The sequence below is a fragment of the Streptomyces platensis genome (assembly GCF_008704855.1).
GTDB lineage: Bacteria > Actinomycetota > Actinomycetes > Streptomycetales > Streptomycetaceae > Streptomyces > Streptomyces platensis.
The window spans coordinates 1319027-1374526 of sequence record NZ_CP023691.1 but is presented as its reverse complement, the minus strand read 5'-3'; the positions used below and the strand labels follow the sequence as shown (position 1 = coordinate 1374526).

General features: G+C 71.0%; 56 protein-coding genes and 1 pseudogene (1 of these 57 running past the window's edge). 29 read left to right on the top strand and 28 right to left on the bottom strand.

Going from position 1 to position 55500, the window contains the following annotated elements:
* The first annotated feature begins 445 nt into the window (after positions 1 to 445).
* The 4 genes from CP981_RS05695 to CP981_RS05680 all read left to right on the top strand — a co-directional run bounded on the left by CP981_RS05695 (position 446) and on the right by CP981_RS05680 (position 5076).
* The gene (locus tag CP981_RS05695; protein ID WP_085924037.1) at positions 446 to 1474 is read left to right on the top strand and encodes an XRE family transcriptional regulator; all 1029 of its coding nucleotides are present in this window, start codon (positions 446 to 448) and stop codon (positions 1472 to 1474) included.
* Positions 1475 to 1634: 160 nt separating this feature from the next.
* On the top strand, positions 1635 to 1883 hold the full coding sequence (locus tag CP981_RS05690; protein ID WP_085924036.1) for a hypothetical protein: 249 nt from the start codon (positions 1635 to 1637) through the stop codon (positions 1881 to 1883).
* Between the two features lie 637 nt (positions 1884 to 2520).
* The gene (locus CP981_RS05685; RefSeq protein WP_167536059.1) at positions 2521 to 4173 is read left to right on the top strand and encodes a trypsin-like serine peptidase; all 1653 of its coding nucleotides are present in this window, start codon (positions 2521 to 2523) and stop codon (positions 4171 to 4173) included.
* Positions 4174 to 4548: 375 nt separating this feature from the next.
* On the top strand, positions 4549 to 5076 hold the full coding sequence (locus CP981_RS05680) for a hypothetical protein (RefSeq protein WP_085924034.1): 528 nt from the start codon (positions 4549 to 4551) through the stop codon (positions 5074 to 5076).
* Between the two features lie 167 nt (positions 5077 to 5243).
* Here CP981_RS05680 and CP981_RS05675 read toward each other — a convergent pair whose 3' ends face one another.
* Positions 5244 to 6554 (bottom strand): phosphoribosyltransferase family protein, encoded by a 1311-nt coding sequence (locus CP981_RS05675; protein ID WP_085924074.1) that lies wholly within the window; start codon positions 6552 to 6554, stop codon positions 5244 to 5246.
* Positions 6555 to 6699: 145 nt separating this feature from the next.
* Between CP981_RS05675 and CP981_RS05670 the strand changes: the two genes are divergently transcribed.
* Complete coding sequence (locus tag CP981_RS05670; RefSeq protein WP_085924033.1) at positions 6700 to 7560, top strand: TIGR01458 family HAD-type hydrolase; 861 nt, start codon at positions 6700 to 6702, stop codon at positions 7558 to 7560.
* Positions 7561 to 7714: 154 nt separating this feature from the next.
* Here the strand turns inward: CP981_RS05670 and CP981_RS05665 are convergent.
* Both CP981_RS05665 and CP981_RS05660 read right to left on the bottom strand, forming a co-directional pair.
* Positions 7715 to 8140: pseudogene (locus tag CP981_RS05665) on the bottom strand (dihydrofolate reductase family protein); the annotation flags it as partial.
* A 121-nt stretch (positions 8141 to 8261) separates the two neighbouring features.
* Entirely contained in the window at positions 8262 to 8969 is a 708-nt protein-coding gene (locus CP981_RS05660) for a histone deacetylase (RefSeq protein ID WP_208852899.1), read from the bottom strand.
* Between the two features lie 502 nt (positions 8970 to 9471).
* On the opposite strand from CP981_RS05660, the gene CP981_RS05655 reads away from it, so the two are divergent.
* Positions 9472 to 10239, top strand: a complete 768-nt coding sequence (locus CP981_RS05655) for a hypothetical protein (protein WP_085924032.1) — start codon at positions 9472 to 9474, stop codon at positions 10237 to 10239.
* Between the two features lie 100 nt (positions 10240 to 10339).
* Here CP981_RS05655 and CP981_RS05650 read toward each other — a convergent pair whose 3' ends face one another.
* On the bottom strand, positions 10340 to 10927 hold the full coding sequence (locus CP981_RS05650; RefSeq protein WP_244329567.1) for a nucleoside deaminase: 588 nt from the start codon (positions 10925 to 10927) through the stop codon (positions 10340 to 10342).
* A gap of 83 nt (positions 10928 to 11010) precedes the next feature.
* Here CP981_RS05650 and CP981_RS05645 point away from each other — a divergent pair, with 83 nt between their 5' ends.
* The 5 genes from CP981_RS05645 to CP981_RS05625 all read left to right on the top strand — a co-directional run bounded on the left by CP981_RS05645 (position 11011) and on the right by CP981_RS05625 (position 16682).
* Positions 11011 to 11997, top strand: a complete 987-nt coding sequence (locus CP981_RS05645; protein WP_244329566.1) for an antibiotic biosynthesis monooxygenase — start codon at positions 11011 to 11013, stop codon at positions 11995 to 11997.
* A gap of 10 nt (positions 11998 to 12007) precedes the next feature.
* Positions 12008 to 13405, top strand: a complete 1398-nt coding sequence (locus CP981_RS05640) for an FAD-binding oxidoreductase (RefSeq protein ID WP_085924030.1) — start codon at positions 12008 to 12010, stop codon at positions 13403 to 13405.
* 72 nt (positions 13406 to 13477) lie between these two features.
* Positions 13478 to 15025 carry an ATP-dependent DNA ligase gene (locus tag CP981_RS05635; RefSeq protein ID WP_085924029.1) on the top strand — a complete coding sequence of 516 codons (1548 nt, stop codon included), beginning with the start codon at positions 13478 to 13480 and terminating at the stop codon, positions 15023 to 15025.
* Between the two features lie 4 nt (positions 15026 to 15029).
* Positions 15030 to 15503 (top strand): NUDIX hydrolase, encoded by a 474-nt coding sequence (locus tag CP981_RS05630; protein WP_085924028.1) that lies wholly within the window; start codon positions 15030 to 15032, stop codon positions 15501 to 15503.
* A gap of 165 nt (positions 15504 to 15668) precedes the next feature.
* The gene (locus CP981_RS05625) at positions 15669 to 16682 is read left to right on the top strand and encodes a winged helix-turn-helix domain-containing protein (protein ID WP_085924027.1); all 1014 of its coding nucleotides are present in this window, start codon (positions 15669 to 15671) and stop codon (positions 16680 to 16682) included.
* Positions 16683 to 16705: 23 nt separating this feature from the next.
* Here CP981_RS05625 and CP981_RS05620 read toward each other — a convergent pair whose 3' ends face one another.
* A complete protein-coding gene (locus tag CP981_RS05620) occupies positions 16706 to 17182 on the bottom strand; it encodes a MerR family transcriptional regulator (RefSeq protein WP_208852898.1) in 477 nt (158 codons plus the stop codon).
* Positions 17183 to 17205: 23 nt separating this feature from the next.
* Between CP981_RS05620 and CP981_RS05615 the strand changes: the two genes are divergently transcribed.
* Positions 17206 to 18654, top strand: a complete 1449-nt coding sequence (locus tag CP981_RS05615) for a DHA2 family efflux MFS transporter permease subunit (RefSeq protein WP_085924026.1) — start codon at positions 17206 to 17208, stop codon at positions 18652 to 18654.
* A gap of 52 nt (positions 18655 to 18706) precedes the next feature.
* On the opposite strand, the gene CP981_RS05610 is transcribed toward CP981_RS05615, so the two are convergent.
* The 6 genes from CP981_RS05610 to CP981_RS05585 form a co-directional block, all read right to left on the bottom strand.
* Entirely contained in the window at positions 18707 to 20182 is a 1476-nt protein-coding gene (locus tag CP981_RS05610) for a membrane-associated oxidoreductase (RefSeq protein WP_085924025.1), read from the bottom strand.
* Positions 20183 to 20323: 141 nt separating this feature from the next.
* The gene (locus CP981_RS05605; protein ID WP_085924024.1) at positions 20324 to 21316 is read right to left on the bottom strand and encodes a zinc-dependent alcohol dehydrogenase family protein; all 993 of its coding nucleotides are present in this window, start codon (positions 21314 to 21316) and stop codon (positions 20324 to 20326) included.
* Entirely contained in the window at positions 21313 to 22188 is an 876-nt protein-coding gene (locus CP981_RS05600; RefSeq protein ID WP_244329565.1) for a carbohydrate ABC transporter permease, read from the bottom strand. The genes CP981_RS05605 and CP981_RS05600 overlap by 4 nt, the downstream gene beginning before the upstream one ends.
* Entirely contained in the window at positions 22185 to 23168 is a 984-nt protein-coding gene (locus CP981_RS05595; RefSeq protein WP_107429519.1) for a carbohydrate ABC transporter permease, read from the bottom strand. Before CP981_RS05595 ends, CP981_RS05600 begins: the two co-directional genes overlap by 4 nt.
* Positions 23149 to 24528 carry an ABC transporter substrate-binding protein gene (locus CP981_RS05590; protein ID WP_085924023.1) on the bottom strand — a complete coding sequence of 460 codons (1380 nt, stop codon included), beginning with the start codon at positions 24526 to 24528 and terminating at the stop codon, positions 23149 to 23151. Before CP981_RS05590 ends, CP981_RS05595 begins: the two co-directional genes overlap by 20 nt.
* Positions 24529 to 24731: 203 nt before the next feature.
* Positions 24732 to 25493, bottom strand: a complete 762-nt coding sequence (locus CP981_RS05585) for a DeoR/GlpR family DNA-binding transcription regulator (protein WP_085924022.1) — start codon at positions 25491 to 25493, stop codon at positions 24732 to 24734.
* Between the two features lie 308 nt (positions 25494 to 25801).
* Between CP981_RS05585 and CP981_RS05580 the strand changes: the two genes are divergently transcribed.
* Complete coding sequence (locus tag CP981_RS05580) at positions 25802 to 26224, top strand: STAS domain-containing protein (protein ID WP_244329564.1); 423 nt, start codon at positions 25802 to 25804, stop codon at positions 26222 to 26224.
* Between the two features lie 61 nt (positions 26225 to 26285).
* Here the strand turns inward: CP981_RS05580 and CP981_RS05575 are convergent, their stop codons facing one another.
* Entirely contained in the window at positions 26286 to 27038 is a 753-nt protein-coding gene (locus tag CP981_RS05575; RefSeq protein ID WP_085924020.1) for a hypothetical protein, read from the bottom strand.
* A 2-nt stretch (positions 27039 to 27040) separates the two neighbouring features.
* Entirely contained in the window at positions 27041 to 27685 is a 645-nt protein-coding gene (locus CP981_RS05570; RefSeq protein ID WP_085924019.1) for an RNA polymerase sigma factor, read from the bottom strand.
* A 381-nt stretch (positions 27686 to 28066) separates the two neighbouring features.
* Here CP981_RS05570 and CP981_RS05565 point away from each other — a divergent pair, with 381 nt between their 5' ends.
* Complete coding sequence (locus CP981_RS05565; protein ID WP_085924018.1) at positions 28067 to 28885, top strand: SAM-dependent methyltransferase; 819 nt, start codon at positions 28067 to 28069, stop codon at positions 28883 to 28885.
* A gap of 34 nt (positions 28886 to 28919) precedes the next feature.
* Here CP981_RS05565 and dhaM read toward each other — a convergent pair whose 3' ends face one another.
* The 3 genes from dhaM to dhaK form a co-directional block, all read right to left on the bottom strand.
* On the bottom strand, positions 28920 to 29360 hold the full coding sequence (gene dhaM / locus CP981_RS05560) for a dihydroxyacetone kinase phosphoryl donor subunit DhaM (protein ID WP_085924017.1): 441 nt from the start codon (positions 29358 to 29360) through the stop codon (positions 28920 to 28922).
* Positions 29357 to 29953, bottom strand: coding sequence for a dihydroxyacetone kinase subunit DhaL (dhaL, locus tag CP981_RS05555; protein WP_085924068.1), 597 nt, complete (start codon positions 29951 to 29953; stop codon positions 29357 to 29359). Before dhaL ends, dhaM begins: the two co-directional genes overlap by 4 nt.
* A gap of 78 nt (positions 29954 to 30031) precedes the next feature.
* Positions 30032 to 31024: a dihydroxyacetone kinase subunit DhaK gene (gene dhaK / locus CP981_RS05550; protein WP_085924016.1), complete on the bottom strand. Its 993-nt coding sequence runs from the start codon at positions 31022 to 31024 to the stop codon at positions 30032 to 30034.
* Positions 31025 to 31490: 466 nt separating this feature from the next.
* Here dhaK and CP981_RS05545 point away from each other — a divergent pair, with 466 nt between their 5' ends.
* From CP981_RS05545 to CP981_RS05535, 3 genes are all read left to right on the top strand, one after another.
* Positions 31491 to 33806, top strand: coding sequence for a bifunctional glycosyltransferase/CDP-glycerol:glycerophosphate glycerophosphotransferase (locus CP981_RS05545; protein WP_085924015.1), 2316 nt, complete (start codon positions 31491 to 31493; stop codon positions 33804 to 33806).
* Positions 33807 to 34157: 351 nt separating this feature from the next.
* A complete protein-coding gene (locus CP981_RS05540; RefSeq protein ID WP_085924014.1) occupies positions 34158 to 34523 on the top strand; it encodes a hypothetical protein in 366 nt (121 codons plus the stop codon).
* A 96-nt stretch (positions 34524 to 34619) separates the two neighbouring features.
* Complete coding sequence (locus tag CP981_RS05535; protein WP_085924013.1) at positions 34620 to 35804, top strand: zinc-dependent alcohol dehydrogenase; 1185 nt, start codon at positions 34620 to 34622, stop codon at positions 35802 to 35804.
* 65 nt (positions 35805 to 35869) lie between these two features.
* On the opposite strand, the gene CP981_RS37565 is transcribed toward CP981_RS05535, so the two are convergent.
* On the bottom strand, positions 35870 to 36025 hold the full coding sequence (locus CP981_RS37565) for a DUF6131 family protein (RefSeq protein ID WP_085924012.1): 156 nt from the start codon (positions 36023 to 36025) through the stop codon (positions 35870 to 35872).
* Positions 36026 to 36257: 232 nt separating this feature from the next.
* Between CP981_RS37565 and CP981_RS05530 the strand changes: the two genes are divergently transcribed.
* On the top strand, positions 36258 to 36713 hold the full coding sequence (locus CP981_RS05530; RefSeq protein WP_085924011.1) for an SRPBCC family protein: 456 nt from the start codon (positions 36258 to 36260) through the stop codon (positions 36711 to 36713).
* Between the two features lie 73 nt (positions 36714 to 36786).
* Positions 36787 to 38415 carry a phytoene desaturase family protein gene (locus tag CP981_RS05525; protein WP_085924010.1) on the top strand — a complete coding sequence of 543 codons (1629 nt, stop codon included), beginning with the start codon at positions 36787 to 36789 and terminating at the stop codon, positions 38413 to 38415.
* Positions 38416 to 38484: 69 nt separating this feature from the next.
* Here CP981_RS05525 and CP981_RS05520 read toward each other — a convergent pair whose 3' ends face one another.
* On the bottom strand, positions 38485 to 40620 hold the full coding sequence (locus tag CP981_RS05520; protein ID WP_085924009.1) for a SpoIIE family protein phosphatase: 2136 nt from the start codon (positions 40618 to 40620) through the stop codon (positions 38485 to 38487).
* 269 nt (positions 40621 to 40889) lie between these two features.
* Between CP981_RS05520 and CP981_RS05515 the strand changes: the two genes are divergently transcribed.
* From CP981_RS05515 to CP981_RS05475, 9 genes are all read left to right on the top strand, one after another.
* Positions 40890 to 41306, top strand: a complete 417-nt coding sequence (locus CP981_RS05515; protein WP_085924008.1) for a gas vesicle protein GvpO — start codon at positions 40890 to 40892, stop codon at positions 41304 to 41306.
* A gap of 87 nt (positions 41307 to 41393) precedes the next feature.
* Positions 41394 to 41849 carry a gas vesicle structural protein GvpA gene (locus CP981_RS05510; RefSeq protein WP_190841441.1) on the top strand — a complete coding sequence of 152 codons (456 nt, stop codon included), beginning with the start codon at positions 41394 to 41396 and terminating at the stop codon, positions 41847 to 41849.
* 3 nt (positions 41850 to 41852) lie between these two features.
* A complete protein-coding gene (locus CP981_RS05505; protein WP_085924007.1) occupies positions 41853 to 42566 on the top strand; it encodes a GvpL/GvpF family gas vesicle protein in 714 nt (237 codons plus the stop codon).
* A gap of 9 nt (positions 42567 to 42575) precedes the next feature.
* A complete protein-coding gene (locus CP981_RS05500) occupies positions 42576 to 42827 on the top strand; it encodes a gas vesicle protein GvpG (RefSeq protein ID WP_085924006.1) in 252 nt (83 codons plus the stop codon).
* Positions 42828 to 42926: 99 nt separating this feature from the next.
* A complete protein-coding gene (locus CP981_RS05495; RefSeq protein ID WP_085924005.1) occupies positions 42927 to 43427 on the top strand; it encodes a gas vesicle protein in 501 nt (166 codons plus the stop codon).
* Entirely contained in the window at positions 43424 to 44245 is an 822-nt protein-coding gene (locus tag CP981_RS05490; protein ID WP_085924004.1) for a GvpL/GvpF family gas vesicle protein, read from the top strand. Before CP981_RS05495 ends, CP981_RS05490 begins: the two co-directional genes overlap by 4 nt.
* Positions 44242 to 44490, top strand: a complete 249-nt coding sequence (locus CP981_RS05485) for a gas vesicle protein (RefSeq protein ID WP_085924003.1) — start codon at positions 44242 to 44244, stop codon at positions 44488 to 44490. The genes CP981_RS05490 and CP981_RS05485 overlap by 4 nt, the downstream gene beginning before the upstream one ends.
* Positions 44480 to 44893, top strand: coding sequence for a gas vesicle protein K (locus CP981_RS05480; protein WP_042160321.1), 414 nt, complete (start codon positions 44480 to 44482; stop codon positions 44891 to 44893). The genes CP981_RS05485 and CP981_RS05480 overlap by 11 nt, the downstream gene beginning before the upstream one ends.
* A gap of 12 nt (positions 44894 to 44905) precedes the next feature.
* Positions 44906 to 45079, top strand: coding sequence for a CsbD family protein (locus tag CP981_RS05475; RefSeq protein ID WP_085924002.1), 174 nt, complete (start codon positions 44906 to 44908; stop codon positions 45077 to 45079).
* Positions 45080 to 45154: 75 nt separating this feature from the next.
* Here CP981_RS05475 and CP981_RS05470 read toward each other — a convergent pair whose 3' ends face one another.
* The 5 genes from CP981_RS05470 to CP981_RS38100 form a co-directional block, all read right to left on the bottom strand.
* Positions 45155 to 45691 carry a Dps family protein gene (locus CP981_RS05470; protein ID WP_085924001.1) on the bottom strand — a complete coding sequence of 179 codons (537 nt, stop codon included), beginning with the start codon at positions 45689 to 45691 and terminating at the stop codon, positions 45155 to 45157.
* Positions 45692 to 45889: 198 nt separating this feature from the next.
* Positions 45890 to 46858, bottom strand: coding sequence for an SDR family NAD(P)-dependent oxidoreductase (locus tag CP981_RS05465; protein WP_085924000.1), 969 nt, complete (start codon positions 46856 to 46858; stop codon positions 45890 to 45892).
* 312 nt (positions 46859 to 47170) lie between these two features.
* Positions 47171 to 48034, bottom strand: a complete 864-nt coding sequence (locus CP981_RS05460; protein ID WP_085923999.1) for a Rieske (2Fe-2S) protein — start codon at positions 48032 to 48034, stop codon at positions 47171 to 47173.
* Positions 48031 to 49029, bottom strand: coding sequence for an SRPBCC family protein (locus CP981_RS05455; RefSeq protein ID WP_085923998.1), 999 nt, complete (start codon positions 49027 to 49029; stop codon positions 48031 to 48033). The genes CP981_RS05460 and CP981_RS05455 overlap by 4 nt, the downstream gene beginning before the upstream one ends.
* Before the next feature lie 6 nt (positions 49030 to 49035).
* Positions 49036 to 49962 carry a histone H1-like repetitive region-containing protein gene (locus tag CP981_RS38100; RefSeq protein WP_208852897.1) on the bottom strand — a complete coding sequence of 309 codons (927 nt, stop codon included), beginning with the start codon at positions 49960 to 49962 and terminating at the stop codon, positions 49036 to 49038.
* A gap of 361 nt (positions 49963 to 50323) precedes the next feature.
* Between CP981_RS38100 and CP981_RS05445 the strand changes: the two genes are divergently transcribed.
* Positions 50324 to 51853, top strand: coding sequence for an alpha/beta hydrolase (locus tag CP981_RS05445; protein ID WP_085923997.1), 1530 nt, complete (start codon positions 50324 to 50326; stop codon positions 51851 to 51853).
* Between the two features lie 42 nt (positions 51854 to 51895).
* Here the strand turns inward: CP981_RS05445 and CP981_RS05440 are convergent, their stop codons facing one another.
* From CP981_RS05440 to CP981_RS05420, 5 genes are all read right to left on the bottom strand, one after another.
* On the bottom strand, positions 51896 to 52126 hold the full coding sequence (locus CP981_RS05440; RefSeq protein ID WP_085923996.1) for a hypothetical protein: 231 nt from the start codon (positions 52124 to 52126) through the stop codon (positions 51896 to 51898).
* A 148-nt stretch (positions 52127 to 52274) separates the two neighbouring features.
* A complete protein-coding gene (gene ku, locus CP981_RS05435; RefSeq protein ID WP_085923995.1) occupies positions 52275 to 53246 on the bottom strand; it encodes a non-homologous end joining protein Ku in 972 nt (323 codons plus the stop codon).
* 138 nt (positions 53247 to 53384) lie between these two features.
* On the bottom strand, positions 53385 to 54779 hold the full coding sequence (locus CP981_RS05430) for a DUF2252 domain-containing protein (RefSeq protein ID WP_085923994.1): 1395 nt from the start codon (positions 54777 to 54779) through the stop codon (positions 53385 to 53387).
* Positions 54780 to 54801: 22 nt separating this feature from the next.
* A complete protein-coding gene (locus CP981_RS05425; protein ID WP_085923993.1) occupies positions 54802 to 55200 on the bottom strand; it encodes a DUF7144 family membrane protein in 399 nt (132 codons plus the stop codon).
* 97 nt (positions 55201 to 55297) lie between these two features.
* Positions 55298 to 55500, bottom strand: partial view of a hypothetical protein gene (locus CP981_RS05420; RefSeq protein WP_085924066.1) — the end only. Its footprint extends 634 nt past the window's final position; the window shows 203 of its 837 coding nt (coding positions 635-837); its start codon lies off the right edge, out of view — the gene reads right to left on this strand; the stop codon is at positions 55298 to 55300.

Below are 55500 nucleotides of genomic sequence, written 5' to 3'. Positions count from 1 at the left end.
TAGGCCGGGCCGGCGTAAGACGCCGCCAGCGAGTAGCACGTCGACTCCGAGTAGCTGCCGTCATAGTGCCAGTACCCAGGCACAGTCGCTGTCGTGCTGGCCGGAGAAGGCGCGGGAGCCGCCTGTGCGGTGGCGGTCGAACCGCCGGCCAGCAGAGCGACTCCCACCGCGAGGCCTGCGAACCATGTACGAGTACGCATGATGCTCCTTCAAGAGGTGTGTCGAATGATGTATCGAGGTCGGGTTTGCCCTTCCTCGCCCCTCTTTGGCATGAGACGTCAGCCGAATCCGGGTGATGCCGAGAATGTCCGCACGGCCACCGGGCTGACAAGGAGAATCAGCGTTCGCGTCTGTTCGAAACAGTGCTGACCGGTGTTCCGAACACCCCCGAACACGGCTGGTTTAAGGAGTGCCAGGTCACCAACTGTGGGGTCATGCTGAAGCAATGACCGAGAAGGGGGACGGCTTCGCCGAGCTACCGGAGGACGCACCACAGCCCGCACAGGCCCGGACGCCTACCGAGTTCACCGCGGCCCTGCGTTCGCTGCGGATCTGGTCCGGACTGACCTACCGGCAGCTTGAAGACAAGGCGACCGCGAACGCCGACACACTCCCGGCCAGCACGATCGCAAGCACTCTCGGCCGCGTCACCCTGCCCCGAGAAGGGTTTGTCGACGCCTATACCCGCGCGTGCGGCCTGGGCGCCGAAGAAGTACGTCAATGGCGCGAGGCACGCCGCCGCATCGCAGGCAACGCACCCGTATCAAACGGCGCTGCGCGCGACGACGATCCCGCCACTCCCATCACCGGCGCGCCTGCCCCGGCGAGCGTCCCGCGGTGGCGCCGGGTGGCCCCCCTGCTCGGTGCCGCAGTCATCGGGGTTGCGGGCACACTCGGCGTCAGCAGCATGATGCACGACGCGTCGACACCAGCCGCCCTGCCCGAGATGCCGGTGACCGGCCTGCGCATGCTGGCCGTGGGCAGTTGGGCACAGATCCACCCTGCCCGGACACCCAAGCTGTGCCTCACAGAAGGCAGGGACCGCACCGGTCGATACCGAACCGCCATCGCTGCCCAACGCTCCTGTACGAATGCCGCCCTGCCTCAGGTGTTCCTCGAACCGCTGGGCAAGGAGATCGTGCAGATCCAGTGGCACCACCCGAAGTACGGCATCGGCTGCCTCACCGTCCTGTCGAAGGGGCCGGGGCTCGACCTGCTTGAGCCCCGCGACGACTGTGCCGACGACAACCGGGCCCAGCAATTCCACATCGAGCGCTTCGGCCCGCCTGCCACCGCCCACTTCCGCATCCGTCCGGTCATCACCGGCCGATGTCTGAGCCTGCGTCACCAAGACACCCAGGACGGAGCGGAAGTTGTCCAGGGCCGCTGCTCCGGCGCCACCGACCAGGACTTCCTGATCGAACTGACCCCGCCCCCGCAAACCGCTGTGGGACGCACCCCGTCGGCACAGTGACAGATCCCGTCCTGCACGCGGCACGACCGACGCGTACCCTCCAGCGGACGGGCATTCCGCAAGCGGTGCAGATCCGACGATCCCCGTCGGAGACCGTTTACCAGGTCCCGACCTCGCGCCAGTGCTGCGGCCCGGCCGGTGCTCCAGCAGCCAGTAACTAATGTTCGAAAATGGCAAGTTCACCGCGCGACGGCAGCCCACAGACACCTGGGCCTGCCAGTGCACGGGAGGCCGGCGGCCCCGGCTCGGGCGCCGCCTTGCCGACCCGTCCCGATCACGCAACCTCGACCAGAAGGTCGACCGCCTGGGCGAGAAGCTCGATGGCTTCATCGCCGAGCGGCGGCCCGTCAACGCCACGCTCGTGGAGCTGAGGTCCTCCCTCGCGGGCAAGGCCCCCAACGCCGGCTGAGCATCGGGGCCGTGCCCGGAAGTGAACTCAGTGTGACCTCGCTCACGTCGGCTGGGGGTGAGCCGTCAGGGTGCCGCCGGAGCGTTCTGCGGTGTTGCGCTTGTGGTGGGCTGCGAGTGCCGCCGGGGTTCTCGCGATATCGCCAGTTCCACGGATATTTTCGACCCGGAGGTAGGAATTCCGGCGGAATGGGGGTCGCGTCAAGGTGCAGTGATTGAATGCCAAGCTCCGCTTTACCAAGTCATTTGGAAGGCAATAATTCTGCATGAAGGTCGGGGTGAAGGTGTAGCGTCCATCTCCCGGCGGGCCCAGCGAACTGAAGGTCCGCCAAAATTGGGGGGGGGAGATCATGGCGATAAAGCATCTGTTACCTGCGGCCTTAGCGGTCGCGGTACTGGCCGTTCCTGCCGCGGCCTATGCGGCACCGTCTCCAGATGTTCCGCGCCCGACGCCGTCGAGTTCCACTGTGCAAGACCGGAATTCAGCCACGGTCGCGCCGGAACCCACCGCTTCTGACAAGCGGAGACCGAGTGCCAGACCCACAGTTCCTCAATCCAGACCGTCCGAGAACACCCGGCAGGCGCAGGTCACGCAGGCGGAAGCCAAAAGGTTGGAAGACTTCTGGACGCCGGCCCGTATGGACCAGGCCAAGCCAGTGGCCGAGCAAGCTGAGCGCGAGGCGAAGCTGCCGCCAGAAGCGCGCGAGCCGCGCCGTCAGTCGATGTCTCCCTCGCACCCCTTCAAGGGGATCAAGCAGGTCGGGACCTTCTTTTACCAGGAGGATGACCAGTACCGTTTCTGTGCCGGCACCGTCGTGCCTTCCCCGGGAAAGAACATCGTGGCCACCGCGGCCCACTGCTTCGACAGCAGTGACCGTGTCACCAAGCTGGTGTTCGTTCCGCAACACCATGAAGCGGAACCACGGCCGCACGGCGTCTTCCCGATTTCTGTCGGGAAAATCTACATGGACCCCGCCTATATCACGCCGGGCGGAGACAAAGCCTACACCGATCTCGACTTTGCGTTCCTGCAGACCTCCCCGAGGTCTGACGGAAAGAAGGTCGAAGAAGTGGTAGGCGCAATACCTCTCGCTCTTAATGCTGGCTTCGATCACCCGGACACCCAGGTCATCGGCTACCCGTACCTGCCAGGTATGGACGGCTACAAGCCCAAGCAGAATCCGCTCACCTGCACCACGCCCTTGAAGGAGTTCACCACCGCCAGCGCTGACGGATGGAAGGGCGGTACCTTCGCCGAGGTCAACTGCGACGGTTATGTCTCCGGCACTTCAGGCGGGCCCTTCCTGATCAAAAAGGACGGCGGACTGGCGCTGGCCGGGGTGACCGGAGGGTGGAAGACCGGCGGGCACAGCCCCGACACTTCCTACAGCTCCTACTTCGACAACGACGTCAAGCGGGTCTTCGACGCCGCAGTGGCGGGCAAGCAGCCGCCTACCCGCTCAATTCTCCCCGGGGCCGAGACCTGGAAGCACGCAGAGGAGATCGCCTCTGGCTACTTCGCCCTCGATGGAGAGGATGTCCCCAACGACCGGATGGACATGTTCGTCCTGTGGTCGGACGGAGAGCTCACGGTCTATCGCGGTGCGAGTGCTGACCGTGGCCACTTCGACAAGGAGTACAAGATCAAGGGCCCCAACGCACAATGGGGTGATCACGCTGTCGAAGTCACGGCAGGCGACTTCACCGGCGACAACGGCTCCGACCTCATCGTGCGCTGGTCCGACGGTGAACTCACGCTCTACCCCTCGGTGGATGAGAAAGGCTTCCACGGTGAAAAGCAGCTCCAGCCGCCCAACGCCACCTGGAAGCACGCAGAGGCGATCACTGCCGGCCGCTTCTCTGCGAACAAGTGGCAGGACGACCTCGTCGTGCGCTGGTCCGACGGCGAGCTCTCCCTCTACACCGATGTCTCCGACAAGGGCTTAGGCAAGGAGACGAAGGTGGTGGCTCCGAACAAGCTCTGGACGCACGCTACCGAGATCGGCGCCGGCGACTACACCGGAAATGACAACTGGGATCTCATCGTGCGCTGGTCCGACGGTGAACTGACCAACTACCAGGACTTCACCGGCGGCGCCCCATGGGGTGAGAACAAGCTCCACGGACCGGATTCCACCTGGACACACGCCCTGATCGTCTCCGGTGGCGACTACTCCGACAACCCCCACGCGGACGACACAATCGTCCGTTGGTCGGATGGCGAACTCACCCTCTACACCGACGGAAACGCGCAATCGATCGGCCGAGAGAACCGGCTCGTCTCGCCCTAGCACGCTCAGGGGGATGGCTGGCGGTGGCTTCCACGACATCAGTTGGGAAGCCACCGCCCAGAGACCAGGAAGCGCACCCTGAGCGCCTGTCAGGCTTTGGAGCTCTTTTGTGGGCTGCCGGCCCAGGCCGCCGGCCCGTCCCGGACGTTCTGCTCGAAGTGGCCCTGAGTCGGTGACCCGCAGGAAACACTTGGCAGGCACCAGAACCTCACTCAACGTGCGCACACGGCAGGAGACACCATGCGCCCATCCCGTTATCGCCCGCGCCTCGCGCTCGCTGCGACCATGCTTGCCGTCTTAGCCGTACCGGCATGCGGCAGCGAGTCGGGCAGCCCACCACCGGGGAAGTCATCGCAGCGGCCCACCCATGCACCGGTGAAAGACAAGAAGAAGGTCGCGCAGGACGCCTACATCGCCGGCTACAACCGGGGCCGGGCAGTCCGTGACGCAGGGGGCAAGGGCTCGTCAGTCCGTGAAGTCGTCTGGGGTGGCTGCACGCGACGCGCTCTCAGCGCCGGCCAGGAGGCCGAAGCCGACCGTGGAGCCTGGGTCTCCGGGTGCCTGGACGGCGTGAGCGAAAACGCTGAGCACCTGCCGAGCGGCCAAGTCACCAAGCGCACCAACGACCAGGATCTCCTTGAGCGTTTCAAGGCCTGGCTGAGTGATACCGACAAGCCGATGACCGCGCATGTCAACAGGCTGACCCTCGTAGAACTGCACCGCAGTGACTACGACATCGAGCTGACCACCGGCTATCCGTCTACCGGGGACGACCATTCGGCAGCCACCGACCTGGCGCAGTCCTTTGTGACGTGGTGGGACGGTGACGATGGCGACGGCACCGCCTGGAATGTAGTTGTTCGTGGCACAGATGGAGAAAAGCTAGCCACAAACAGGCTCTAACAGCTATCGATAAAGCCTGGAGTGCACCGCTTGCATGTATCCGTGCACTTTTCTCTGCACGTATACCTCGCTGCCGACGCCGCAGGAACCGCCGACGTCGAAGTGAGGGTGCCGGCGCGGGGCGGCCGAACGCCGCGGGGCCGACGCGCATGTCGCCGCGGGACCGGCTACTTCACCAAATGGCTGAGGAACCAGTCCCGGGCGAGGTCGGCGACCTGTTGGAGGGCGCCGTGTTCCTCGAAGAGATGGGTGGCGCCGGGAATGATCTCGACGCGGGTCTCGCACCGCAGCGCCGCCTGGGCCTGCTGGTTGAGGTCGATGACCACGTTGTCGTTGCCGCCCACGATGAGCAGCGTCGGTGCCCGTACCGCGACGAGCAGCGGTTCGGCGAGGTCGGGGCGGCCACCGCGGGACACCACGGCACCGACGTCCGCGCCGGGCGTGGCGGCGGCCCACAGCGCCGCCGCGGCGCCGGTGCTCGCGCCGAAGTAGCCGATCGGCAGGGCGGTGCGGTCCCGCAGCCAGCCGGTGGCGGCCGTCAGCCGATCGGCGAGGGTGCCGATGTCGAAGACGTTCGACCGGTGGGCCTCTTCCGCCGGGGTGAGCAGATCGAAGAGCAGGGTGCCCAGGCCCGCCTCGTTCAGGGCCGCGGCGACCAGCCGGTTGCGCGGGCTGTGCCGGCTGCTGCCGGAGCCGTGCGCGAACATCACCACCGCGCGGGCGCCGGCCGGCAGCTGGAGGTCCCCGGTGAGCCGGACCCCGGCGGCGTCGATCGCCACCTCCTCCTCGACCTCCTTGTCCACCGCGGTCTCCGCGTCCGGCGCGGACCGCTCCGGCCCGGGGCCGGCCGCGGCCTGCGCCAGCAGTGCCACGACCTCGTCGTCGGGGGTCTGGGAGAAGTCCCGGTACCACTCGCCGACGGCGGAGAAGGCGAACGGGGTGGAGAGGCAGACGAATTCATCGGTCGAGGTGCGCAGCCGCTCGGCCGCGTCCGGAGGTGCCACGGGGACGGCGAGCACCACACGGGCCGCGCCCTGCGCGCGGACCACCTGGCACGCGGCCGCCGCGGTGGCGCCGGTGGCGATCCCGTCGTCCACCACGATCGCCGTCCGGCCTTCGAGGGAGAGCCGCGGCCGTCCGGCACGGAAACGCTCCGCCTGGCGGGCGAGTTCCGCCGCCTCGGCATGCTCCACGGAGGCCAGATCCGCCTGTCCGAGCCGGCCCCGGCGGACGATGTCGTCGCTGATCACCCGCACGCCGCCCTCGCCGATGGCACCGAATCCCAGCTCGCGCTGGTAGGGGACGCCCAGTTTGCGGACCACGATCACATCGAGCGGCGCCTTGAGCGCCAGCGCCACTTGGAAGGCCACCGGGACGCCGCCACGGGGCAGGCCCAGCACGACGGGCTCTTCCCCCTCCAGGTGCTGTAGCGCTTCGGCGAGACGGTGCCCCGCGTCCGCGCGGTCAGTGAACAGCACAGTGTGCACCCCCTAGCCAGGGGAGACGGAAGCTGCGTTCACACCTCACTTCGAAATAACCCCATTCGCGGCTCCTTCGCAAGTCGGACGGTGGATGCGGCCCGGCCGTCCGCCCGGCCCGGCTGACCGTGGTTACCGTCGGCGTATGGAAGGAATCGGAGCGGTTCTGATCGATATCGACGGTGTGCTCACCGTGTCCTGGAAGGCGCTGCCCGGCGCGGCCGCGGCGATGGAGCGGCTGCGCGCGGCCGGACTCCCGCTGCTGCTGGTCACCAACACCACCTCACGGACCCGCGCCGTGGTCGCCGGGCGGCTGGCCCGGGAGGGCTTCCCCGTAGGCGTCGACGACATTCTGACCGCACCCGCCGCCACCGCCGCCTACCTGCGCGCCCACCATCCGGACGCGCGCTGTCTGCTGATCAACAGCGGCGAGGTCCGGGCCGATCTGGAGGGTGTGGAGGTCGTCGGGGGAGGGGCCGACGACGAGGACCGGGAGGCGCCGGACGTGGTGGTGTTCGGCGGTGCGGGCGAGGAATTCGGCTATGCGGCCCTCAACGCCGCTTTTCGCCATCTCCAGCGCGGTGCCCGGCTGGTCGCCATGCACCGCAATCTGTACTGGCGTACGGCGGACGGGCTCGACCTCGACACCGGGGCCTTTCTGCCGGGCCTGGAACGGGCCGCCGGTGTCGAGGCGGTGGTCACCGGCAAACCGGCCGAGGCGTTCTTCGCCACCGCCCTGGCACAGCTCGGCGCCGCGGCGTCGGAAACGCTGATGGTGGGCGACGACATCGAGTCCGATGTGCTGGCGGCCCAGCGCTGCGGGCTCACCGGGGTGCTCGTCAAGACCGGCAAATACCTGCCGGAGACCCATCGTGCGGCCACCGGCACCCCGGACCGGGTGCTCGACTCCTTCGCCGATCTGCCCGACCTGCTCGGTCTGCCCGGCCGGCCGGAGCGGTCCGGCCGGCCGGAGCGGCCTGCCCCGCCGGAGCGGCCCGCCCCGTGAGCCGGGGTGCGGCACCGCTCCCGGAGCTCACCCCGCCCCGGCGTCCCGGGCACGCCGGTAGTGGAGCAGGACGACGCCGTTGGCCGGTCCTGGTGTCCGACGCCCGGAACAGGGGCATGCCCCGCCCGAGGATGACCGGGTGGATGTAGAGGCGGTACTCGTCGATCAGATCGTGCTCCCGGAACGACGCGGCGAGGTCGGGGCCGCCCAGCGTCATATCGCCGCCCGGCTGTCCCTTGAGCGCCATGATCTCCTCGGGGACGACTTCCCGCTTGAGGGTGGTGTGGTACCCGCCGGCCTGCTCCAGGGTCCGGGAAAACACGATCTTGGGCATGTCCCGCCAGATCCCGGCGAATTCAGCCATCGGGCCGGTCACCGCGGGATCGGCATCGGCCGTGGGCCAGAATCCGGCCATCAGCTCATGGGTGACCCGCCCGCACAGGAAGGCGCTCATCTGCCGCAGCTCCTCGTTGACGTACCGGTGCAGCTCGTCGTCGACCAGATGCCAGTCGATCTCGCGGTTCGGGCCCTCGAAGAAGCCGTCGAGGGACACCGAAAGCCACACAATGATCTTTCTCATCGCGGTCCTCGCAGAGGTCGTCGGGGCCGGGCGGGCACCGGCCGGACGGCTTCAGTGTGCCCGGCGCGGGCGCGGTGGCGGCCGTACGCGTGCGCACGGCGTGCCGGGGCGAGGGTGCTGGTCAGGACGGGTCGGTGAGCAGTGCCGCGATCTCCGCCGCCGTCCAGTGGCCGTCGGCCCCCGGGCAGCCGGCGAGGTAGGCGGCGGCCCGGCCGGCGCTCCATCCGTGGGAGGCGACGATGCCGGCCGCGATATGCCGCAGATAGGCCGCCGACGGTGCGTTCATGGTGATGTCCTGGCTGCTCCACGGGGCGGTGAAGGTCACCACCGGGTCCCCGTCCAGCAGACCTGCGCACACCAGCGTCTCGTACCGTCCGGGGCCGATCCGGGCCTGCCCGCGGGTCACCGCCTCCGTGAGATCGAGATCCTCGCCGGGCTCCCGGCCCATCTCCTGAGCGGCGATGTCGGAGAACTGGGAGAGCGTCAGCAGGTAGGCCCGGGAGGGGAGTTCGGCGCTTCGGCCGTCCTGGGCGGGGCTGGCATCGGGGTCGTAGAAGGCCCTGCCGCCGGTCCACACGTCCGATTCGGTGGCGAAGTAGAGCAGCCCCGGCAGCATGACCGGTGCCGTGCGCGCGGGACCGCGGGGGTCCCGGCAGCCCGGGTAGCTGCGCAGTCCACCGGCCGGCCGGCCCCCGGCCAGGTAGGCGGTCAGCCGGTCGAGATGCATGTTGGAGCCGTATGCGGCGTACCAGAGGCGGCGGACGGGGGTGCGGTGCCGGACGGCTTCGGGGGAGTCGTCCAGGACTTCGAGGCGTCGGGGCCTGATCACACACTCACGCTACGCGGACCGGCCCGAGTGCGAGGCGCACGCGAACGGCCGCGGTCAACCTGGCTTGATCGTTACCACCCCGGGTTTTGCCACGGAGGGTCTGGAGATGCGCACTGCACGGACCGGAACGGAGCGGTCCGCAGGCAACCGGCGGCCGGTCGACGGCCGGATGCCGGGGGACGGAGGCAGCATGGCGGACAAGGTGTCAGGGCGCACCGGCACGGAGATATCCAGGGGCGGGACGGCGGGCCGCGACCCCGTACCCGCGCCGGACGCGAGCCGGCGCCGGATGCTCGCGGTCACGACAGCGGCCGGGCTCGGACTGCTCACGGCCTGCGCGGGCACGTCCTCACGTGCCGATTCCGCGTCCAGGGCCTCACCGCCGGGGCGGCCGGGGTCCTCCGCGTCGGCCGGGAGCGGTTCCCCGGGCCCGTCCGGCTCCGCGTCCCCGGGCCGCCCGGAGAGGCGACGCCGCCCGGAACTCCCGCGTGGCGGACGGGAATTGTTCCCGCGATACCGGCTGGCCGGGTTCTGTGGCCTGCCCGGCGCCGCGGCGCTCGGGCGGCTCGGGACCGGTGACCCCGGGCGGCGGGCCGCCGAGGCGGAGAAGGTGGCGCACTCCTTCGCCGCGGGGCGCGAACCCCTGCCGGTCCTCGAACTCCTGGCGACGGTCGCCAATTCCGCGGCCGGCCCGGACGGCAGGTACCGCTCACGGACGCCCGCCGCCACCATCCGCCGCTTCCACCGGGTGGCGCGCGAGCGCCGCGGGCTGCTGCTGTTGAACATCCAGCCGGGCCGTGCCGCGGTGCTCGACGAGGTCAAGGCGCTGCGCGACTGGCTCGTCCACCCGGACGTGGGGATCGCCCTGGACCCGGAGTGGGAGATGGGCTCCGGCGAGGTACCGGGCGACACCTACGGGCATACCGACGGCCATGAGCTGACGAAGGTCGCCCGCTATCTGTCCGGCCTGGTCGAGAAGCACGATCTGCCGCAGAAGCCGCTGGTCTTCCACCAGGTCGCCACGTCCGTCGTGGGCGAGGAGTCGGCGCTGCGCCCCCAGCCCGGTGTGGCGCTGATCAAGAGCGCCGACGGTATCGGCTCGCCCGGCCTGAAGCGCGGGACCTGGCGCAAGCTCGTCCACGATCTGCCCGACGGCCTGCACACCGGCTTCAAGCTCTTCTACGAGGAGGACGCCGAGGGCAGCCGCCTGATGACGCCGAAGGAGGTACTGGCCCTCCGGCCGCAGCCGGAGTACGTGATGTACGAGTAAGCCGCCCGGAACGCTTCGGTCCGGACGGCTCGGGGGCCGGGGCGCGGTAGCGGCCCGCCGCGACGGTCACCGTGCCGTCGCGGCGGGCCGTGATCCGTCGTCAGTACGCGTGCCGGTCGGCCCGGTTGGTCCACGCCGCATAGGCGTTGGCGCCCAGCTCGGGGTGGATCTGTTCGATCTTGATCCGCCGCTCGCCGAGGGGCCGCTCGAAGTCCTCGTACTGGAACGAGTCGTCGAAGCCGATCCGCGCGGTGTCCTCCAGGTCGCAGCTGTAGTACACGGCGTCCATCCGTGACCAGTAGATGGCGCTCATACACATCGGGCAGGGGGCGCCGCTGATGTAGATCGAGCAGCCCTGGAGCATCCGGGCGCGTTCCGGCAGCGGGTCCGGTGAACCCTCGGGCCGGGCGACGTACGCCAGCGTGCTCTCGTTCTGATGCTCCACGGCGATTGACGGAGCCTCAGGGTTGAGGACCTGGATGGCCTTGCTGATGGTCTGCATCTCGGCGTGAGCGGTGGGGTCGCCGGTCAGCAGAACACGGTTCTGCCCGCGGGCGAGGATCTCGCCGTTGCGCGTGATCACCGCGCCGAACGGGCCGCCCCAGCCGTTCTCCACGGATTCCGTGGCCAGCCGTACGGCCTCTGCGAGGAGTTCTTTGTCTTCCATCACGGACTCTCCGATCGGCATCGATTCCTCAGCGTCCTCTGCGGAACGGACTGCACAAATGCCCAATTTGCCCGATAATTCCCCTATGAACTAGGCTACTCGATGTGAGTTCCCGTGCAAGCCGTGACCCCACGGCGCTCAACGCCACCGTTGTGACCTCGCAGAAGGTGCGCGAGGGCCGGGCCGACGAGTATCAGCGCTGGCAGGACCGGGTGAATCGGGCGGCCGGCGAATTCAAGGGTTTTGTGGGCGCCGAGGTATTTCCACCGGTCGCCGGCGAAGCCAATGAATGGGTGGCCGTATTCCGCTTTTCCGCCATGGACTATTTGACCGCATGGCTGAATTCGGGCCGGCGGCAGGAGTTGCTGGACGAGGCGCACGGGCTCTTCGAAAGCCCCCCGACGCAAGAGGTTCTCCAGGGCGGCACCCCCGCTCAGCCGGCTCAGGAGGCGGTCACGGCCGTGATCTCCCACGAGGTGAAGCCGGGCTGCGAGGACGGGTTTCTGAGCTGGCAGCAGAAGACGCTCAAGGAGCAGGAGAAGGCGCCGGGTTTCATGGGGTCCGAGCTCTTCGAGCCGGTGGCGGGGGTGCAGGACAACTGGGTTGTCGTCTTCCGGTTCGAATCGCGTGCCTACCTCGACGACTGGCTCACCTCCGACGTACGCAGCAAACTGCTGGAGGAGGGGAGCAAATACTTCACCTCCTACGACGTACGCAAGGTGGGTTCGTCGTTCAGCGGCTGGTTCTCGTTCGACCACGGCGAGGACCGGAGCGCACCGCCCAACTGGAAACAGGCCATGTCCGTGCTGCTGGCGCTCTATCCGACGGTGATGGTGCTCAACCTGACCGTGGGATACGGACTGGAGAAGCTCGGAATCCGGGAGTACATCGGGCTGTTCCTCTCCAATGTGCTGAGCGTCAGCGCACTGACCTGGCTGCTGATGCCGACCGTGAACCGGGCGCTCGCCTTCTGGCTGGTGCCCGCCCGGGCCCGCACCCGCCGGGTGCAGGTGACCGGTATCGCGGTGATGCTGCTCTGCTACGTGGTGTTCATCGGCGTCTTCGGCCTGATCACCGGCCAGATCTGGTGAGGAGGCGGCGATGCGCCCACGGGCACCGGCAGTGGGGGCGGACATCGAGGGCACGCTGATCCGGCGGGACGACCCCGGCTACGAGGACGCCCGTACCGGCGCGGTGTGGAACGAGGTCACGCCCCCGCGGTGCCCCGAACTCATCGTGCGGGCCGCCACGGAAGCGGACGTGGTGCACGCCGTCACCTGGGCCCGTGCCCAGGGCCTGCGGGTCGCGATGTGCTCCGGCGGGCACAACTGGTCCGGTTCACCCCTCCGCGACGGGGGCCTGCTGCTCGACCTCTCCGGGCTCCGGCGGTGCGGCATCACGCCCGCCCGGGGCCACGACCCGGCCACCGCCACCGTGGGCCCCGCCGTCACCGGTCAGGACCTGGTCGCCGCCCTCACCCCGCACGGCCTGGCCTTCCCGGTCGGGCACTGCCCCACGGTGGCGGTCGGCGGATTTCTGCTCAGCGGCGGTCTCGGCTGGAACTCCCGCGCCTGGGGGGCGTCCTGCGCCGATGTGCGGGAGATCCGGGCCGTCACCGCCGACGGGCGGACGGTCATCTGTAGCGACACCGAGCACCCCGACCTCTTCTGGGCCGCCCGGGGCGCCGGGCCGGGCTTCTGCGCGGCCGTCACCGGCTTCCGTCTCGCCCTGCACCCGCACCCGGCCTCGGTGTTGACGACCGCCCTCACCTTCCCGCTGGCCGATGTCCGGCAGGTGACGGAGTGGGCGGAGCCGCTCGCGCGCCGCCTCCCGCCGTACGTCGAGACCGCCTTCGTCCTCGCGGCCTCCGGCCCCCCGGCCACCAGCGCTCCCCGAGGGCCCCGGATCACGGTCGCCGCCACCGCGTTCGCCGCCACGGAGCACGAGGCCCGGCAGGCGCTGGAGCCGTTCGCCGACTGCCCCTTCGGCGCATGCGCCGTCACCCGGCAACTGCCCACGCCGGTGTCCTTCGCCGCGCTGCACGAGGGCGCGGCGGCCATCTGGCCGCCCGCACACCGGTACGCGGCGGACACCCTGTGGTCGCCGGAGAGCCACGCCACCCAGCTGACCCGGATCGCCGACGCGGTCGCCCACGCCCCCTCCGGGAAGTCCCTGGTGCTCTCGCCCGTGCAGCCGGTCTCCCAGGAACCCGCACTGCTGCGGAACATGGCGTTCGCCCCGCTCGGCGCGTCCTATCTCGTCTGCTACGCGGTCTGGGAGGACCCGGCCGGCGACCAGGACAACGCGCGCTGGCTGCGGGACACCATGGCCGCCGCGGACCCACGGGGCGAGGGCAGCCACTACATCGCCGAGACCGATCTGGAGGCCGACCCCGCACGGGCCCGGCGCTCCTACGCCCCCGCCACCTGGGACCGCCTCCAGGAGATCAAGGCGCAGTGGGACCCGGAAAACCTCTTCCACTCCTACCTCGCCCCGTGACGCCACCGGGGGCGGGGCGCGGAGCTGCCGCCAGGGGAAGCGGGGACGGCGCCGCGGGGGCACCATGGCCCTATGCTGCTGGCGCATCTCGCACAGGTATCGGGAGACGTCGCCGCCACCCGGGCGCGTTCGCGGAAGATTGCGCTGCTGGCCGGGCTGTTCCGGGCCGCGGCGCCGGAGGATGTCCCGGTGGTCATTCCGTATCTCGCCGGACGGCTGCCCCAGGGCCGGATCGGGATCGGCTGGAGCGTGCTGCGCGAACCCGTGCCGGCCGCGGACCGTGCCACGCTGACCGTACGCGAGGTGGATGCCGCGCTGACCGCCCTGGCGCGGGTTTCCGGGGCCGGGGCGCAGGGTCAGCGGCGCGGACTCGTCCGGGAGCTGCTCGCCGCGGCGACGGCGGAGGAGCAGCGGTTCCTGACCGGTCTGCTCACCGGCGAGGTGCGGCAGGGCGCGCTGGACGCCATCGCGGCCGAAGGGCTCGCCGCCGCGACCGAGGTGCCCGCGGCGGACGTACGGCGCGCCGTGATGCTGGCGGGCTCGCTGCCGGACGTGGCGCGGGCGCTGCTCGCCGAGGGGCCGGCGGCGCTCGCGGACTTCCGGCTCACCGTCGGCCGGCCCGTCGGTCCGATGCTGGCGCACAGCGCCAAGTCGGTGGCCGAGGCGGTCGACCGGCTCGGGGCCTGTGCCGTGGAGGAGAAGCTCGACGGCATCCGCATCCAGGTGCACCGCGACGGACCGGACGTCCGGGTCCACACCCGGACCCTGGACGAGGTCACCGACCGGCTCCCCGAGGTCACCGCCCTCGCCCGGGAGCTGCCGGCCGGCCGCTTCATCCTCGACGGCGAGGTGATCGCCCTGGACGGCGCGGGCCGGCCGGTGCCGTTCCAGCAGGTGGCCGGGCGGTTCGGCTCGCGGGTGGACGTCTCCGCCGCGCAGGCCGCGCTGCCGCTGTCCCCGGTCTTCTTCGACGTACTGTCCGTCGACGGCCGCGACCTGCTGGAACTCCCCGGCGAGCAGCGGCATACGGAGCTGGCCCGGCTGGTCCCCGAGCCGCTGCGGGTGCGCCGCCAGGTGGTCGCCGATCCCGCCGACCCCGCCGCCCGCGCCGCCGCGGAGGAGTTCTGGGCCGAGACCCTGCGCCGGGGCCATGAGGGCGTCGTGGTCAAGGCACTGGACGCCCCCTACAGCGCGGGCCGCCGCGGCGCCGCCTGGCTGAAGGTCAAGCCCGTGCACACCCTGGACCTGGTGGTGCTGGCCGCGGAGTGGGGTCACGGCCGGCGCACCGGGAAGCTGTCCAACCTCCACCTCGGGGCGCGGGACCCGGACGGCGGTTTCGTCATGCTGGGCAAGACGTTCAAGGGGCTCACCGACGCCGTCCTCGGCTGGCAGACCGAGCGGCTGCGGGAGCTCGCGGTGGCGGACGACGGCCATGTCGTGACGGTGCGTCCGGAACTCGTCGTCGAGATCGCCTACGACGGGCTCCAGACCTCCTCGCGGTACCCGGCGGGTGTGACCCTGCGCTTCGCGCGGGTGGTGCGCTACCGGGAGGACAAGACCGCGGCCGAGGCGGACACCGTCGAGACGGTGCTCACCGCGCACGACGGCGGGGACGCGTAGCGCCATGGCCGGGAAGCGCAGTGCCGGACTGCTGCTGTACCGGGGCACGGCGACCGGGGTCGAGGTGCTGCTGGCGCACATGGGCGGGCCGTTGTGGGAGCGGCGGGACGCGGGGGCGTGGACCGTGCCCAAGGGCGAGTACGTACCGCCGGAGGAGGCGTGGGACGCGGCCCGGCGGGAGTTCGAGGAGGAGCTGGGCATACCGCCTCCCGACGGACCCGGTCTCCCGCTGGGCGAGATCCGCCAGTCGGGCGGCAAGGTGGTGACGGCCTGGGCCGTCGAGAGCGATCTCGATCCGGAGCAGGTGGTGCCCGGCACCTTCGAGATGGAGTGGCCGCGCGGCTCCGGGGTGCTCGCCGCCTTCCCCGAGATCGACCGGGTGGCCTGGTGCGGCCCGGACGAGGCGCGGACGCGGCTGGTCGCGGGCCAGCGGGTGTTCCTGGAGCGGCTGGCGGAACGGCTCGCGAGCGGGGCCTGACCCGGGCGCCGCGCACTCCCCGGCTTCACCACCCGCGCAGGCGGTATGCCACCACTCGCCCTGGACACCCCGTTGCCCACCCGGCAATCTGGCGGCGGGGCCGTGCCACCAGGTCCCGAACGGGGGGCCCTGGCCACAGGGTCATGAGCATGCCGCGGGGGCCGCATGTTGCGTATTCACTTCGAAGACCGGGATGTCGCGCGGGTGCAGATAGCCGCCGAACCCGATCCACTGTGGGAAACCGTGCTCGCCCTGCACCATGTCGCCCCACCGGGGCGCGGGGTGCCGGTCTACGGCGCCTGGCGCGCCCGCGCCCGCCGCGAACTCGACGCCCGCGGCCTGACCCGCGCCGCCCGGCTGATCAGCGCACTGGCCCCGGCCGACGCCCGCTACTTCCCGGACTTCCTCACCCCTGACGCGGCCCGCGACGGGCTCGCCGCCGGGCTGGCGGCGCTGCGGGAGACCTCCCCGGTCCGGCTGACGGCGGAATCGGCGCGGGCCGCGCTGCCGGACCGGCTCCCGCGCTGGACCGCCGCACTGGCCGCCGGAAGCCGGGAGCCGCTCGACGAACTGGCCCGCGCCTTCCGGGAGGTGCACCGCGCGGTGATCGCCCCCGACTGGACCGAGGCGGCCGCCACCGTCGACTCCGACCGCGGTGCCCGGGCCCGCGCCCTCTGCCGGGGCGGTGTCGACGGCATGCTCAACAGCCTCCGCCCGGCGCTCCGTTGGGAGCCACCGGTGCTGTACGTCGACTATCCCCAGGACCGCGAGCTGCGGCTGGGCGGGCGCGGGCTGCGGCTGATCCCGTCCCACTTCTGCTGGCGCACACCCATCGCGCTGGCCGACCCCGGCCTGCCGCCGGTGCTGGTCTACCCCGTGGAGCACTCCACGGCGTGGGCGCCGGCCACCACCCGCAGCTGTCATCCGCAGGCGCTGTCCACCCTCCTCGGCCGCACCCGGGCCCGTATCCTCGCCGCGCTCGACGCACCGGCCACCACGGGTGAACTGGCCCGCCGCTTACGGGTCTCCGCCCCCTCGGCCAGCGAGCATGTGAGCGCCCTGCGCGAGGCCAATCTGGCCCGCAGCCGGCGGGACGGCGGTTCGGTCGTCCACGCCCTCACCCCGCTCGGCACGGCACTGCTGCACGGTGAACTCGCCCCCGTCCGGCTGCCGAACTGAGAGGTGCCGGGGCAGCGCGCCGCTCAACGGGGCTCGACGGGTGCCCAGAGCCGGCCGGCGTCGCCCGCGGCCAGGCTGCCCCGGTAGATATCGATCTTGTGGTCGATCATCTTCAGGTTCTCCTGGGTCTCCGCCAGCTTGGCCAGGACGTCGGCGCGGTGGGCTTCCATGAGGGCGAGCCGCTCCGCCTCGTTGCCGGGTCCGGCGGCGACCAGTTCGGCGTAGCGGCGGATGCCCCTGATGGGCATGCCGGTGGCGCGCAGCTTGGTGCAGATGACGATCCACTTGAGGTCGATCTCGCGGTACCGGCGGCGGCCGCCGCTCGTGCGGTCGACCGGGCTGATGACCAGGCCGGCCCGCTCGTAGTACCGCAGCGTGTGTGCGCTGACCCCCGTGCGGCGGGCCGCCTCGGCGATGGTCACGCCCTCCGCGGGCACCGCGGCGGGCCGCGCCTTCGGTTCGGAGGCACCGGATGCTGAGTGCTGCTTGATTTCGAGCACGCTCTAAATCCTAACGTCGGGCCATGAGTTCATCCGTGCTTTCCCCCGCGGCGGCTGCCGAGCTGAGCCCGCGCCGCAAATCCCTGGTGCTCGCGATCTGCTGCGTGAGCATCGTCGTCGTGGTGATGGATATTTCCATCGTCAATGTCGCGCTTCCCAGCATGGGACGCGACCTGCACGCATCCGAATCCGGCCGTCAGTGGGCGGTCGACGCCTACACCCTGGTGCTGGCCGCGTTCCTCGTGCTGGCCGGGGCGACCGCGGACCGGCTCGGCCGGCGGCGCGTCTTCCAGGCCGGTCTCGCGGCCTTCGGCCTCGGCTCCGTGCTGTGCGGACTGGCGCCGGACATCGGCTGGCTGATCGCGGCGCGGGCGCTGCAAGCCGTCGGCGGGACCATGCTCAACCCGGTGGCCATGGCGATCGTCGCGAACACGTTCACCGGTGCCGCCGAACGGGCACGGGCCATCGGGGTCTTCGCCTCGATGTCCGGACTGGCGCTGGCGCTGGGACCGATCCTCGGCGGCGGACTGGTCGACGCCTTCGGCTGGCGGTCGGTCTTCTGGATCAACGTCCCGATCGTGGCCGTGGCGATCGTGTGCGCCGCGCTGTTCGTCCCCGAGTCCCGTGCCGAACGGGCCCGCCGGTTCGACCCGGTCGGGCAGGTACTGATGGTCCTGGTCCTGGGCAGTGTCGTCTACGCGATCATCGAGTCCGGCGCACTCGGCTGGACCTCACCGGTCATCCTCGGGCTGCTCGCCGTGGCCGCGTTCGGCGTGGCGGGCCTCCTCGGATATGAACCGCGCCGTGCCGACCCGCTCCTGGAACTGCGCCTGTTCCGCAGCGTGCCGTTCAGCTCCGCGATCGTGATGGCGCTGTTCGGCCTGTGCGGCTTCGGCGCGTTCCTGTTCGTGACCACCCAGTACCTTCAGGACGTGCGCGGTCTGTCACCGGTGGCGGCCGGGCTGTGCCTGCTCCCGGTCGGGCTGCCGGTCCTGGTGGTGGCGCCGCTGACCGGGCGCGTGGTCGGCACGCGCGGTCCCCTGTTACCGCTGGTGGTGGCGGGGACGGCCCTGGCCCTCGGCGGCGGCCTGTCGCTGGGGCTCGGCCCGGCGACTCCGCTGCCGGCCGTGCTGGCGGTCCACCTGCTGTTCGGCGTCTTCCTCGGCGCGGTCAACCCGCCGATCACCAACGTGGCGCTCGCCGGCATGCCCCGCTCGATGGCCGGGCTGGCCGGCTCGCTGGCCTCCACCGGCCGCCAGACCGGCACCACACTGGGCGTCGCGATCTCCGGGACCCTCATCGGTCCGCAGATCGCCCATGGCGGAACGGCGTTCACGGGCGCGGCGCACCGTGTGGGGTGGATGCTCGTCGTCCTCGGCGCGGGCATCCTCGTCCTCGCCGCGGTCAGCGCCGGCCCGTGGGCACGCGCCACGGCCGCACGCGCGGGCATGCTGGTCGATCACCGGCCGTGAGGCGGGAGGTGCGCCGGGCGCCGCGGACGGCGGGGTGGGTGGGGGCGCCCCGCTACTGGCGGGCCAGGGAGCGGGTGATGCCGGTCGCGATCGTCGTGGCCAGCGTCCAGCCCGTGATGACCAGCAGATACGAGAGCCACTGGTATCCGCCCCGCGGTGCGAAGGCCCCCTCCTGTCCGAAGCCGATGATCGGCATCAGTAGATCGAGGGTGTAGAAGAAGGGGTTGAAATCGGGGGCCTCGTCGCTCTTCAGCGGGCGGGGAGGGTGCAGGGCGAAGGCGAGGGCGCCGGTGAGCAACAGGGCCAGCAGCCAGCCGGCGGCGCGCATCGGCCGGAAGCCGTAGCCGACCGTGGCGTCCTGAAGGTGGCCCCAGACCTTGGCGTACCAGGGAAGGGTGCGGCGGTGGCGGCGGAGTTTGGCCAGCAGGACGGTACGGGCGGCGGCTTCGTCCCCGGCCGCACGGTAGGCGCCGGCGAGCTGCTCGTAGGAGTACGACACATAACCCGCGCGCTCGCGCTCCAGCACCGGGAGCCGTTCCTCGGCGGGCAGGTGCGGAAGCAGCGAGCCGTAGGTGAGCCGGTCGAGCTTGACCTCGTCCGGCCAGACCTCCGGCGGGACGTACAGGACGTCGAACTGGGCGCGGCGCAGATTGACCGTGCCCACCACGGGCTTCGCCTCGCGCAGCCACATCTCGCCCACGACGCAGCTGCTGACGCGTAACGCCACCCCACCGGGGTTGGCGAGGGCGGCATAGGCGAGGTTGAGCTGGCCACCGATCCGGGCACCGCGCAGGTCGACCCGGCCGTGGGCCCGCAGCCGCATCGCGTGCACGTCGGTGCCGACGCTGAGGGTCTGGGCCTCCAGCGCGTGATCGCCGGGGGCGTTGAGCTGTGCGTCGTCGAGCGTGACCTGTCCGCCGACGGTGGCGCCGTTCAGCCGGATCCGGCCGTGGGTGACCAGGCCGGGGGCCCAGAGGTCGGTGCCGATGTCGGCGTGGTTCAGCTGGAGAACGGGTTCCTCCGGCGGCTCCGCGGCGGCCGGATCGCCGAAGTGGGCCCCGTTGGCGAAGACCGCACCGGATGTCTGCGCCCCGGCCAGCCGCACCGGCCCCTTGATACGGCAACAGGTGAGCCGCAGCACTCCGTCGACGTGGAGGTGTCCGGCCATGAGCCCCGGCAGGACCGAGTCGTTCAGCGCCAGGATGCGCAACGTCGCGCCGTACAGGTCCGGGGTCTCCTCGAAATGGCAGGAGCGCAGCCGTACCGGGTGCTCCACCCTGCCGTACTTGAGGTTCAGCTCCCCGGTGATGCGGGCGCCCCACAGTTTCAGCCCGGCTATCTCGCCGTCCCGTGAGGGGCCGTTGAGCAGCAACACCCGGAGCACCGCGGCGCGTACGGTCCGCTCGGGGCCCCAGGTGGCGCCGTCGGCCGGGTCTTCGTCGGCGGTCTCCCGGAAGTCGACGCCCTCGCCGAGGGGGAACGCCTGCCAGACACGGCGTTCCGCTGGGGTGAGCCTGGTGATCTCCACCGGCCGGATGCTGTCGCGCGGGTGCAGTAACTGTCAACCAAGGGCTGTGCGGCCAGGCCTGCTGCATGTTCCCGCGCCGCGCTCCGAGTTGGCGCCCGCCCGCCCCGGGGCGGCCCCCAAAAGGACCGCCCCGGGCTCCGCTCACGGCCGTACGAGGATCTTCCTGCCCTCGCCCGCCCGGAAGCGGCCCAGCGCCTCCGCGTAGTGGTCCAGCGGGAGCCGGTCGCTGATGAAGACCTCCGGGTCCAGCACGCCCGCCGCGAAGAGCTCCGCGGCGCGTTCATAGCTGTGCAGGACGGCCATCGAGCCGGTGATGGTGATCTCCTGGTTGTAGATGCGGTAGGGCTCGATGGTGGCGCGGGCGGCGTAGTCGGCGACGCCGAACTGGAGGAAGGTGCCGCCCTTGCCGACCCGCCCCAGCGCGTCCTGGATGGCGTGCTCGTTGCCGGTGGCGTCGATCACCACGTCCCAGCCGCGCGGGCGGTCCAGCTCGTCGGCGGAACCGGCCGCGGCGCTGCACCCCAGCGTGCGGGCGGTGGCCAGCCGCTGCGGGTTGATGTCGACGACATCGACCCCGGCGGCACCGGTGCGCTTGGCGAGTTCGAGCATCATCAGGCCCATGGTGCCCGAGCCGTAGATGAGGACCCGGGTGCCCAGTTGCTGGGAGCGCAGGATGTCGTAGCCGCGTACGGCGCAGGAGAGCGGCTCGATCAGCGCCGCGTCCTCGGTACGGATGTGCTCGGGCAGCTTGACGCAGTTGCCGACCGGGGCGACGGCGAACTCGGCGGCGCCGCCGGCCGTGGTCACCCCGATGGCGGCCCAGCGCTCACACAGGTTGTTGCGGCCGATCCGGCAGTAGTGGCACTCGTGGCAGTAGAGCGAGGGATCGACGGCCACCCGGTCGCCCTCGGCGAGTTCGGTGACCGCGCTGCCGGCCGCCACGACCGTACCGGCGAACTCATGGCCCGGCACGACCGGCAGGGTGGGCGCGAACTCACCCTGGAGGATGTGCAGATCGGTGCCGCACAGCCCGCAGGCGGCGACCGAGACCACGACCTCGCGGGGGCCGGGCGCCGGGTCCTCGACGGTGGCGACCTCGACGGTCCCGGGGGCGCTGATCACTGCGGCTTTCATTTCACGGCTCCAAGCGACAGGCCCTGGACGAGTTTGTCCTGGGCGGCGAACCCGGCGGCGATCACCGGGAGCGAGATGACGGTGGCGGCGGCGCACACCTTGGCCAGGAACAGGCCCTGGCTGGTCACGAGTCCGGTCAGGAACACCGGCGAGGTGCCGGCCACGATCCCGGTCAGGACCCGCGCGAACAGCAGCTCGTTCCAGCTGAAGATGAAGGAGATCAGGGCCGTGGCCGCGATGCCCGGCATGGCGACCGGCGCCACGATCCGGGTCAGGGTGGTGGTCAGCCCCGCGCCGTCGATCGAGGCGGCCTCCAGCATCTCCACCGGGACCTCGGCGAGGAACGAACGCATCATCCACACCGCGATCGGCAGATTCATCGAGGTGTAGAGCAGGACCAGCAGCCAGATGCTGTCGAGCATCCCGGTGTTCTGCGCGACGAGGTAGACCGGCAGCAGCCCGGCCACCAGCGGCAGCATCTTCGTGGACAGGAAGAAGAAGAGGACATCGCTCCACTTGCGCACCGGCTTGATGGCGAGGGCGTAGGCGGCGGGCACCGCCAGCAGCAGCACCAGCAGGGTGGAGGCGACGGAGGCGGTCAGCGAGTTGATCAGCGGCGGCCAGGGGCTGATACCGCTGCCCGCGCCGAAGAACTCGCGGTAGCCGTGCAGACTCAGCCCGGCGCCGAGGCTCGGCGGGTTGGTCGCCGCGTCCGTCTCGCTGTGGAAGGACGTCAGCACCATCCAGGCGACCGGCAGGAAGAAGCCGATCCCGCACAGCCAGGCCACCAGGCCCAGCAGGGTGCCGGTGTGGCGCCGGCGCCGGGTGCCGGGGGAGCCGGGGCGGCGCGGGGCCAGGAGCGGGCGGTTCATCGGGTGACCTCCTCGCGCAGCAGGGACGAGACGGTGCGCAGTGCGAAGGTCGCCACCAGCAGCGAACACAGCACCACGACGACGCCCTGCGCGGACGCCCGCCCGTAGTCATGGGCCTGGTAGAAGGTCTGGTAGATGGTGTACGGCAGGTTGGCCGTGCCGAGGCCGCCGGACGTGATGGTGAACACCGCGTCGAAGTTCTGCACGACGTACACCGTGCCCAGCAGCGCGGCCAGTTCGAGGTAGCGGCGCAGATGCGGCAGGGTCAGATAGCGGAAGATGTCGAAGGCGGAGGCGCCGTCCATCCGGGCCGCCTCGATGGCGTCGGTGGCCCGGCTCTGTAGCCCGGCCAGCAGGATCAGCATCATGAACGGCGTCCACTGCCAGATCAGCGACACCTCCACCGCGGCCAGCGGCGAGTCGGTCATCCAGTCCGGCTGCGGCGGGTCGTCGCTGCCGAACAGCCGCCAGATCCAGGTCAGCGAGCCGTTGAGCAGCCCGTACGAGGCGTTGTACAGCGCGTGCTTCCACAACAGGGCGGAGGCGACGGGTACGACCAGGAACGGCGTGATGAGCAGCGTGCGGACGATGCCGCGCCCGCGGAAACCACGGTCGAGCAGCAGCGCCAGCCCCAGCCCCAGCAGCAGGCTGACCAGCACCACGGTCACGGTCAGCAGCACCGTCGTGCCCACCGAGGCCCGCATCGCGGGATCGGTGAAGACCGCCCGGTAGTTGTCGAAGGCGGCGAAGCCGCGGTTCTCGGGCGCCAGCGCGTTCCAGCGGGTGAAGGAGATCACCACGGTGGCCACGAACGGCAGTTGGGTGACGATGACGAGGAAGACCAGCGCGGGAAGCAGCGGGGCGCGGCGGGCCCAGTTCCTCGCCCGCTCGGTGCGGCGGGCACGGGCCGCCGGGTCACCGCCGCGGTCCACGGCGGCCACCTCGGCCGCGGGGGCCGGTTCAGTGGTCCGTATAGGCATCGGACACCTCCTGCGCCGGTCGCCGGCTGTTCTTCAGGGCCTCGGACACGCTCTGCTTCCCGGCGATGGCCGAGCTGATCTCGTGCGACACCTTGGTGCCCAGGTCCGCGAACTCGGGGATGCCGACGAACTGGATGCCGGGGGCCGGGCGCCGCTGAACGCCGGGGTCGCCGGGCCGGGCCGAGCGGATCGCCCGCTCGGTCGGGCCGGCGAACGCCCCGGACGCCTTGAGGTAGGCGGGATCGCGGTAGAGGGAGGCCCGTTTGCCGCCGGGCACGTTCGCCCAGCCCAGCTCGCGGCCCACCAGCCGTTCGTAGTCCTTGCCCGAGGCCCAGCGGATGAACTGCCAGGCCGCGTCCTGGTGCGTACTGGCCTTCTGTACGCCCCACGCCCAGGTGTAGAGCCAGCCCGCGTCCCGGGTCCGCTCCACCGGCGCCGGTGCGTAGCCGACCTTGCCCGCGACCTTGGAGCCGTCGCCCTCCAGCGAACCGGCGCCGGCCGTCGCGTCGTACCACATGGCGACCTTGCCCTGCTGCATGTCGTTGAGGCACTCGGTGTAGCCGGCCTGCGGGGCGCCCGCCTCCCCGTGCTTGCGGACCAGATCCACGTAGAACCGGGTGGCCCGGGTGAATTCCGGGCTGTCGACCCGCTGCTGCCAGTCCTTGGTGAACCACGTTCCGCCGAAGGTGTTGACGACGGTGCTCAGCGGGGCGGCCAGCTGGCCCCAGCCCGGCTGGCCGCGCAGACAGATCCCCTTCATGCCCTTGCGGAAGCCGTCCAGCTTCGCCGCCAGGGCGGCCACCTGGTGCCAGGTGGGCCGGGCCGGCATGGTCAGCCCGGCCTTCTTGAGGAGGTCCTTGCGGTACATCAGGAACGAGGACTCGCCGTAGAAGGGCTGGGCGTAGATCTTGCCGTCGGCGGCCGTGAGGGAGGAGCGGACCGGCGGGAGGATGTCGCCCTGGTCGAATTCCCGGTCCTTGGCGGCACGGGTGCCCAGTTCGGTCAGCCAGCCGTTGCGGGCGTAGATGGGCGTCTCGTAGTTGCTGACGCTCGCCACGTCGTACTGCCCGGCCTGGCTGGAGAAGTCCTGGCTCATCTTGTCGCGCAGATCGTCCTCCGGCAGCACGGTGAAGTTCACCTTGATGCCGGTCTCCTTGGTGAAGTGCTCGGCGGTGAGCCGCTGAAGATCCACCATCTGCGGGTTGTTGACCATCAGGACGTTGATGCTGCGGCGGCTCTCGTTGCCCGCGTCGCCGGCGCCGCGGTAACAGCCGGCGGTGGACAGCGCCAGCGCCACGGCGAGGGCGGTCAGCCCTAGGGAGCGGCCGCCGCGGCCTGGTCCGGGGGGTCGTGCTCTCACGGCTCGTACCTTTCTGGGGACAAGGGGGCGTGCGTGTCCGGCGAATGCCGCACAAGCGGCGGTTCCGGGGCGTACGGCGCCGTTTCGCGGGTACGCCCGGGAGCCGTCCGACGGCCGGCGGTGCGGGCCCGGCCTTCGGCGGTCAGCTGTGGGGGATGTGGTGCCGCGGTGCGGGGCCGGTCGTCCGGCGGCCCCGGCCGCGGTCAGACCCGGAGCACCTGCGGCCCCAGGAGCGAGTAGCGATGCGCCTCCGGCGCGGACAGTCCCGCGTCGGTGACGATCGTGTCGAAGTCACGGACCTCGGCGAACCGGCAGAAACTGCTGGCGCCGAATTTGCTGTGCACGCCGACCAGCACCCGCCGCCGCGAGGAGCGGACGGCCTGCTCCTTCACCTCGGCGACCGCCGGATCCGGGGTGGTCAGACCGTGCTCCCGGGAGACGCCGTTCGCCCCGAGGAACGCCAGGTCGATCACGAACCGGGCGAGCATGTCCCGGGCCCAGGACCCCACCGTCGCCTGCGTCCCGGAGCGGACCCGGCCGCCGGCCAGCAGGACGGTGGTGGATTCGGACGCCGCGACCAGCGAGGCGGTGCGCAGCGAGGCGGTGAGCACGGTCAGCGGGCGGTCGGTGGGCAGCAGCGTGGCGACCAGCTCCGGGGTGTAGCCCTCGTCGACGAAGACCGTCTCGGCCTCGCCGACCAGCGCCGCGGCGGCCGCCGCGATCCGGCGCTTCTCGTCCACCTGCTGGGTCTCCCGCCGGGCCAGCGTGGTCTCGAACCCGGCGCTCTCGACCGGGTACGCCGCGCCGTGCGTACGCCGGACCAGGCCCCGGCGCTCCAGCTCGCTCAGATCGCGCCGGACGGTTTCCCGGGCGACCCCGAATGCCGACGCGGCCTCGGCGACCTCGATCCGGCCGGACTGCCGGGCGAGCGCGAGGAGGCGATGCTGGCGTTCCTCGGCCCTCATGGTTCTCTCCTGCCGCTTTCTGTGTGCTTCCGGTCTGCGTTCGGTCACGAGGTTGCCCGTTTCCGCCCGCATCAGGTTTATAGCAACCGGGGCGGCGCCGCAGGCTGCCCGTCACAGCAAAAAACCTGACCGCTTCCGCCCGCTTCCGAACGCTGTCAGCCTGGCCGTACGCACGAACGGGTGCCCGTACGGCACGTGGGGAGGGTCCGTCCGGGCGCGGCGGGCCGGGGCGGCGTCCGGGGCGGTCCGATGTGCGCCGGCCGGCCACCGCGGTGGTGCAGCGGGCGGCGGCGCTTAGTCTGGACGGCATGAGCTCGGAGATGCGGTCGTTGGCGGTCACTGCGATCGTGCAGGCGGATGAGTGTGCGGTGTTGCGGGTCAGCGGAGAGCTGGACCTCCGTACCGAACAGGCGTTTCTGGCCGAGGCCCGGGAGGTGGTCTCGGCCGGCCACCGCTATCTGGTGCTCGATCTGACCGCCCTGCGCTTCTGTGACTCACGGGGCCTGAGCTGCCTGCTCGCCCTGGAATGGCTCTGCCGGCGTCTGGAGGGCAGGCTGCTGCTGGCCTCGCTCGGCGTACGGATGCTGCGGCTGCTGGTCGGCACCCAGTCCCTCGGGGTCTTCTCCTGCTATCCCACCGTGGGCCATGCGCTGACCGCGGTCCCCGACGCCAGCCGCCCGGCGTGGCCGCCCGGGGTGGAGGACCCGGCTGTGGAAGCCGACGACATCTGAGCCCGGCGGCCCGCCGTCCGGGCAGGTCACCGGCCCGGACGGGGACGGGCGCGGCGGGTGGCTACTCGGCCCGGCCCAGGTCCCGGACGAGCGTGGGGGAGGGGCGGGGGATCTCGCCGAAGTCCTCGTCGTCGCTGTCCACGACGAGACGGTTGATCACATTCTCCAGCGCGGACGGCAGGGTCGGGGCGAGCCCGCTGTGCCACTGGACGAGAAGGTTGTGCCGGGCCGCGTCCGGCAGCAGCTGTTTCTCGTCGAACGCGGCCACCGAGCGGCGCTCCTCGTCCGGCGCGTGGGCGGCCTGCTCGCGCCAGTAGGCGGCATCGCGGTACTCGCCGTTGCGGCGGTGCGAGAGATACAGACAGTAGGCGGCCGTCCGGCTGCCGGCGCCGGCGCCGAAGTGCCACCAGAAGTGCGCCGCGTCGGTGCGCCCGGTGATGTGCAGCAGACAGGCGAAGACCAGCGCGCCCTCGGGGTCGATGTGGTGGTCGTCGACCAGCCGTTCCAGACTCGCCGCGGCGGCCGCGGCATTGACGACCAGCGCACAGGCCAGCTGGAGCTCATGGGTGGCCTCGTCCCGGGCGCTGGGATAGGTGCTGGGCGCGCCCTGGTCGGCCCGGACCGTCCGCACCGTCGTCGGACGGCCGTCCGCGGCCGCCGCGCCCGCGCGCGGGGACGCGCCGAGGCAGCTGAGCGCGCCCGCGTCATCGAGGTCGCGGAAGCCGGCCAGATCATCGATGCCGGACACCGCCGCGGCCGCGCTGAGCAGTGTCTCGACGGTCTCCCGGCGGTCGGCGGGGCGGGTGTGCCACATGGTCAGTTCCCCCTTGCGTTTCCCTGATCGATACCGAGCGCGGCCGCGAGCTTGCGCTTGCCGCGGCTCGCATAGGAGCGGACGGTGACTTCGTCGACGCCGAGCAGCGAGCCGATCTGGGCGTCGCTGTACCCGATGACATGGCGCAGCACGATCACATCGCACTGCCGCTCCGGCAGCCGGGCGATGGCCGCGTACAGCCCCAACTGGCTCTCCAGCATGGCGAATTGCTGCTGGCACTCGCGCAGCAGGGCGTGGGTGACGACGGCGAAGGCGGCGGTCTCGGTGAGCGCGGTGGGCTGCTGGTGGTCGTACAGCCACTCCACGACCCGTTCCTTGAGGACCGACCAGGCGTAGGCCTCCACCGACGCCTGCCGCAGCGCGTGCGGCCACAGCCGGCCGAGCTGCCCGTAGGCGGCCCGGGTGACCTCACGGGCCGCGGCCTCGCTGCCCGTGTGCAGATAGGCGTAGGTCAGCCACTTCCGCGCGTGCGTGGCCAGAAAGGCCTCGAAAGTGATCGACAGCCGGTGGTCGAACGGGTCCGATGCGGAGGCCGGGAGCGAACAGCGGGGGAGTGGCGATAACTCCGCGGCACGGACATGCGCCGGAGCGCACGCCGGTAGCGGTCGGTCCCGGTCTGCGCTCACGAGCCGTCCTCGTTCCGTTGGACATGCACCGAGCCGGGCGCCGAGGCGCCGCCGGCAGCGGGAGAGCGGTTGCTCTCACCTTCCAATGAACCGGAAAGTGAGCCCGTTTGTGGCACCGGTAGGGCAAAAATCTGCCGCTGCGTATTCATATGACTACGCATGACAGTGGCATGTGACCGCGCATGACCGTGGCATGGCCGCCCGTCATGGGACGCTCGGGTGTGCTCCGGCAGGATCCGTGACATACGGGGCACCATGCGCCAACGGCCGGGCGTGCGACGGTGTTTGACGCGCTCTCGGCGGCGCGCCGCGCACGGAACGGGCATCATGGTGCGGGGGGGAGGCGCCGGGCGGGATGCCGGATTGGGGAGGCAGCGCACGATGAGCGAGCACGATTCCGTGGTGGACCTACAGCTGGACCGGGCCCACTCGTCCCGGATCTATGACTATTTCCTGGGCGGCAAGACCAACTTCCTGGCCGACCGGATGGCCGCCGGGAGCGTCCTGGGTGTCTTCCCCGCCGCGCTGGTCGCCGCCCGCATCAACCGCGAGTTCATGCACCGCGCCACCCGGGTCCTCGCCGCCTCCGGTCTGCGGCAGTTCCTCGACATCGGCACCGGCATCCCCACCCCGCCGAACCTCCACGACATCGCCCAGGGCACCGCCCCCGACGCCCGGGTCGTCTACACCGACAACGACCCGATCGTCCTCGCGCACGCCGCGGCCCTGCTGATCGGCACCGCCGAGGGCCGCACGGCGTACGTCCAAGCCGATGTCAGCGACCCCGAGGGCATCCTCACCGCACCTCAGCTTCTCGACACCCTCGACCTGACCCGCCCGGTCGCGCTCAGTCTGAACGCCCTGATGCACTTCGTCCCCGACGACGGCGAGGACCGCGCCCACACCATCGTCGAGACCCTCAAGGCCGCACTGCCCAGCGGCAGCACCCTGGCGCTGAGCCATGCCACACCGGACTTCAGCCCCGAGGCGATGCGGAAGATCATCAAGATCTACGGCGATGCGGGCACCCGGCTCCAGTTCCGCTCCCGCGCCGAGGTCCTGCGCTTCTTCGACGGCTGGGAGCTGCTGGAACCGGGCCTCACGCTCCCTCACCAGTGGCGCCCCGAACGCCCCGAGGACGCCACCCATGTCACGGACGCGGAGGCCGCCTGCTACGCGGGCGTCGCCCGCAAACCCTGAGCGGGCGCGGCCGGCGGCCTCCCACGCGGCGTCGCTACTCCTTGCGGTAGCCGTACGCCTCCCCGGCCGCCGCCGCGACCGCGTTCAGATCCGCCCCGGCCGACGCGGTGACCACGGCGGCCACCGCGCCCTCCACGAACGGCGCGTCCACCAGCCGGGCGCCCTCGGGGAGTTCGTCCCCCTCGGCGATCAGCGCCTTCACGGTCAGTACGGCGCTGCCCAGGTCGACCAGGACCGCCACACCCGCACCACGGTCCACCGACCGCGCCGCCTCGGTGATCAGCTCCGCACTCGTGCCGAGACCGCCGTCCGGGGTACCGCCCGCGGCGGCCACCGGCACCGTGTCCCCGCCGCCGGCCAGCCCGACCGCCAGCGTCGCCACCGACTCCGCGACCGGCCCGCTGTGCGACACCAGCACCACCCCGACCCGCGCGTCCGCGCCGCCGGCCGTCCCGTTCGCCGTACCCGTGCTCACTTGGCCACCTCCGCGAGTGCCGCGAACAGCAGTGCCGAGGACGTCGCCCCAGGGTCCTGATGTCCGATGCTGCGTTCCCCCAGATAGCTCGCCCGGCCCTTTCTGGCCTGCATCGGTACGGTGGCCAGCGCACCCTCCTGGGAGGCCACGGCCGCCGCGTCGAAGGAGTCCGCCAGCGCTGCGACCCCGGGCGTCAGCGCATCGAGCATCGTCTTGTCGCCCGGCGCCGAACCGCCGAGCTGTCCCACCGCGGTCACCCCGGCGGCCAGTGCCGACCGCAGTTCCGCCGCCGAGACCTGCGGTGCCTCGCCCAGCGTCTTGCCGGTGCGCCGCAGCAGCGTCCCGTAGAGCGGTCCGGACGCCCCGCCCACACTGGAGATCAACTGCCGTCCGGCGGCGGTCAGGACGGCACCGGGCGTCGCCGGCGGTTCCGTCTCCAGCATCGTGACGACGGCCGCGAAGCCGCGCTGCATGTTCCTTCCGTGGTCGGCGTCACCGATGGGTGAGTCCAGCTCGGTGAGGCGGTCGGCCTCCCGGTCGATGACGGCGGCGGCCGCCGTCATCCAGCGTACGAAGAACGCGGCATCCAGCACCGTTTCGGACACGGACTACTCCTTGGTTGTTCAGGTACTGAGCAAGAAAGCGATAGGGGGACGGGTCCGGAGGCCCGGTCACCGTCCCCAGCGAAGCCCCGCCGTCTCCACCGGCGCGTCCCACAGCCGCAGCAGCTCCCCGTCGACCTGGCACAGCGTCACCGAGCAGCCCGCCATGTCCAGCGACGTCACATAGTTCCCGACGAGCGTACGGGCCACCGCCACGCCCCGCTCGTCGAGCACCCGGCGGACTTCCGCGTTGAATCCGTACAGCTCCAGCAGCGGGGTCGCACCCATGCCGTTGACGAGCACCAGCACGGGCAGCCGCGGGTCCAGATCCTCCAGGATCGCGTCCACCGCGAAGTCCGCGATCTCGTGCGAGGTCATCATCGCGCGGCGCTCCCGCCCCGGCTCGCCGTGGATCCCGACCCCCAACTCCAGCTCCCCGGAAGGGAGATCGAAGGTCGGGCTGCCCTTGGCCGGGGTCGTACAGGCGCTCAGCGCCACCCCGAAGCTGCGCGAGGACGCCACGACCTGCCGGGCCAGCGCCTCCACCCGCTCCAGCGGCATGCCCTCCTCGGCCGCGGCGCCGGCGATCTTCTCCACGAAGAGCGTCGCCCCGGTGCCGCGCCGCCCCGCGGTGAACGTCGAGTCGGTGACCGCGACATCGTCATCGATGAGCACACTGGCCACCTGCACCCCCTCGTCCTCCGCCAGCTCCGCCGCCATCTGGAAGTTGAGGACGTCCCCGGTGTAGTTCTTCACCAGGAACAGCACGCCGTGGCCGCTGTCCACGGCCGCCGCGGCCCGCACCATCTGATCGGGCACCGGTGAGGTGAAGACCTCGCCCGGACAGGCGGCGTCCAGCATGCCGGGCCCGACGAACCCCCCGTGCAGCGGCTCGTGCCCACTGCCGCCCCCGGACACCAGCGCCACCTTGTCCGCCACCGGTGCGTCCCGCCGCACGATCACCCGGTTCTCGGCATCCACCACCAGCTCGGGGTGGGCCGCGGCCATCCCGCGCAGCGCATCCGTCACCACGGTTTCGGCGACGTTGATCAGCATCTTCATGGGTACCTCCTGGTGAGCTGGCAATCGGGTCGCTGACCGGCGTTTGCCCTGGTCAGGCTGTGGTGATGCATCGCTATCGATCTTGGCGGTCCGGGGGCGGCGAGGGAAGGGGTCCGGCAGGGCGAAGGACGGTTGCGGCCCGCTTTCCTGACGGTGCTTCCGGCTCTTCGCAGGAGTGCGTGGAGCGGAGGTGGGGCCGCCCCGAGGGCAGTATCCGTGCTCAGATCCTCAAGGTCACGTGACGCGGAAACGGCGAGTGTCCGCGTCTCCGGCCCGAGCGGCCCGGGCCGTGACGAAGGGGGCCGGGCCGCCCGTGACGGCAGGTCCGGGATGTCGTGTGAGGGAGGCAACGGGAAATTTGCGCACCTCCGGCACAACCCTTTCCGGCCACCGGCTGTCCCACTCCCTGTCACGAAAACTTCCGGCCCGCGTCGTGCGGCCGACACCTTCGAGGAGCAACCCCGCCATGCCCGAGACGGGCCCCAGATCCGCCCCGCGCTTCAGCATCATCGTTCCGGTCCACAATGTGCAGGGCTATCTTCGCGCGTGCCTGAACTCGCTGCTGGCGCAGGATTTCACCGACTTCGAGGTCATCGCGGTCGACGACTGCTCGCCGGACCGCAGCGGCGAGATCCTGGCGGAGTTCGCCGCCCGCGACCCGCGGGTGATCCACGTACGCCACGAGGAGAACGGCGGTATCGGCGCGGCCCGGAACACCGGCGTCCAGCGTGCGCGCGGCGACTATCTGCTGTTCCTCGACAGTGACGACACCTTCACCGCGGGCGCGCTGCGGGCCATGGCCGGCCGGCTGGGCGAAGCGGCGGACCCGGACCTGCTGCTCTTCGACCATGTACGGACCTACTGGTGGCACGCGGTCCAGCCGAGTGCGGTCCGTGAACTCCTCGCCGGGGCCGGAGCGGAGGTCTTCAAGCCCACCGAGCGCACCGAATTCCTGCATATGTTCGCGGTGGTGTGGAACCGTGCTTTCCGGCGCGACTTCTTCGTGGACAACGGATTCCGGTACACCGACGGGCTCTACGAGGACGCCCTGATGGTCTACACGACCATGCTCACCGCCGAGCGCGCCGTGTGCCTGGACCACGCCTGTGTGGAATACCGCCAGCGCCGGCACGGCAATTCCATGAAGACACCGGGCCTTAAGCACTTCACGATATTCGACCAGTACCAGCGGCTCTTCGACTTCCTCGACGGCCGGCCGGACCTCGACCCGCTGCGGCCGCTGTTCTTCGAGCGGATGGTCAGCCACTTCCTCTTCACCGGCGCGCGGGAGAGCCGGGTGCGGGTCCAGGACCGGCCGGAATTCTTCCGCCGTTCCGTGGCGATGTACCGGCGGCACAAGCCCGCGGGATTCACCCCGCCCCCGGAGGCCGACGCCCTCCGGTTCCAGGCACTGGAACGCGGTTCCTACCGTGCCTTCCAGGCCCTGAATCTGATGAGCCGTACCCGGAAGAGCGGGCAGCAGCGCCTGCGCAAGGCCCAGCGCGCCATGAGCAAGCGGGCCGCCACGAGTTTCTACCGGATGCAGCTGAAGCGCCCCATCGACCAGAACCTCGCCGTCTTCAGCGCCTACTGGAACCGTACCCCCTCCTGCAATCCGCTGGCGATTTACGAAAAGGCCAGGGAAATGGCCCCGCAGCTGCACGGGGTGTGGGTCGTACGCGAGGACGTCGTGGACACCGTGCCGGAGGGTATGGACCACGTCGTCGTCAACAGCCGGCGCTACTGGGAGCTGATGGCGCGCGCGAAGTACTTCGTCAACAACGTCAATTTCGCCGACGCGGTGGTCAAGCGCAAGGGCCAGGTCCATCTCCAGACCCATCACGGCACCCCGCTCAAGCGCATGGGTATCGACCAGCAGAAATATCCGGCCGCCGGCAAGGGAATGAGCATGCGCAAGCTGCTCGAACGCGCCGACCGCTGGGATCTGTCGGTCTCCGCCAACCAGCACACCAGCGAGCAGTGGGAGCGGGTCTACCCCTGTCGTTTCGAATCCATCGACGCCGGCTATCCGCGCAATGACGTCTTCTTCCGGACCGGCGCCCAGGACATCCTGGATATCCGCGAGCGGCTGGGGATCGCTCCCGGCAGCACCGCCGTCCTCTATGCCCCGACGGTGCGCGACTACCAGGTCGGCTATGTGCCGCAGCTGGACCTGGAGAGAATCACCCGCGAACTCGGCCCGGACATCGTCCTGCTGGTCCGTACGCACTACTTCTACGGCCAGGACCCGCACCTTCAGCAGCTCCAGGACGAGGGTGCGCTGATCGATGTCTCCCGGCACCCGTCGGTCGAGGAGCTGTGCCTCGCCGCGGACGCGCTGATCACGGACTACTCGTCGATCATGTTCGATTACGCCAACCTCGACCGGCCGATCATCAACTACGCGGACGACTGGGAGACCTACGTCCGCTCCCGCGGCGTCACCTTCGACCTGCTGTCAGGAAAGCCGGGAGACACCCCGGGGATCGTCGCCACCAGCGAGGACGAGCTGATCGAGGCGTTCCGCAGCGGCCGCTGGAACGGCACCGAGGCCGCCGAGCTGCGCGCCGCCTTCCGCGCCCGCTTCTGCATGTGGGACGACGGCCACGCCGCCGAGCGGGTGGTCAACCGGACCTTCCTCGGCAACCCGGAGCCGGTCCCGGCCCCGCTGCCGCTGTCCGAGCGCACCGTCCCGCCGTCCCCGCCCGAGGCCGCTCGCGCCGTGCAGGATGTCGTCCTCGCCTCCGGTGCGGACACGGCCGCCGGCCGGACGCCGAGCTGACCGGCTGACGGCGGGAGGCGCCGGCCCGGACTCCGGGCCGGCGCCGAGCCCAGGTGTGAGCGGAAGCGGACGGGGCACCCGCAGCGTCGCGTGCCCGTGCCGTCATTCCCTGAGGCCCCTGAGGTCACTGCCCCGGGCCCGCGGATGACCGCCCCAGCAGGGCGGAGATGCGGATGATCCCGCTGGCCCTCAGCCTGGAGGTACGGGAGTCTCCGACGCAGGCGACGTAGGAGCCGGCCCGGCATGGGCATCGTGTCCAGAGGCCGTGCGCATGGCGAGGACGGTGCGCCGCTCCGCAGGCACGGCGCGGTCCGGTGGCGCCGTCGGCGACGCGCAACGTAGGGAGCAGCAGTGACCAGACACCGCAAGTCCTCGCACCCGAAGATGGGCGAGGGCCACAGCATGCACAAGGGAACCGAGCAGCACGGCTGGTCGCCCGACGTCGACCAGACCGAGCAGCAGAAGAACGAGAGCGCCGGCCGGTCGTTCCGCCCGGAGGAGTACGCGCCCGAGAAGGACCGCAGCAAGGAGTCCGGCGGACAGGAGAAGGTCCCTCCGGCGAGCGAGGTCAAGAGCGAGACGCGCTCCGGTGAGCGGCGTGCTGCCGAAACCGAGGAGAAGGGCATGCGGGACATGGGGCGCAAGGGCCCCTCGCGCCGGCCCAGCGGCGGCCGCGACGCGGACGCGCACACCGGAGTCGACCCGCAGGAACCCTGAGGTCCCGGCGGCCCGGCACCCCCGAGGTCACGGCTGCCCGACGCGCGGCGGGGCGGATTCCGTGGTGAGTCCGCCCCGTCGCTGTGAGGAGCGAAGATGAGAGCCCTGACGTGGCACGGCAAGCGCGACGTCCGCGTGGACACGGTCCCCGACCCCACCATCAAGGAACCGACCGACATCATCGTCCGCATCACCTCCACCGGTATCTGCGGCTCCGACCTGCATCTGTACGAGGTTCTCGGCCCCTATCTCGACCCCGGTGACATCCTCGGCCACGAGCCGATGGGCATCGTCGAGGAGGTCGGGCCCGAGGTCACGGAGGTGTCCGTCGGTGACCGGGTGGTGGTGCCGTTCAATGTCTCCTGTGGCACCTGCTGGATGTGCGGACAGGGGCTCCATTCGCAGTGCGAGACCACACAGGTCAAGGACCGGGGGACGGGTGCCGCCCTCTTCGGGTTCTCCAAGCTCTACGGTCAAGTGCCGGGCGGGCAGGCGGAGTTGTTGCGGGTCCCGTTCGGCAACACGCTGCCCGTGAAGGTGCCGCACGGCCCGCCGGACCAGCGGTTCGTCTATCTCTCCGATGTGCTGCCCACCGCCTGGCAGTCGGTCGTCTATGCCGATGTCCCTCCCGGCGGCACGGTCACCGTGCTCGGGCTCGGTCCGATCGGTGACATGGCCGCCCGGATCGCGCTGCACAAGGGCGCGGGCAAGGTCATCGGCGTCGACCTCGTCCCCGAACGCCTCGCCCGCGCCCGCGAGCGCGGGGTGCACGCCCTCGATCTGAACGAGTACGGGAAGAACCTGGGGGAGGAGATCCGCGCGCTCACCGGAGGACGGGGCACCGACGCCGTCATCGAGGCGGTCGGCATGGAGGCCCATGGGGCTCCGCTGGTGCGGGCCGCCCAGAATCTCGCCGGTCTGCTGCCCGACGCCGTGGGGGAGAAGCTGATGGGCCGTGCGGGGGTGGACAGCATGACGGCGTTCAACACCGCCGTCGACGTGGTCCGCCGCGGCGGCACGATCTCGCTCATCGGTGTGTACGGAGGAAGTGTCGACCCGGTGCCGATGCTGACCCTGTTCGACAAGCAGATCCAGCTGCGGATGGGGCAGGCCAACGTCCGGCGGTGGGTGGACGACATCATGCCGCTCCTCAACGACGCGGATGTGCTCGGCGTGGACGGGTTCGCCACCCACACCCTGCCGCTCGAAGACGGGCCGCAGGCCTACCGGACCTTCCAGGCGAAGGAAGACGGCATGGTGAAGACCGTCCTCACGCCCTGATACCCAGGCCGGTGCGGTGGCGGAAGGAATGTTCCGCCACCGCACCGGCCTGGGGGCCCGTCCGGCTACCAGTAGTGCTTGCGGCCGGCGACCGCGTGCCCCATGGCACCGAGGACCCAAAGGATCGCGCCGATGACGGCGAGAATGATGCCGATGGTCCACAGAATGCCGATGCCGGTCAGGAACCCGACGACAAGCAGGATGATTCCGAGAACGATCACGATGCACTCCGATCTGGCATGCGTGTGTATTCATTACTTTGATCCCGTATTGCCCCCGGGGCAACCGCTCGTCGGCGGAGGCCGGCCGTAGCGGCCCGCCGCACCGGCCGGCCCGGCGGGCTGCGGCTGCCGGGCGCGTACGGACGTGCCGCTCGGGAGGCCGGGCCAGGGCGCGCGCTCTACGCTGGGTGAGGAAGCCGGCGACTGAGTGCGGTGAGGCGGTGGAAGGCTCGTGGCCGTACGACACCAGCTGATCAGGCGGTCGCCCGAGGAGCTGTGGGCGGTGCTCGCCGACCGCTCCCGCTACCAGGACTGGGTGGTCGGCACCGCGCGTTCGCGGCCGAAGGACGGCGACTGGCCGGAGGTCGGCGCCACCCTCGAATACACCGTGCGCCTGGGGCCCTGGGAGGCCACCGGGCACACCGTCGTCCGCCACAGCGATCCGCCGCGCACCCTCGAACTCGAGGTGGACAGCGGCCGGCTGGGCACCGCCCGGATCTCCCTCGAGGTGCGTCCCTGGGGCGCCGATTCCCTGGTCATCGTCGACGAACACCCGCTGGCCGGACCGGGCGGACGGCTGCACAACGCGGCGCTGGACGCCCTGCTTCAGCTGCGTCACCGCAGCATGCTCAGCAGGCTCGCCGCGGTGGCCGAAGAGGCCCCGGCCCGGGCGTCCACCGGAGCCTGACCGCCGTTCCGTCCGGTGACGCACCGGTGGCCGGGCCCGGTGCAACGGCGGGGCGGGTGAACAGGAGGCAGCGATGCCGGACGCGGTGGTGATCGGTGCCGGACCCAACGGACTCGTCGCGGCGAACCTGCTGGCCGACGCCGGGTGGTCGGTGGAGGTGCTGGAGGAGCAGGAGGAGCCGGGCGGCGCGGTCCGCAGCGACCGTGCGGTGCACCCCGACTTCGTCAACGACCTGTGCAGTTCGTTCTACCCGCTCGCCGTAGCCTCCCCGGTCCTCGCCGCCCTGAACCTGTACGAAGAGGGGCTTATCTGGAGCCATGCCCCTCAGGTGCTGGCCCATCCGCTGACCGACGGCCGCTGTGCGCTGCTGGGCCGCGCCACGGCCGGCACGGTGGCGGGGCTGGAGACCTTCGGCCCCGGCGACGGCGCGGCCTGGCAGGAACTGTGCGACGTCTGGGACCGGGTCGGCGGCGACCTCCTGGACGCGCTGTTCACCCCTTTCCCGCCGCTGCGTGCCATGGCCCGGCTCGCCGCCCGGCTCCGCGGTGCCGGGGGTCTGCGGCTGGCGCGGATGATGCTGCTGCCCGTACGGCGCCTGGGCGAGGAGGAGTTCCGCGGCGAGGCGGGCCGGCTGCTGCTGGCGGGCAACGCCCTGCACGCCGACCTCACCCCCGAGGCCACCGGCAGTGGCGGCTTCGGATGGCTGATGTCGATGCTCGGCCAGCACTACGGCTTTCCGGTGCCGGCCGGCGGTGCCCAGTCGCTCACCTCGGCCCTGGTGCGGCGGCTGCACCGCCGGGGCGGGGTGCTGCGCTGCGGGGAGCGGGTCGACGAGATCGTCGTACGCTCCGGGCGCGCGGTGGCGGTGCGTACCGCGATCGGTGAGATCGTGCCGGGCCGCCGCGCCGTGCTGGCGGATGTGTCGGTGCCCGCCCTGTACGGCCGGCTGGTCGACTCCCGGCATCTTCCCGGCCGGCTGACGGCGGATCTGCGGCGCTTCCAATGGGACTTCGCCACCTTCAAGGTGGACTGGGCGCTCGGCGGCCCGGTGCCGTGGACCGCGGAGGCCGCCGCCACCGCGGGCACCGTGCATCTGGCGGACGGTATGGACGAACTCACCCGCTTCACCGCCCAGATCGCCGCGGGCCAGGTGCCCGACCGGCCGTTCGCGCTGTTCGGCCAGATGACCACCGCGGACGCCACCCGCTCCCCGCCGGGCACCGAGTCGGCCTGGGCCTACACCCACGTACCCCACCGGATCCGGGGGGACGCGGGGGAGGGCGGGATCGGCGGCGCCTGGGGCCCGGGGGACCAGGAAGCGATGGCGGACCGGCTGGAGGAGCAGGTCGAGCGCTTCGCGCCGGGCTTCCGGTCCCGGATCAAGGCGCGCCGTATTCTCGCCCCGCCCACGCTGGAGGCGCTGGACGCCAATCTGCACGGGGGCGCCCTCAACGGCGGTACGGCCGCCCTCCACCAGCAGCTGGTGTTCCGTCCGCTGCCGGGCCTCGCCCGCCCGGAAACCCCCGTGACGGGCCTCTACCTGGCCTCCGCCGGTGCCCACCCGGGCGGCGGGGTGCACGGCGCCCCCGGCGCCAACGCGGCCCGCGCGGCGCTGCGCACCCGCGCCCCGAACCGCGTCCTCAGCCGGGCACAGCGGGCACTCCACCGGGGCGCCGGTTCACTGCACGCATCGGGAAACTGACGTGATGGGGCGTCAAACTCCTTCTTCTGTCGCCCACTTCAGTGATCGTGTCCTCCCGGGCCCCAGGTCTCAATCGAGTGTGACCGGGCCGGACGGCAGCGCCGCCAGCAGCATCAGGGCCACGTCGTCCTGCCGGTCCGCGTCGCCGTGCCGGTTCTCCAGGAGGGAGTCGGCGAGCCGGTCCGGGCCCAGTGGCGGGGCGTCGTTGAGGCGTCCGGCGAGGTCGGCGACGGAGAGATCCGGATCGGTCCCCGGCGTTTCGATCAGGCCGTCGGTGTAGAGCGCCAGGACGGATTTCGGCGGCAGGGTGATCTCCGTGGCGGAGTACCGGGCCCCGGGCTCGATGCCCAGCAGCAGCCCCGGGGGCACATGCAGCACCGTGGTGTGCCGGTCCGGGTGGCGCAGCAGCGGCGGCGGATGGCCGGCGCCGGCCAGGCGCGCCCGGCGGGTGCGCAGGTCGATATGGACGTACAGACAGCTGGTGAACAGACCCGGGTCCAGATCCGTCAGCAGCCGGTTCGTCCGGGCCAGCACCTCGTCCGGCGCCGCCCCGGCGGTGGCGTAGGCGCGGACGGCGGTGCGGACCTGCCCCATGAGGGCGGCCGCCGCCGCGTTGTGGCCCTGGACGTCACCGATGACGGCGGCGACGCTGTGCTCGTTGAGGCGGATCAGATCGTAGAAGTCGCCGCCGATGTCCATACCGCGGGTCGACGGCAGGTAACGGGCGGCGACGGCGAATCCCGGCACCGGGGGCAGCACATGCGGCAGCAGGCCGGCCTGGAGATCGTGCGCAAGCTGCTGCTTGGTGTCGTACAGGCGGGCCCGGTCCAGCGCCTGGGCGATCAGCCCCGCCAGTGAGGTCAGGACCTGGCGTTCCTCCAGGCTGAAGGTGCGGGCCCGGGTGTACGCGAGGATGCAGCAGCCGACCGGGCGGCCGGACACGATCAGCGGCAGCACGGCCCGCGCCGCCTTGCCGGTCAGCCGAGGCAGTCCCGGGTAGTCGCGTTCGATCTCCTCGGGGGACGAGAAGAAGCTGGGCTCCCCGGTGGCGAGGGCGTGGACGGCGGGGCTGTTGGCGGCGCCGAGAGCGACTCCTTCGAAGGCGGCGACCGCCTCGGCGGAGTAGCCGCGATGCCCGATGGTCCGCAGCCGGCCCGCCTCCGCCACGTACATGAGCATGCCTTGGGCGCCGAACGCCGGCACGATCTGGTCGGCGACGAGATCCGCCACATCCTGCGTCCCCACGGCCTCCGTGAGAGCCGCCGCGAGATGCAGCACGTGATAGATCTGCCCGGCCCGTACCGGCAGGACCTCCCCTTGCGCGGGTGCGGGCGCCACCGGGCCGTAGTCCTTGTCCGACGGGCTGATCCGCACGCTCAGACCTCTGCTGTCCGGGAAGAGCCGGAAGGTGAGCCAGTGGTGCGGCGGCCGGCTGGCGGTGAACGAGGTCGGCCGGCGGCTGAGCACCGCGGCGCGGTAGCGGTCCTCGAAGACCGGGTCGCGCAGCCACGGCAGAGCCTCCCAGGGGCGCGCGCCGATCAGCCGGCTGCCCTTCTCGCCGAGCAGCTCCGCCGCGCCCTGCGTGACCAGGGTGATACGTCCCTCCAGGTCGAGGGCGCAGCAGCCGCCGGGCAGCCGCTCCAGGTAGTCGGCCGCCGCCAGCGCCTCGTCCGGGCTCACGGCCCGCTTCGGCGGCGGCGCGAGGACTCGCGGCGCGTCGGACGGACCGGCGCCGTCGGGCCGGGGGTGCCGCGCCAGCGGCGCCGCCAGGCGCCGGCACGCGGCCGTCACCGCGTCGCGTTCCGCCGCCGACAGCTGGGACGCGTGGCCGGCGGGCCACAGCAGCAGCAAGGCGCCCAGGCTGCCGGCCGGGCTGCTGACCGGGGCCGCCGCCAGCGAGAAGTCATAGGGCGCCGCCACCGCCGTCCGCGGGAAGTCGCGGGCCATCTGCTGCTGGCCGCCCGCCCACACCAGACGCTGTTCGCGGGTGGCGACGGCGACCGGGATGGGGGCCGCCAGCGCCACCCGGTCCCACGGGGCCAGGAAGGGCGCCGGCACTCCGCTCATGACGGTCAGCTGGAGGACCGGCGCGTCGGCCGCCAGCACATAGACCCCGCCGACGGACGCCCCGGTCTCCGCCATCGCACGCAGCAGCGCCCGGCCCACCGGGTCGGCCGCCGGGCCGGGCCCGTTCCCGCCGGTCATCGCGCACCTGCGCACTGTCGTCGTGCCATCGAGACCCACTCCGGCCCGCCGGTTTCTCCCCGTGCCGAGAGCGCCATGACGTCTCTCCCGGGACAGTGCTGACGTTACGCCGCCCACCGGGCCCCGGCACTCGCTGCCTGGCCGGTGCCGGCAGCCCCGGGACCAGGCATTTCGGCTCCAAGATGCGCTCAGCTCAAGCCGCGTATCATGAAATGGCGCCTCTTTGTAGTGGCGCGGGCAGCATGTCGCCTCCGATTTCGGAGAGAAACATGGCCACAGGCGAAGAGGACGAGACCGAACGAGTTCGGCGTCCGTCCGGTAAGAAGACCGCCAAGAAAACCGTCAAAAAAACCGCCGGAAGCGCCAGCAGTGTCCCGGCCGGCCACCGCGAGAGCGAAAGCGACAGCGAAGAGCCGCGCACCGGCCGTCGTGTTTCGGCGCCACGTGCCATGCGGTACGCGGCGGACCAGCTCAAGGAACTGCTGGGGCGGGCTCCCGAGTCCGTCTCCGCGGTGCAGCCGACGGAGGACGGCTGGCAGGCGGACGTGGAAGTCCTGGAGCTGGAACGCGTCCCCGGGACCACCAGCGTGATGGCGACCTACCGGGTGGTGCTGGACAAGGAAGGCGAACTGGTGGCGTACGAGCGCACCCGCCGCTACACCCGAGGCCAGATCGACCGCCGATAGGGCCCCGGGAAGCCACCCGGGAACGTTCGCCCGGCGAACGAGACGGCCGCTCCGTAAGGCCGGAGCGAGCCGGTGAAGGGAGGCACCGTGACTGTGGTGCCGCAAGGCGGAGGACCCGTTGCCGCAGGTGGCGGCGGAGGCTCCGGAAACCTCTACGACATCCTCGATCTGATCCTGGACCGCGGTCTGGTCATCGACGCCTTTGTGCGTGTGTCGTTGGTGGGCATCGAGATCCTCAAGATCGACGCCCGCATCGTCGTCGCGAGCGTCGACACCTACCTGCGCTTCGCCGAGGCCTGCAACCGCCTCGACCTGGAAGCGGGACGCAAGGCACCCTCCCAGCTGACCGACCTCGTCGGTGAGGTGACCGAGGGCGGCTCGCACGGCAAGACCAAGGGCGCGCTGTCCGGGGCCGCGGAAGCGGTGACCGACGCACTCAAGGGCGGCGGTGACGACGACGAGGAACACGAGTCGAGGCGCAAGGAGCCCGCCGAGCGGCGCGAGCGGTCCGCTCGCCGGCCGGCCCGGCGCCGAAAGGAGTGAGGGATGTCGGTCTACGTCTACTCCATCCTCGCGACCACCCATCCGCAGAACCTGGAGGGCCTCCACGGGGTGGGAAACCCCCCGTCCGAGCTCCGCACGGTGCAGAGCAAGCAGCTGTCCGCCGTCGTCAGCGACGCCCCGGAGGAGCTGCGGCCCAAGCGCCGCGACCTCGGCGCGCACCAGGCCGTCCAGGAACGGCTGATGGCCGACGGCACCGTCCTGCCCTTGCAGTTCGGCTTCACGACCACGGACGACGAGGCCGTACGGGCCGTCCTGAAAGAGCGGGCGGACGAATTCGCCGAGCGGCTGGAGGCGTTGGAGGGCTGCGCCGAATACCACCTGAAGGCTGCCCAGGACGAGGACGCGCTGCTGCGGCAGATCCTCACGGAGTCGGATCAGGCACGACAGCTCAACGAACAGATCAGAAGCGGCAACGCGGCACCCGAACTCCCGCTCGCCCTCGGTGAGATGGTCTCCCAGGAAGTGCAGGCACGACAGGAGCAACTCGCCGCCCGAGTCCTCGACGCGCTGCGCGGCTTCGCCCGGGAGGAGCGCCTCTCACCACCGACCGGGAACGACTTCCTGAGCGTGTCCTTCCTGGTGGAGCAGGACAACGAGAAGAGTTTCCTCGGTGCGCAGCGGGATCTCGCCAAGGAGCTGGGGGAGGACTTCGACCTCCGCCTGCTCGGCCCGCTGCCCGCCTACAGTTTCGTCTAGGGGGTCCCCATGGGCCTGTTGAGTCAGATTGCCACCCTTCCGCTGGCGCCGGTGCGCGGCGTGGCCTGGGTCATGGAACGCGCCCTCGACGCGGCGGAGCAGGAGTACTACGACCCCGAACCCATCGAGCGGGAACTCGCCGAGCTCGAACGCGCGCTGCTGGCGGGAGAGATCTCCGAGGAGGCCTTCGACCGGCGAGAGGACGAGCTGCTGGACCGGCTGGACGAGATCAGGGCCCATGCCCAGGGCACCAACAGCTGACCGCGGTGGCCGCCGCGGAACGGGAGCGCCGCCCCGCGCTCCCGTCGCAACGCGTGGAATCGAGGTGCAGCGGCCGTGAACGAACCCGTCGCCAGGAGAATGGGCGACTATCCGTCCCGGGCCGGCCCGTACGGCGGGCAGGGCTCCTCGGCCAACCTTGCCGACATCTTGGAGCGGGTCCTGGACAAGGGCATCGTCATCGCCGGCGACATCCAGATCAACCTGCTGGACATCGAACTGCTCACCATCAAACTGCGCCTGCTGGTCGCCTCGGTGGACAAGGCGAAGGAGATGGGCATCGACTGGTGGGAGCACGACCCCTCGCTCTCGTCCCGCGCGTCCGACGGCTACCGCTCGCTCGCCGACGAGAACAAACGGCTGCGCGCCGAGATCCGGGCCATGCGGGAGGGCGACGAACTGCCCGCGGCCGAGGAGGAGGACGAGGAGGAGTACGAGTACGAGGATGAGGAGGAGGGGGAGGCCGAGGCCGAGGACAAGCCCCGTCCCGCCGCCCGCCGGGCCACCCGCGGCACCGGTGGCGCCCGTGCCAAACGGCCCGAGCCCCGCCCCCGTACCAAGAAGCGGCGGGACACCTCATGACCGAGCTCATCAGCTATGCGTACGCGGTCGCGCGGGATACCGGCGGGTCGCTGGCGGAGGCGCTGGCCGGACTGCCGGGGGTCGCGGACGCACCGGTGCATCTGGTCCGGGCCGGGGAGCGCGGTGACGTGGTGGTCGCCGTGAGCCCGGTGCCCGAGGAGGACTTCCACGAGGCCGCGCTGCGCGCCAACTTGGAGGATCTGGAGTGGCTGGAGTCGGTGGCCCGCGCCCATCACCGGGTGATCGAGGCGCTGGCCGCCCGTACCACCGTCCTGCCGCTCCGGCTGGCGACGGTGTACCTCGATGACGAGCGGGTGCGCAGCATGCTGGAGGCCCGTCAGGAGGCGTTCGCCGGCCGGCTGGCCGAACTGGCCGCACACACGGAGTGGGGCGTCAAGATCTATGTCGAGGCGCCCGCGCCCACCGACCGGCCGGCCGCGCCGCCCGCGGACGCGGACACCGGCCTGAGCCCCGGGCGCGCCTACCTCAGCCACCGCAAGGCACAGCGGCACGCCCGGGAGGACGCCTACCGCGACGCAGAAGAGGTCGCCCGGCGGGTCGAGGCCGCCGCCCGCGGCCATGCGGTCGACCGGGTCCAGCACCGGGTGCAGCAGGGCGAACTCGCCCGCGGGCCGGGCGAGAACGTCGTCAACGACGCCTACCTCGTGCCGCTCGGGCAGGCCGAGAGCTTCCGTGCCGACGTCAGCCGGGCCGCCGAGGGGCTGTCCGGGGTACGCGTGGAGGTCACCGGGCCCTGGGCCCCGTACTCCTTCGCCACGCCGCCCGAGACCGAACCGGTGCCGGGAGCCGCTCCATGAGGCCGGCGGGCGGGCCGCCGGCAACGACGGACGAACCTCTGCCGGACCGGCAGATCGCACTGATCGATCTGCTGGACCGGCTGCTCAGCGGTGGTGTGGTCCTCACCGGCGATGTCGTGCTCTCCATCGCCGACATCGACCTCGTCCGCATCTCGCTGCGCGCCCTGATCGTCTCCATCAGCGAACAGAACCCCTCCCCGTGGTCCGCCCTCACCACCCCGGTACGGGACGACCATGACGGCTGAGGACCGCCGCCCCGGCAACCGGTTCGACGATGTCGCCGACGCGGCCGACCGGGCCTTCCGCCTGCTGCCCGCGGCACCCCAGGACATCCCGCCGCCCGGCGGCCCGGCGGCCCGGCATCCGGCGCACCGGATCAGCGCCGACCCCGACACGGTGGAGCGGGACCTGATCAAGCTCGTCCTCACTCTGGTCGAGCTGCTGCGCCAGCTGATGGAACGCCAGGCCCTGCAACGCGTCGACGCCGGGGACCTCACCGAGGAACAGGAGGAACGCCTGGGAGCGACGCTGATGATTCTGCACGACCGCATGGTGGAACTCTGCGCCCGCTATGAACTGACGATGCAGGACCTCAATTTGGATCTCGGGCCGCTCGGGACCCTGCTGCCACCCGCCGAAGAACCCTGAAGGGAGCACACCATGGGTATCGCCAAGAAGACCAGAAACCTCGGCCATATTGTCGAGGGAAAGGCCAAGGAAACGACGGGGAGGGCCCTCGGAAACAAAGGCCTCCAAAGGCGGGGCAAGGCGGAACAGGCCCTGGGGAAAATGAAGCAGGCGGTGGAAAAGGGCCGGGACACGCTTAAGCACTGACCGCCGCGGCCCCGCCGTCGCCTTTCCGCGACGGCGGGGCCGGCGCCCTGGGGTGGGCCACCCGAGGGGCTTCGGTCAGGGCTGCCGGCGCGCCTGCTCGGCGGCCGCCCGGCCCGCCTCGGACAGCCCGTTGGCGGAGCCTGTGCTGAGGGTGCCGCCGGCGCTCTCCAGATGCGCCCGGACGAACCACTGGAAGAGTTCCAGGGACCGCAGATGCTCGATGAGCAGGTCCTGAGTCACCGGGTCGATGCCGTCGGTGGCGGCCACCGCCGCCCGGTGGTCCTTGATGACGCCCGAGTAGACGACGTCCAGCGCACCGAGGTGCTCGATGGCCTGCGCCCGTCCGACGGAGTAGTCGTCCCAGGTCCGCTCGGCGGTCAGCGCGCCGGGCGTCCCGGTGGGGGAGCCGCCGAGCGTCGCGATGCGCTCCGCGGTCGCGTCGACCATGGCACGGACCGCGTCGACTTGCGGATCGAGCATTTCGTGGACGGCGATGAAGTGCGGCCCCACGACATTCCAGTGCACATGCTTGAGAGTGAGGGCCAGGTCATTGAGCGCGTGCAGCCTCATCCGCAGCCGTCCGATGACCTCTCCCCCTTCGGTCTCGGTCATACCGGGAACGGTATAGGCGGGGGAATTGCTCGCAGCCACGATGCATTCTCCTTTCACCACAGGTCGGCTCTTCCTGTCGTGCCAGTCCGCGTGCCCGGCAACTCGGCCCGGAAACACCGGGACGCCTCGCATTCCGCATTCCGTCCCGCGGCCGGGGCCGTTCCGACGTGCGAGGCCCCACGCCGCCCGTACGGGCCCTCACCGCTGGTTGAAGCGGTCGGCCGCCCGTTCGTTGAGGGCGCCGAGGACACCGCGGAGCCGACGGGCCGGTGGCTGTTCCCCGGCGGCGACCGTCGAACCGTCGACGGTGCCGCGGGCCCCGTTGCGGGGGAGCACCCGGGCGACCGCGGACGCCAGCCGGGTGGTGGTCACCGGGGCCAGCCCGTGCGCCGTGGCGCCGAGCCTGGCCGCCGGCGTCAGCACGATCCGGGGCCGCCGCCGCTGGAGCGCGGTCACGATGCGCTCCGCCGCCCGTTCGGCGTTCATGGAGAGCACCGGGGCCCCGGCCAGCGCCGAGAACCAGGCGTACTCCCGGCGCCGGTCCCCGCCGAAGAGGGCGTGCAGATGTGATCCGGTGCGCATCAGTCCGGGGTGGACCGCGGTCACCGTGACACCGTGCGGTGCCTCCTCCGCATGCAGCCCTTCGGCCAGCGCGGCCACCGCGGACTTGGCGCAGGAGTACGGCAGCAGATGGGGCACCGCCAGCAGGCCGCCGACCGACCCGACCAGCGCCAGCCGGCCGCCGGCCGGGCTGCGCCGCAGGTGGGGGAGGGCGGCGAGCGCGGTGTTCAGGGCCCCGTTGAAGACCGAGTCCATCGCTTCCTCGAAGCCGTCGGAGCCCAGCGCGTCGGCCGGGCCGACCTGGATGATGCCGGCGTTGGCGATGACGATGTCCAGCCCGCCGTGCTCCTCGGCGATCTCCGCGAGCCGGTCCTGCACCGCGGCACGGTCCCGTACATCGCACACCACGGCGCGCACCGTCCCGCCGCCCCACTGCCGCAGCTTCCCGACGGCCCTGCCGAGTTCGGCCTCGTCCCTGGCCAGCAGCACGACATCGCAGCCGCGCCGCAGCAGCTGGCGGGCCATGAGCAGCCCGAGTCCCCGCGAGCCGCCGGTGACGACAGCGGTGAGCCCTCCGATCGGGGGAGCGGCCGGAAGCACACGCATGATGAGCCCTTCCACTGGACGCGGATCGGCACGGCCGGGCACGGCCCCACGGGGCGGGGCCGGACGCGCACGCTCTTCGACGGTAGCGGGCGGCGGCTCACGGCGGGCCGGGCGTACGGCCGCTGAGCAGGGCGTTCGCGCACCCGCACGGAGGGATTGCCGGGCGGCCGGGGGCGGGTGAGGCCCGGGAGGGGGCGCAGCACCCACCAGGGGGCGTTCGGCCAGTCGGGCGGTGGCGGCCACCGGGGGGAGCGGCGAGTGCCCGGCCCGGCCGCGTGCCCCGCCCCGTCCCGGAGCGCGCCCGCGAACGCCTCAGCCCGCGCCGGGCAACTGCACGTAAACGGTGCCGTCGCCCTCCACGCTCACCCGGAAGGAGGGCTGGGGAGCGGTCGCCGGACCGCCGACGTTCGCGCCGTCCGAGAGCCGGAAGACGCTGCCGTGCCAGGGGCAGGTCACACAGCCGTCGGCGAGGGTGCCGTCCGTCAGCGGCCCGGACAGATGGCTGCACCGCCCGGCCAGCACATGGATCTCACCGCCCGTCTGACGCACCACCAGCAGGGGCACTTCACCGAGCTCCCGGCGCACGGCCTCGCCGACCGGGAAGTCCGCCACGCTGCCCACGGGGTGCCAGCCCTCTTCCAGCAGATGGGGGACCGGCTCCGCCTTGTTGGGCCCCGCAGCCTGCCGGAAGGCGAGATGCCCGCCGAGCAGGCCGCCGGCGCCGGCCGCGGACAGCCCGGCGAACCCGAGCAGCTTGCCGCGCGCGGTGCTGCCGCGGCCGCGATGCACCCAGGACCTCGCGTAGAGGCCGATGGCCAGGGCCATCGACCCCGCATGCACCAGCCCGGTACGCATCTGGTCCTCGTGCTGCTCGGCCCAGTCCACCCAGCCGGCCCATGCGGCCGGTACGGCCGCCAGGACGCCCACCCCCACGAGGAGGCGGGCGCCGCGCCGGGTACCCGGGACGGTGTCCAGCACCGCGGCGGACATCCAGGCGCCCATCGGCAGCTGCACCAGCGCCGGGTGCAGCGGATGACCGATCGGCAGGCCGTGCAGCACATCGCGGAAGCGCCCCAGAGGCAGGCCGCGCACCACCCGCTGCACCGGGCCGATCACCGTGTCCAGCTGTTCCCAACGGCCCGGCGCGTCAAGTGATTTCACGAGTGCGGAGCTCATTCCTCCTCTTCCTCCTCGTCTTCCTCTTCCTCATCCCATTCGCCGTCCTCGCCCTCTTCTTCCTCCTCGCCTTCCTCGTCTTCGTCCGCGGCTTCCTCCTCGTCCTCGTACTCGCCGTCCTCTTCGTACTCCTCGCCCTCGTCCTCGCCTTCGCGTTCTTCGCCCTCGCGCTCCTCGGCCTCTTCGTCCTCGATGGCCTCTTCGTGGGTCCGGACGACCTCGCCCTCGCGGATTTCGCCGCGCCAGCCCTCCGGCTCCTCGTCGGTGAGCGTGACGTAGCGCTGGAAGTGCTTGAAGTCCAGCCGCAGCCGCCGTCCTTGGACGCGCCAGATATTTCCGGTCTTCTCGAAGAATCCCGAGGCGTAATACTCGACGACCAGCACGATGCGGGTCAGATTCGGCGCCAGTTCGTGGAAGCTGACGGCACCGCGGGTCGATCCCTTGGCACCCTCGGATGTCCAGACGATGCGTTCGTCCGGCACCTGCTCCTGGACAGTGGCCTTCCAGCCCCGGGTCGACGGACCGACCTTGGCTTTCCAGTCACTGGTCGTCTCATCGTGCATCGACACATTGCGGACGCCCTTGGTGAAGCCGCTGAACTTCTCGTACTGCGTCCAGTGGTCGTAGGCAGTGCGCAGCGGCACCCCGACGTCGAGGACCTCGATGATGTTGGTGACCTTCTGGTCCCCCGATTTGCGCTTTCCCTTTCCGCCGCCGAAGAGCTCCTTGGCCTTTCCGGTGACGGTGTCCTTCACGTTCTCCGCCGTCCCCTTGAGGGCGGCCTTGACGGGCGAGTCACCGCCGAGGAGATTGCCCGCGATCTTGGACAGCGATCCGCCGCCCTCCGCGACATCGGTGAGCTGTCCGGTCACATCCGTCAGTTTGCCGCCGGCCTTTCCGGCCAGGTTCCCCACCCATTGCGTCGCGTAGTTCCCCAGTTCGTCTCGCAGCCGATCGAGGCCCGAGCCCATGTCGTTCTGTCCCGTCTTGGCCATGACCGGTTACCTCCGGCGCTCGACGCGCGATGCTGTCTTCTTGGCGCTCTTCTTCGCAGGAGCTGCCTTCTTCTGCGCGGCAGTCTTCTTCGCAGGAGCCTTTTTGGCGGCAGCCTTGCCCGCCGTCTTCTTGGCCGCGGCCGTCTTGCCCGTGGTCTTCTTCGCGGCGGTTTTCTTGGCCGCGGTCTTCTTTGCCGGGGCCGCCTTCTTGGCGGGTGCCTTCTTGGCTGTCTTCTGTGCGGTGGTCTTCTTCGCCGCCGTCTTCTTCGCGGCCGTCTTCTTTGCCGCGGTCTTCTTGGCGGGCGCGGTCTTCTTCGCCGCGGTCTTCCGGCTGTCGGCCGCCTTCTTCCCGGCGGCCTTCTTGGCGGGCGGCCCACCCCGCTTCTGTGCGCCGGCTCGTGGCCTACGCCGACGGGGCCGCTCCTCGGGCTCCTCTTCCTCTTCTTCTTCCTCCTCCTCGGGCTCCTCCTCCGCACCCTCGCCCTCGTCGTACTCCTCTTCCGGCTCTTCTTCCTCCTCGGGCTCCTCCTCTTCTTCTTCTTCCTCTTCCTCCTCCGGCTCTTCCTCCTCGTCGTACTCGAATTCCCCCTCTTCCTCCTCGCCTTCTTCCTCCTCCGGGCCGAATTCGAGCACGCGGGTACGGTCGTGGAGGGTGTCGGCGAGCGTCTCCAGACGGCGGTTGGCCGCGGTCGTCAGGGCCTTCTTCCCGACGTCCAGCACCTCTCCGCGCAGCTGGTCACCCAGCTCTGCGACCTGGGGAATCTCGCTGAGTTTGCGCAGCCCCTGAGTCACGAGCTGACGTGGTTCGAGCCCGAATTGACGCCCGGCGACATAGGACGCCATCGTGAGCGCGAACCGGCCCTTCTTCGTCCGGCCCAGCACATAACCACCGGCCAAGGCGGCGGCCAGCAGGACCTTGGTTCCGTCATTCATGGGTGCGTCACCTTTTCCCGGTTTTCCCGGCCGTGCAGCCGATGGGCGTCTGTGCAGGGCCCCGCCACGCGGTGGCATCGTTCTGCCCTACTCTCCAGGGTGGTCGGAGTCGCGGCCTCCGCATCTTGAGCGGACCGAAAAGCCCCCGGGACCACGCTCTGAAAGGGCCCGGTGCCGCTGGGTTGCCGGGGCATGGGGCCGTGAACCGTCGGTTGCGGCCGGCCCGGCAGGGGGGCCACGGCAACGGGCTCACGGCAGGTGTGCGGGAGCTGTGCAACGGCCCTAGGCTCGGAATATGCCGGGAACACGCCGTGCACCGTCTCGTGTGGGAGTAGGGGGAGCGCGGTGTGTTCGCCGGCGCATGACAGCCCTGCGGCTGTCGGCCCTGGCGGCGGTGGTGGCGCTGCTCTGTGTTTTCGCGGGAACTCCGGCCGCGGGGGCCGTCGATGACCCCGAGCTGACGCCGTTCTACCAGCAGACACTGTCCTGGGAGCCCTGTGGCCAGGACCTCCAGAACGGCGCGCAGAGCGACGGCGCCTCCCAGCCGCCCGGCTTCCGGGAACGCCTGGAGTGCGCCCGTATGGAGGTGCCGCGGGACTACGCCAATCCCAAGCGGAGCACGATGCAGGTCCAGCTGATCCGGCTGAAGGCGACCGGGCCCGGCGAGCACCTCGGCTCACTGGTGATCAACCCCGGAGGGCCGGGTGCTTCCGGCGTCAACTATCTGATCGACAGCGGGAACGCCTTCGCCCGGCTGAACCAGCGCTACGACATCGTCAGCTTCGATCCGCGCGGCACCGGCCACACCGAACCCATCTCCTGCGGCAGCAAACTCGCCACGGGCGGTGACGACAGCCTCGCCACGAAGGAGAAGCACATCAACGAGGCCTGCGGCCGGTACTCCGGCGGGCTGCTGCGCTGGGTCGGCACCCCCGATGTCGCCCGGGACATGGACGTCCTGCGCGCCGCGGTCGGCAACGACAAGCTCAACTACCTGGGTTTCTCCTACGGCAGCAAGCTGGGCGCGGTCTATGCCCATGAGTTCCCCGACAAGGTCGGCCGGATGGTCCTGGACAGCGTCGAGGACCCGACCAAGAACACCTGGCAGACCGCACTGGCCCAGGCCCGGGGCTTCCAGCGGGCGCTGGACGACTTCGCCGCCGACTGCCTCCAGGGCGTGGGCTGCCCACTGGGCGGCGACAAGCGCCAGGCGCAGGAGCAACTGCGGACGTGGTACCAGGAGTTGAGTGAACGGCCGATGAAGGTGAAGGGCGAGACGGTGGATGAGACCACCTATGTGTACGCCTTGCGGGAGGCCCTCTACAGCAGAAGCGACTGGCCGCAACTGCGCCAGGCGCTGGCGCAGCTGCGGCGGGGCGACGCCGCCGGGATCCTCCGCCTGAGCGAGAGCGGCGGCGGCAGCGCCGCCCGTACGGTCCCGGCACCGCAGGTGGGGCGGGACGAGCTACCGCCGCAGGACCAGCTGGCCCTCCGGGCGATCTCGTGCCGGGACACCTCGGAACGCTATGGCGCCGACGACTACCCCCGGGCGGAGCGCGAACTCACCAAGGCGTCCCCGCTCTTCGGGCCGGACATCGCCCCGCTCCTGCTGGACTGCTACGGCTGGCCGGTGGCGGGCGATGACTCCTCCCGCGTGGTCGCGGCGCCCGATGCGCCGCCCCTGCTGCTCGTCGCGACCAGCAACGACCCGGCGACGCCGTACGAGGGCGCCTTCAACATGGCCCGTGAGCTGGGCAATTCGAGTGTCGTGCTGACCTTCCACGGTGAGGGACATGCCGCCTACACCACCGGAGACCTCTGTGTGCAGCGCCATGTCGACGACTTCCTGCTGAACGGGGTCCTGCCGAAGGCCGGTACGTCCTGCGGCTGATGGGTGGGGCCGGCGGCGGAACGAAGACCGCATGGCCGGGACCTACTTGTAGTAACGGGGGGTGTCCTCGACATCGATGACCGGGGCGCCCGGGGACGGCGGCTGGACGCGCCGCCGCTTCAGAATGCTCACATAGGTCGCGAGCCCGATGATGCCGACGATCATCATGATGATGCCGACCAGGTCGACGTTGATGCCGGCCATGTGCCAGTCCACCGCGAAGGTGAGAATCGCCCCCACCGCGAGCAGACCGATGCATCCGCCGATACCCATGGCGTCAGCCTCCGTAACTGTATGGGCAGTAAGGCCTGATGACGCTCGCGTACCCCGCGGCGGACGCCTTATGTGCACAGGCAGGGCAGGGCAGGGCAGGGCAGGGCGGCCACCGGCGGCCGGGGCCCGGTGGCGGGAGGCGGGCGGCTCAGCCGGCCCGCCGCCCGCCCCTGCCCGCGGTCTTCTTCGCCGCGGTCTGCTTCTTGGCGGCGGTCTTCTTGGCGGCGGCCTTCGTGGCGGTGCTCTTGGTGGCGGTGGACTTCGCCGCCGTGCTCTTCTTCGCCGTGCTCTTCTTCGCGGTACGGCCGGACCGGGGCGCGGCCTCCTCGTCCTCGCCGCGGGACCTCTTGGCCGCCCGGACGCTGTCCTGGAGGGCCGCCATCAGGTCCATCACCTCGCCGGCGGGCTGCTCCTCGCCGGCCGGGAACTCCGGCTCACGGTGCGCCAGCTTCGCCGCCACGATCTCTTCGAGCGACTCCCGGTAGTGATCGTGCAGATCGTCGTCCGACAGCTCGCCGAAGGAGTCCATCAGGGCCTCGGCGGCCGACACCTCGTTGCGGGCGACCTCCGCCTGCCGCTCGGGCAGCACCCCGTCCATCGAACGGATCTGGTGCGGCCACAGCAGCACCTGCATGACCAGCGCATCCTCCATCGGGCGGATCATCGCGAGGGTCTCCCGCCCGTGCAGCGCGATCTTGCCGAGCCCGACGCGCTGATGCCGCTCCATCGCCTCCCGCAGCAGCACATAGGGCTTGGCCGCGGCGGGGCTGTCGATGCCCAGGTAGTAGCCCTTGCCCATCTGTAGCGGGTCGATGTCGCCGCCGGCGACGAAGGCCAGGATCGTCAGGGTCTTCGCGGTGGGCAGCGGCAGCGCGTCCAGATCCTCGTCGCTCAGCGGGACGACCGTGTCGCCGTCGCCGGGCTTGTAGCCCCGGCCGATCTCGTCCTGGGTGATCTCGACGCCCTCCAGCGAGCACACGGGCTGATTGCGCACCCGCCCGCCGTCCGCCGTATGGATCCGTACAAAGCTCACCGACGCGGAGGTGTCCGTGGCGTTGTACGCGGCGACCGGGATCGTGACCAGGCCGAAGCTGATGGAGAACTTCGCCGTGGGGCGCATGGGGGCCGCCTTCATCGGAGCCATTCGGCACCATGCTAGGCGGGGCGGACGGACCGTACATCCCGGGCGATACCGGGTGCGCCGAACGGGTGGCGACGGCGGGGACGCCCCCTCGCCGCTGCGGCGCCTCCCGCCGGTTCAGCCCGGCCGGGCGGTGACCCGGCCCTCCCGGACCGCGTCCACGAGTGCCTGGTGATCGCGCTCGTTCTGGTCCGCGTAACGCTCCGCGAACCGCGCCAGCGCCTCATCGAAGACCGTTCCCCGCCCGAGGTAGGCGGCGATCGCGATCCGGTCGCCGGAGCGGGCGTGCGCGCGGGCCAGCGTGGCACCGCAGCGCACCGCGAACCGCCGCATGCCCACCGGCACCATCGAGTCCGCGGGCATGATGCCCTTCCAGTCGCGCAGCTGGCGTACGTAGAAGTCGCGGTCGCGGCCGTCGATCCCGGTGACCCGGTCCCAGCCGAGAAAGATGTCACTGGCGGCCTGCATCAGCCGCTGGCCGTCCACGACGCGTTCGCCCTGGTTGCGCTGGAGGGCCGCGCCGGCGTACGGGGCGAGGACCGATTCGTCGGCCTCCTTGGCCTGGAGCAGCAGCGGGTCTTCGGTGTCCTTGCCGAGCAGCAGCACGATCCAGCAGCGGGTGCCCACACTGCCCACGCCCACGACCTTGCGGGCCATGTCGACCACCCGGTACTGCTCCAGCAGCCGCCGGTGGTCCGACCGCAGAGTGCCGGCATAGCCCTCGATCAGCCCGTGGATCCGCTCCTCCAGCTCATCGCGCGCCACGTCCGGCAGCAGCTCGTCCAGCGGCGCGATCAAGGGGGGATCTGCGGCGAAGCGGACCCGGCCGTCGGCGCTCTTCCGGGTCAGCTTGTGGAACGCCTGCACGGTGTCGTGCGTACGGGCTTCCGTGATGACCCGGGACATCCTCGCCCGGCCCCTGCTGCCCAGCTCCTGCGCCTCCTCGGCCTGCACGTCGGCCATGTCGGCATGGGCGTACCAGACCTCCAGGGTCCGCAGGTCCGCGTACTGACGCATCCGGTCGCGGTAGGACGCGCAGGCGGTCCGGACGATGCCGGCCCGGACCGTCTCGCTGAAACCGTTGCCGCGGCCCGCGATGGCGAAGCTGGCCGCCAGCCGTTTGACGTCCCACTCCCACGGCCCGGGCAGGGTCTCGTCGAAGTCGTTGATATCGAACATCAGATGCCGCTCGGGGGAGGCCAGCAGCCGGAAGTTCAGCAGATGGGCGTCCCCGCACAGCTGGGTCCGCAGCCCCGTCGACGGGGTGGTCGCCAGGTCCGCGGCCATGATGGCGGCGGCACCGCGGTAGAAGCGGAACGGCGACTCCAGCATCCGTCCGTAGCGGATGGGTACCAACTCCGGTACGCGGACGGCCGATTGCCGCTCGATGATGTCCACCGGATCGGCGCGGTCCGCCGTGGGCTGGAAGTCCGCATGACGGGAGCGGGGCACTTCGGAGCGAAGTGCCCTGCCCCGTTCCGCGCGTTCCTGTGCGGTGGGTCCGGTGGTCATGGCCGGTGCCGGAGGGTTCAGCTCACCTGGTGGCGGCGTGGCGGTGGTTGTCCGTACACAGCGCCCAGATGATGAAGATGTCGATGGCGATCAGCACGATGGCCCAGAACGGGTAGTGCGGAATCCACAGGAAGTTCGCGAGCGCACCCAGGCCGGCCAGGATCACACCGATGACCCGTGCCCACATCGCCCCGGTCGCGAGCAGTGCGACACCCGCGAGCAGGATGACGATGCCCAGGATGAGATGGATCCAGCCCCAGCCCGTGAGGTTGAAGGAGAAGACGTAGTTCTGTGTGGTGACGAAGACCTGGTCCTTGGCGAGGGCGGAGATGCCTTCCAGGAAGGCCATCGCGCCACCGAAAATCATCAGGACCGCGGCGAACGCCGTCCAGCCGCCCACATATCGCTTCTGAGTGGCCATGGGTCACTCCTCACTTGAGAAACCTGGCCGTCCATACCGGACCCGCCGGTGACCAGCAGTGCAATCCACGTTTACACAGGGGCCGGTCGTCCGCATGTCAGGGACGTTCGAAGGCCTGGAGCACACCGGCGACCGCGAAGCACAGGGCTCCCGTGAGAGTGCCCCAGTTGGCGACGCCGACACTGATCTCACTGCCGGTCTCCGGACGGGTGAACGCGGCCACCGCGGAGACCATGAAGAGCACGGATCCCAGCTGATTGACCGCGACGATCCACCAGCCGAGGCTGCGCCGGTGGATGC

Excerpts from the sequence above, each read along its gene's own strand:
- CP981_RS05695 (WP_085924037.1), top strand. The coding sequence starts at position 446 with ATGACCGAGAAGGGGGACGGCTTCGCCGAGCTACCGGAGGACGCACCA.
- CP981_RS05690 (WP_085924036.1), top strand. The coding sequence starts at position 1,635 with ATGTTCGAAAATGGCAAGTTCACCGCGCGACGGCAGCCCACAGACACC.
- CP981_RS05685 (WP_167536059.1), top strand. The coding sequence starts at position 2,521 with ATGGACCAGGCCAAGCCAGTGGCCGAGCAAGCTGAGCGCGAGGCGAAG.
- CP981_RS05670 (WP_085924033.1), top strand. The coding sequence starts at position 6,700 with ATGGAAGGAATCGGAGCGGTTCTGATCGATATCGACGGTGTGCTCACC.
- CP981_RS05650 (WP_244329567.1), bottom strand. The coding sequence starts at position 10,927 with ATGCCGATCGGAGAGTCCGTGATGGAAGACAAAGAACTCCTCGCAGAG.
- CP981_RS05640 (WP_085924030.1), top strand. The coding sequence starts at position 12,008 with ATGCGCCCACGGGCACCGGCAGTGGGGGCGGACATCGAGGGCACGCTG.
- CP981_RS05635 (WP_085924029.1), top strand. The coding sequence starts at position 13,478 with ATGCTGCTGGCGCATCTCGCACAGGTATCGGGAGACGTCGCCGCCACC.
- CP981_RS05630 (WP_085924028.1), top strand. The coding sequence starts at position 15,030 with ATGGCCGGGAAGCGCAGTGCCGGACTGCTGCTGTACCGGGGCACGGCG.
- CP981_RS05625 (WP_085924027.1), top strand. The coding sequence starts at position 15,669 with ATGTTGCGTATTCACTTCGAAGACCGGGATGTCGCGCGGGTGCAGATA.
- CP981_RS05615 (WP_085924026.1), top strand. The coding sequence starts at position 17,206 with ATGAGTTCATCCGTGCTTTCCCCCGCGGCGGCTGCCGAGCTGAGCCCG.
- CP981_RS05605 (WP_085924024.1), bottom strand. The coding sequence starts at position 21,316 with ATGAAAGCCGCAGTGATCAGCGCCCCCGGGACCGTCGAGGTCGCCACC.
- CP981_RS05600 (WP_244329565.1), bottom strand. The coding sequence starts at position 22,188 with ATGAACCGCCCGCTCCTGGCCCCGCGCCGCCCCGGCTCCCCCGGCACC.
- CP981_RS05595 (WP_107429519.1), bottom strand. The coding sequence starts at position 23,168 with ATGCCTATACGGACCACTGAACCGGCCCCCGCGGCCGAGGTGGCCGCC.
- CP981_RS05585 (WP_085924022.1), bottom strand. The coding sequence starts at position 25,493 with ATGAGGGCCGAGGAACGCCAGCATCGCCTCCTCGCGCTCGCCCGGCAG.
- CP981_RS05580 (WP_244329564.1), top strand. The coding sequence starts at position 25,802 with ATGAGCTCGGAGATGCGGTCGTTGGCGGTCACTGCGATCGTGCAGGCG.
- CP981_RS05575 (WP_085924020.1), bottom strand. The coding sequence starts at position 27,038 with ATGTGGCACACCCGCCCCGCCGACCGCCGGGAGACCGTCGAGACACTG.
- CP981_RS05565 (WP_085924018.1), top strand. The coding sequence starts at position 28,067 with ATGAGCGAGCACGATTCCGTGGTGGACCTACAGCTGGACCGGGCCCAC.
- dhaK (WP_085924016.1), bottom strand. The coding sequence starts at position 31,024 with ATGAAGATGCTGATCAACGTCGCCGAAACCGTGGTGACGGATGCGCTG.
- CP981_RS05545 (WP_085924015.1), top strand. The coding sequence starts at position 31,491 with ATGCCCGAGACGGGCCCCAGATCCGCCCCGCGCTTCAGCATCATCGTT.
- CP981_RS05535 (WP_085924013.1), top strand. The coding sequence starts at position 34,620 with ATGAGAGCCCTGACGTGGCACGGCAAGCGCGACGTCCGCGTGGACACG.
- CP981_RS05525 (WP_085924010.1), top strand. The coding sequence starts at position 36,787 with ATGCCGGACGCGGTGGTGATCGGTGCCGGACCCAACGGACTCGTCGCG.
- CP981_RS05520 (WP_085924009.1), bottom strand. The coding sequence starts at position 40,620 with ATGACCGGCGGGAACGGGCCCGGCCCGGCGGCCGACCCGGTGGGCCGG.
- CP981_RS05515 (WP_085924008.1), top strand. The coding sequence starts at position 40,890 with ATGGCCACAGGCGAAGAGGACGAGACCGAACGAGTTCGGCGTCCGTCC.
- CP981_RS05505 (WP_085924007.1), top strand. The coding sequence starts at position 41,853 with ATGTCGGTCTACGTCTACTCCATCCTCGCGACCACCCATCCGCAGAAC.
- CP981_RS05500 (WP_085924006.1), top strand. The coding sequence starts at position 42,576 with ATGGGCCTGTTGAGTCAGATTGCCACCCTTCCGCTGGCGCCGGTGCGC.
- CP981_RS05495 (WP_085924005.1), top strand. The coding sequence starts at position 42,927 with ATGGGCGACTATCCGTCCCGGGCCGGCCCGTACGGCGGGCAGGGCTCC.
- CP981_RS05490 (WP_085924004.1), top strand. The coding sequence starts at position 43,424 with ATGACCGAGCTCATCAGCTATGCGTACGCGGTCGCGCGGGATACCGGC.
- CP981_RS05485 (WP_085924003.1), top strand. The coding sequence starts at position 44,242 with ATGAGGCCGGCGGGCGGGCCGCCGGCAACGACGGACGAACCTCTGCCG.
- CP981_RS05480 (WP_042160321.1), top strand. The coding sequence starts at position 44,480 with ATGACGGCTGAGGACCGCCGCCCCGGCAACCGGTTCGACGATGTCGCC.
- CP981_RS05475 (WP_085924002.1), top strand. The coding sequence starts at position 44,906 with ATGGGTATCGCCAAGAAGACCAGAAACCTCGGCCATATTGTCGAGGGA.
- CP981_RS05470 (WP_085924001.1), bottom strand. The coding sequence starts at position 45,691 with ATGACCGAGACCGAAGGGGGAGAGGTCATCGGACGGCTGCGGATGAGG.
- CP981_RS05465 (WP_085924000.1), bottom strand. The coding sequence starts at position 46,858 with ATGCGTGTGCTTCCGGCCGCTCCCCCGATCGGAGGGCTCACCGCTGTC.
- CP981_RS05460 (WP_085923999.1), bottom strand. The coding sequence starts at position 48,034 with ATGAGCTCCGCACTCGTGAAATCACTTGACGCGCCGGGCCGTTGGGAA.
- CP981_RS05455 (WP_085923998.1), bottom strand. The coding sequence starts at position 49,029 with ATGGCCAAGACGGGACAGAACGACATGGGCTCGGGCCTCGATCGGCTG.
- CP981_RS38100 (WP_208852897.1), bottom strand. The coding sequence starts at position 49,962 with ATGAATGACGGAACCAAGGTCCTGCTGGCCGCCGCCTTGGCCGGTGGT.
- CP981_RS05445 (WP_085923997.1), top strand. The coding sequence starts at position 50,324 with ATGACAGCCCTGCGGCTGTCGGCCCTGGCGGCGGTGGTGGCGCTGCTC.
- CP981_RS05440 (WP_085923996.1), bottom strand. The coding sequence starts at position 52,126 with ATGGGTATCGGCGGATGCATCGGTCTGCTCGCGGTGGGGGCGATTCTC.
- ku (WP_085923995.1), bottom strand. The coding sequence starts at position 53,246 with ATGCGCCCCACGGCGAAGTTCTCCATCAGCTTCGGCCTGGTCACGATC.
- CP981_RS05430 (WP_085923994.1), bottom strand. The coding sequence starts at position 54,779 with ATGACCACCGGACCCACCGCACAGGAACGCGCGGAACGGGGCAGGGCA.
- CP981_RS05425 (WP_085923993.1), bottom strand. The coding sequence starts at position 55,200 with ATGGCCACTCAGAAGCGATATGTGGGCGGCTGGACGGCGTTCGCCGCG.